General features: G+C 66.3%; 65 protein-coding genes, 1 tRNA gene and 1 pseudogene (1 of these 67 cut by a window edge). 29 read left to right on the top strand and 38 right to left on the bottom strand.

Going from position 1 to position 52,085, the window contains the following annotated elements; all coding sequences use genetic code 11:
• The 3 genes in view from DMP03_RS06895 to DMP03_RS06885 are tightly spaced (at most 29 nt apart) and all read right to left on the bottom strand, a layout consistent with a single transcriptional unit that may run on beyond the window.
• A protein-coding gene (locus DMP03_RS06895; RefSeq protein ID WP_152119961.1) for a DMT family transporter crosses the window boundary here: on the bottom strand, nucleotides 1-579 show its 5' portion. It extends 309 nt beyond the left edge of the window; the window shows 579 of its 888 coding nt (coding positions 1-579); it begins with the start codon at nucleotides 577-579; its stop codon lies beyond the left edge, outside the window.
• Nucleotides 566-1,258, bottom strand: a complete 693-nt coding sequence (locus tag DMP03_RS06890; RefSeq protein ID WP_152119960.1) for a phosphoglycolate phosphatase — start codon at nucleotides 1,256-1,258, stop codon at nucleotides 566-568. Before DMP03_RS06890 ends, DMP03_RS06895 begins: the two co-directional genes overlap by 14 nt.
• A gap of 29 nt (nucleotides 1,259-1,287) precedes the next feature.
• Entirely contained in the window at nucleotides 1,288-1,857 is a 570-nt protein-coding gene (locus DMP03_RS06885; RefSeq protein WP_152119959.1) for a J domain-containing protein, read from the bottom strand.
• Nucleotides 1,858-1,933: 76 nt separating this feature from the next.
• Between DMP03_RS06885 and DMP03_RS06880 the strand changes: the two genes are divergently transcribed.
• A complete protein-coding gene (locus DMP03_RS06880; protein ID WP_075938145.1) occupies nucleotides 1,934-2,146 on the top strand; it encodes a hypothetical protein in 213 nt (70 codons plus the stop codon).
• On the opposite strand, the gene pyrF is transcribed toward DMP03_RS06880, so the two are convergent.
• The 4 genes from pyrF to DMP03_RS06860 all read right to left on the bottom strand — a co-directional run bounded on the left by pyrF (nucleotide 2,143) and on the right by DMP03_RS06860 (nucleotide 4,786).
• On the bottom strand, nucleotides 2,143-2,940 hold the full coding sequence (pyrF, locus tag DMP03_RS06875; protein ID WP_152119958.1) for an orotidine-5'-phosphate decarboxylase: 798 nt from the start codon (nucleotides 2,938-2,940) through the stop codon (nucleotides 2,143-2,145). The genes DMP03_RS06880 and pyrF overlap by 4 nt on opposite strands.
• Nucleotides 2,941-2,988: 48 nt before the next feature.
• Nucleotides 2,989-3,564, bottom strand: coding sequence for a mechanosensitive ion channel family protein (locus DMP03_RS06870; RefSeq protein WP_152119957.1), 576 nt, complete (start codon nucleotides 3,562-3,564; stop codon nucleotides 2,989-2,991).
• A 413-nt stretch (nucleotides 3,565-3,977) separates the two neighbouring features.
• On the bottom strand, nucleotides 3,978-4,346 hold the full coding sequence (locus DMP03_RS06865) for a hypothetical protein (RefSeq protein ID WP_152119956.1): 369 nt from the start codon (nucleotides 4,344-4,346) through the stop codon (nucleotides 3,978-3,980).
• Nucleotides 4,346-4,786, bottom strand: a complete 441-nt coding sequence (locus DMP03_RS06860) for a DUF2240 family protein (RefSeq protein WP_152119955.1) — start codon at nucleotides 4,784-4,786, stop codon at nucleotides 4,346-4,348. The genes DMP03_RS06865 and DMP03_RS06860 overlap by 1 nt, the downstream gene beginning before the upstream one ends.
• A gap of 89 nt (nucleotides 4,787-4,875) precedes the next feature.
• On the opposite strand from DMP03_RS06860, the gene DMP03_RS06855 reads away from it, so the two are divergent.
• Nucleotides 4,876-5,250, top strand: coding sequence for a 30S ribosomal protein S8e (locus DMP03_RS06855; protein ID WP_152119954.1), 375 nt, complete (start codon nucleotides 4,876-4,878; stop codon nucleotides 5,248-5,250).
• A 30-nt stretch (nucleotides 5,251-5,280) separates the two neighbouring features.
• Here the strand turns inward: DMP03_RS06855 and DMP03_RS06850 are convergent, their stop codons facing one another.
• Nucleotides 5,281-6,276 (bottom strand): phosphate uptake regulator PhoU, encoded by a 996-nt coding sequence (locus tag DMP03_RS06850; RefSeq protein ID WP_152119953.1) that lies wholly within the window; start codon nucleotides 6,274-6,276, stop codon nucleotides 5,281-5,283.
• Between the two features lie 269 nt (nucleotides 6,277-6,545).
• Between DMP03_RS06850 and phoU the strand changes: the two genes are divergently transcribed.
• Nucleotides 6,546-7,226 (top strand): phosphate signaling complex protein PhoU, encoded by a 681-nt coding sequence (gene phoU, locus DMP03_RS06845; protein WP_152119952.1) that lies wholly within the window; start codon nucleotides 6,546-6,548, stop codon nucleotides 7,224-7,226.
• Here the strand turns inward: phoU and DMP03_RS06840 are convergent.
• Together DMP03_RS06840 and DMP03_RS06835 are read right to left on the bottom strand one after the other, a co-directional pair.
• Nucleotides 7,216-7,560, bottom strand: coding sequence for a hypothetical protein (locus DMP03_RS06840; protein ID WP_152119951.1), 345 nt, complete (start codon nucleotides 7,558-7,560; stop codon nucleotides 7,216-7,218). The two genes, phoU and DMP03_RS06840, sit on opposite strands and share 11 nt — an antisense overlap.
• Entirely contained in the window at nucleotides 7,553-8,779 is a 1,227-nt protein-coding gene (locus tag DMP03_RS06835; protein WP_152119950.1) for an NAD-binding protein, read from the bottom strand. The genes DMP03_RS06840 and DMP03_RS06835 overlap by 8 nt, the downstream gene beginning before the upstream one ends.
• 71 nt (nucleotides 8,780-8,850) lie before the next feature.
• Between DMP03_RS06835 and DMP03_RS14585 the strand changes: the two are divergent.
• The 5 genes and pseudogenes from DMP03_RS14585 to DMP03_RS06815 form a co-directional block, all read left to right on the top strand.
• Nucleotides 8,851-9,662, top strand: a pseudogene (locus tag DMP03_RS14585) (potassium transporter TrkA); the annotation flags it as partial.
• Nucleotides 9,663-9,697: 35 nt separating this feature from the next.
• A complete protein-coding gene (locus tag DMP03_RS14910) occupies nucleotides 9,698-9,850 on the top strand; it encodes a hypothetical protein (protein ID WP_394349302.1) in 153 nt (50 codons plus the stop codon).
• Between the two features lie 23 nt (nucleotides 9,851-9,873).
• The gene (locus DMP03_RS06825) at nucleotides 9,874-10,215 is read left to right on the top strand and encodes a ferredoxin (protein ID WP_152119949.1); all 342 of its coding nucleotides are present in this window, start codon (nucleotides 9,874-9,876) and stop codon (nucleotides 10,213-10,215) included.
• A 152-nt stretch (nucleotides 10,216-10,367) separates the two neighbouring features.
• A tRNA-Leu gene (locus DMP03_RS06820) sits at nucleotides 10,368-10,452 on the top strand.
• 191 nt (nucleotides 10,453-10,643) lie between these two features.
• The gene (locus DMP03_RS06815) at nucleotides 10,644-11,141 is read left to right on the top strand and encodes a DUF5813 family protein (protein ID WP_152119948.1); all 498 of its coding nucleotides are present in this window, start codon (nucleotides 10,644-10,646) and stop codon (nucleotides 11,139-11,141) included.
• Here the strand turns inward: DMP03_RS06815 and DMP03_RS06810 are convergent, their stop codons facing one another.
• Complete coding sequence (locus tag DMP03_RS06810) at nucleotides 11,142-11,333, bottom strand: hypothetical protein (protein ID WP_152119947.1); 192 nt, start codon at nucleotides 11,331-11,333, stop codon at nucleotides 11,142-11,144. It lies immediately after the preceding gene.
• Nucleotides 11,334-11,374: 41 nt separating this feature from the next.
• Nucleotides 11,375-12,565, bottom strand: coding sequence for a redox-regulated ATPase YchF (locus DMP03_RS06805; protein ID WP_152119946.1), 1,191 nt, complete (start codon nucleotides 12,563-12,565; stop codon nucleotides 11,375-11,377).
• 1,036 nt (nucleotides 12,566-13,601) lie between these two features.
• Here DMP03_RS06805 and DMP03_RS06800 point away from each other — a divergent pair.
• Nucleotides 13,602-14,141, top strand: coding sequence for a putative phosphothreonine lyase domain-containing protein (locus tag DMP03_RS06800; RefSeq protein ID WP_152119945.1), 540 nt, complete (start codon nucleotides 13,602-13,604; stop codon nucleotides 14,139-14,141).
• A 15-nt stretch (nucleotides 14,142-14,156) separates the two neighbouring features.
• Here DMP03_RS06800 and purQ read toward each other — a convergent pair whose 3' ends face one another.
• Both purQ and purS read right to left on the bottom strand, forming a co-directional pair.
• On the bottom strand, nucleotides 14,157-14,846 hold the full coding sequence (purQ, locus tag DMP03_RS06795) for a phosphoribosylformylglycinamidine synthase I (protein ID WP_152119944.1): 690 nt from the start codon (nucleotides 14,844-14,846) through the stop codon (nucleotides 14,157-14,159).
• 52 nt (nucleotides 14,847-14,898) lie between these two features.
• Entirely contained in the window at nucleotides 14,899-15,153 is a 255-nt protein-coding gene (gene purS, locus DMP03_RS06790) for a phosphoribosylformylglycinamidine synthase subunit PurS (RefSeq protein ID WP_075938127.1), read from the bottom strand.
• 120 nt (nucleotides 15,154-15,273) lie between these two features.
• Between purS and DMP03_RS06785 the strand changes: the two genes are divergently transcribed.
• Nucleotides 15,274-16,212, top strand: coding sequence for a formyltetrahydrofolate deformylase (locus DMP03_RS06785; protein WP_152119943.1), 939 nt, complete (start codon nucleotides 15,274-15,276; stop codon nucleotides 16,210-16,212).
• Here DMP03_RS06785 and DMP03_RS06780 read toward each other — a convergent pair.
• Nucleotides 16,209-17,237 (bottom strand): phosphoribosylaminoimidazolesuccinocarboxamide synthase, encoded by a 1,029-nt coding sequence (locus DMP03_RS06780; RefSeq protein WP_152119942.1) that lies wholly within the window; start codon nucleotides 17,235-17,237, stop codon nucleotides 16,209-16,211. The two genes, DMP03_RS06785 and DMP03_RS06780, sit on opposite strands and share 4 nt — an antisense overlap.
• Before the next feature lie 785 nt (nucleotides 17,238-18,022).
• Here DMP03_RS06780 and nreA point away from each other — a divergent pair.
• Both nreA and DMP03_RS14765 read left to right on the top strand, forming a co-directional pair.
• Nucleotides 18,023-19,288, top strand: coding sequence for a DNA repair protein NreA (nreA, locus tag DMP03_RS06775; protein ID WP_152119941.1), 1,266 nt, complete (start codon nucleotides 18,023-18,025; stop codon nucleotides 19,286-19,288).
• A gap of 37 nt (nucleotides 19,289-19,325) precedes the next feature.
• Entirely contained in the window at nucleotides 19,326-19,460 is a 135-nt protein-coding gene (locus DMP03_RS14765; protein WP_263969971.1) for a hypothetical protein, read from the top strand.
• Here DMP03_RS14765 and DMP03_RS06770 read toward each other — a convergent pair.
• A complete protein-coding gene (locus DMP03_RS06770) occupies nucleotides 19,457-19,903 on the bottom strand; it encodes a DUF302 domain-containing protein (protein ID WP_152119940.1) in 447 nt (148 codons plus the stop codon). The two genes, DMP03_RS14765 and DMP03_RS06770, sit on opposite strands and share 4 nt — an antisense overlap.
• Before the next feature lie 42 nt (nucleotides 19,904-19,945).
• Nucleotides 19,946-20,230 carry a DUF5789 family protein gene (locus DMP03_RS06765; protein ID WP_152119939.1) on the bottom strand — a complete coding sequence of 95 codons (285 nt, stop codon included), beginning with the start codon at nucleotides 20,228-20,230 and terminating at the stop codon, nucleotides 19,946-19,948.
• 91 nt (nucleotides 20,231-20,321) lie between these two features.
• Here DMP03_RS06765 and DMP03_RS06760 point away from each other — a divergent pair, with 91 nt between their 5' ends.
• Entirely contained in the window at nucleotides 20,322-20,606 is a 285-nt protein-coding gene (locus tag DMP03_RS06760) for a transcriptional regulator (protein ID WP_152119938.1), read from the top strand.
• Here DMP03_RS06760 and DMP03_RS06755 read toward each other — a convergent pair.
• The 3 genes from DMP03_RS06755 to DMP03_RS06745 are packed head-to-tail and all read right to left on the bottom strand — an operon-like array spanning nucleotide 20,599 to nucleotide 22,897.
• The gene (locus DMP03_RS06755) at nucleotides 20,599-21,111 is read right to left on the bottom strand and encodes a hypothetical protein (protein WP_152119937.1); all 513 of its coding nucleotides are present in this window, start codon (nucleotides 21,109-21,111) and stop codon (nucleotides 20,599-20,601) included. The two genes, DMP03_RS06760 and DMP03_RS06755, sit on opposite strands and share 8 nt — an antisense overlap.
• Nucleotides 21,112-21,168: 57 nt before the next feature.
• Nucleotides 21,169-22,029, bottom strand: coding sequence for a carbohydrate kinase family protein (locus DMP03_RS06750; protein WP_152119936.1), 861 nt, complete (start codon nucleotides 22,027-22,029; stop codon nucleotides 21,169-21,171).
• Between the two features lie 52 nt (nucleotides 22,030-22,081).
• Nucleotides 22,082-22,897 carry a DUF63 family protein gene (locus DMP03_RS06745; RefSeq protein WP_152119935.1) on the bottom strand — a complete coding sequence of 272 codons (816 nt, stop codon included), beginning with the start codon at nucleotides 22,895-22,897 and terminating at the stop codon, nucleotides 22,082-22,084.
• An 85-nt stretch (nucleotides 22,898-22,982) separates the two neighbouring features.
• Here DMP03_RS06745 and DMP03_RS06740 point away from each other — a divergent pair, with 85 nt between their 5' ends.
• The 4 genes from DMP03_RS06740 to DMP03_RS06725 are packed head-to-tail and all read left to right on the top strand — an operon-like array spanning nucleotide 22,983 to nucleotide 26,338.
• Nucleotides 22,983-23,369: a hypothetical protein gene (locus DMP03_RS06740; protein WP_152119934.1), complete on the top strand. Its 387-nt coding sequence runs from the start codon at nucleotides 22,983-22,985 to the stop codon at nucleotides 23,367-23,369.
• Between the two features lie 42 nt (nucleotides 23,370-23,411).
• Nucleotides 23,412-24,047 (top strand): deoxyribose-phosphate aldolase, encoded by a 636-nt coding sequence (deoC, locus tag DMP03_RS06735; protein WP_152119933.1) that lies wholly within the window; start codon nucleotides 23,412-23,414, stop codon nucleotides 24,045-24,047.
• Between the two features lie 50 nt (nucleotides 24,048-24,097).
• Complete coding sequence (locus tag DMP03_RS06730; RefSeq protein WP_152119932.1) at nucleotides 24,098-25,378, top strand: tRNA (N(6)-L-threonylcarbamoyladenosine(37)-C(2))-methylthiotransferase; 1,281 nt, start codon at nucleotides 24,098-24,100, stop codon at nucleotides 25,376-25,378.
• A gap of 36 nt (nucleotides 25,379-25,414) precedes the next feature.
• Nucleotides 25,415-26,338, top strand: coding sequence for an acetamidase/formamidase family protein (locus tag DMP03_RS06725; protein WP_152119931.1), 924 nt, complete (start codon nucleotides 25,415-25,417; stop codon nucleotides 26,336-26,338).
• Nucleotides 26,339-26,341: 3 nt separating this feature from the next.
• Here DMP03_RS06725 and DMP03_RS06720 read toward each other — a convergent pair whose 3' ends face one another.
• Nucleotides 26,342-27,265, bottom strand: coding sequence for a cation diffusion facilitator family transporter (locus DMP03_RS06720; protein ID WP_152119930.1), 924 nt, complete (start codon nucleotides 27,263-27,265; stop codon nucleotides 26,342-26,344).
• An 80-nt stretch (nucleotides 27,266-27,345) separates the two neighbouring features.
• On the opposite strand from DMP03_RS06720, the gene larC reads away from it, so the two are divergent.
• Nucleotides 27,346-28,722: a nickel pincer cofactor biosynthesis protein LarC gene (gene larC, locus DMP03_RS06715; RefSeq protein ID WP_152119929.1), complete on the top strand. Its 1,377-nt coding sequence runs from the start codon at nucleotides 27,346-27,348 to the stop codon at nucleotides 28,720-28,722.
• Here the strand turns inward: larC and DMP03_RS06710 are convergent.
• The gene (locus DMP03_RS06710) at nucleotides 28,719-29,450 is read right to left on the bottom strand and encodes a hypothetical protein (RefSeq protein ID WP_152119928.1); all 732 of its coding nucleotides are present in this window, start codon (nucleotides 29,448-29,450) and stop codon (nucleotides 28,719-28,721) included. The genes larC and DMP03_RS06710 overlap by 4 nt on opposite strands.
• 76 nt (nucleotides 29,451-29,526) lie before the next feature.
• Between DMP03_RS06710 and radB the strand changes: the two genes are divergently transcribed.
• Entirely contained in the window at nucleotides 29,527-30,225 is a 699-nt protein-coding gene (radB, locus tag DMP03_RS06705; RefSeq protein WP_152119927.1) for a DNA repair and recombination protein RadB, read from the top strand.
• Here the strand turns inward: radB and DMP03_RS06700 are convergent, their stop codons facing one another.
• Nucleotides 30,226-30,645, bottom strand: a complete 420-nt coding sequence (locus tag DMP03_RS06700) for a pyridoxamine 5'-phosphate oxidase family protein (protein ID WP_152119926.1) — start codon at nucleotides 30,643-30,645, stop codon at nucleotides 30,226-30,228.
• A gap of 96 nt (nucleotides 30,646-30,741) precedes the next feature.
• On the opposite strand from DMP03_RS06700, the gene DMP03_RS06695 reads away from it, so the two are divergent.
• Nucleotides 30,742-31,062 carry a tRNA-binding protein gene (locus DMP03_RS06695; protein WP_152119925.1) on the top strand — a complete coding sequence of 107 codons (321 nt, stop codon included), beginning with the start codon at nucleotides 30,742-30,744 and terminating at the stop codon, nucleotides 31,060-31,062.
• A 33-nt stretch (nucleotides 31,063-31,095) separates the two neighbouring features.
• Here the strand turns inward: DMP03_RS06695 and DMP03_RS06690 are convergent, their stop codons facing one another.
• Complete coding sequence (locus DMP03_RS06690; RefSeq protein ID WP_152119924.1) at nucleotides 31,096-31,953, bottom strand: isoaspartyl peptidase/L-asparaginase; 858 nt, start codon at nucleotides 31,951-31,953, stop codon at nucleotides 31,096-31,098.
• Nucleotides 31,954-32,182: 229 nt separating this feature from the next.
• Here DMP03_RS06690 and icd point away from each other — a divergent pair, with 229 nt between their 5' ends.
• Entirely contained in the window at nucleotides 32,183-33,445 is a 1,263-nt protein-coding gene (gene icd / locus DMP03_RS06685; protein ID WP_152119923.1) for an isocitrate dehydrogenase (NADP(+)), read from the top strand.
• A gap of 80 nt (nucleotides 33,446-33,525) precedes the next feature.
• On the opposite strand, the gene DMP03_RS06680 is transcribed toward icd, so the two are convergent.
• Nucleotides 33,526-33,864 (bottom strand): cupin domain-containing protein, encoded by a 339-nt coding sequence (locus DMP03_RS06680; protein WP_152119922.1) that lies wholly within the window; start codon nucleotides 33,862-33,864, stop codon nucleotides 33,526-33,528.
• 77 nt (nucleotides 33,865-33,941) lie between these two features.
• On the opposite strand from DMP03_RS06680, the gene DMP03_RS06675 reads away from it, so the two are divergent.
• Complete coding sequence (locus DMP03_RS06675; protein WP_152119921.1) at nucleotides 33,942-34,601, top strand: SOUL family heme-binding protein; 660 nt, start codon at nucleotides 33,942-33,944, stop codon at nucleotides 34,599-34,601.
• On the opposite strand, the gene DMP03_RS06670 is transcribed toward DMP03_RS06675, so the two are convergent.
• The 4 genes from DMP03_RS06670 to DMP03_RS06655 form a co-directional block, all read right to left on the bottom strand.
• Nucleotides 34,593-35,207, bottom strand: coding sequence for an anthranilate synthase component II (locus tag DMP03_RS06670; protein ID WP_152119920.1), 615 nt, complete (start codon nucleotides 35,205-35,207; stop codon nucleotides 34,593-34,595). The genes DMP03_RS06675 and DMP03_RS06670 overlap by 9 nt on opposite strands.
• 357 nt (nucleotides 35,208-35,564) lie before the next feature.
• On the bottom strand, nucleotides 35,565-37,031 hold the full coding sequence (locus DMP03_RS06665; RefSeq protein ID WP_152119919.1) for an anthranilate synthase component I family protein: 1,467 nt from the start codon (nucleotides 37,029-37,031) through the stop codon (nucleotides 35,565-35,567).
• A 39-nt stretch (nucleotides 37,032-37,070) separates the two neighbouring features.
• A complete protein-coding gene (locus DMP03_RS06660) occupies nucleotides 37,071-37,541 on the bottom strand; it encodes a helix-hairpin-helix domain-containing protein (protein WP_152119918.1) in 471 nt (156 codons plus the stop codon).
• Nucleotides 37,542-37,566: 25 nt separating this feature from the next.
• Nucleotides 37,567-38,367 carry a shikimate dehydrogenase gene (locus DMP03_RS06655; protein WP_152119917.1) on the bottom strand — a complete coding sequence of 267 codons (801 nt, stop codon included), beginning with the start codon at nucleotides 38,365-38,367 and terminating at the stop codon, nucleotides 37,567-37,569.
• 82 nt (nucleotides 38,368-38,449) lie between these two features.
• Between DMP03_RS06655 and DMP03_RS06650 the strand changes: the two genes are divergently transcribed.
• From DMP03_RS06650 to DMP03_RS06630, 5 genes are read left to right on the top strand one after another with little or no spacing between them, the layout of a single operon-like run.
• Nucleotides 38,450-39,817, top strand: coding sequence for a sodium:calcium antiporter (locus DMP03_RS06650; protein WP_152119916.1), 1,368 nt, complete (start codon nucleotides 38,450-38,452; stop codon nucleotides 39,815-39,817).
• A gap of 45 nt (nucleotides 39,818-39,862) precedes the next feature.
• Nucleotides 39,863-40,795, top strand: a complete 933-nt coding sequence (locus DMP03_RS06645; protein ID WP_152119915.1) for a rhomboid family intramembrane serine protease — start codon at nucleotides 39,863-39,865, stop codon at nucleotides 40,793-40,795.
• Nucleotides 40,795-41,535, top strand: a complete 741-nt coding sequence (locus DMP03_RS06640) for an endonuclease V (protein WP_152119914.1) — start codon at nucleotides 40,795-40,797, stop codon at nucleotides 41,533-41,535. The genes DMP03_RS06645 and DMP03_RS06640 overlap by 1 nt, the downstream gene beginning before the upstream one ends.
• Nucleotides 41,536-41,559: 24 nt before the next feature.
• Nucleotides 41,560-42,372: an SDR family oxidoreductase gene (locus DMP03_RS06635; protein ID WP_152119913.1), complete on the top strand. Its 813-nt coding sequence runs from the start codon at nucleotides 41,560-41,562 to the stop codon at nucleotides 42,370-42,372.
• Complete coding sequence (locus DMP03_RS06630) at nucleotides 42,369-42,554, top strand: hypothetical protein (protein WP_152119912.1); 186 nt, start codon at nucleotides 42,369-42,371, stop codon at nucleotides 42,552-42,554. Before DMP03_RS06635 ends, DMP03_RS06630 begins: the two co-directional genes overlap by 4 nt.
• On the opposite strand, the gene DMP03_RS06625 is transcribed toward DMP03_RS06630, so the two are convergent.
• Entirely contained in the window at nucleotides 42,551-43,591 is a 1,041-nt protein-coding gene (locus DMP03_RS06625; RefSeq protein ID WP_152119911.1) for an ArsA family ATPase, read from the bottom strand. The two genes, DMP03_RS06630 and DMP03_RS06625, sit on opposite strands and share 4 nt — an antisense overlap.
• Nucleotides 43,592-43,678: 87 nt before the next feature.
• Here DMP03_RS06625 and cofH point away from each other — a divergent pair, with 87 nt between their 5' ends.
• A complete protein-coding gene (gene cofH, locus DMP03_RS06620; RefSeq protein ID WP_152119910.1) occupies nucleotides 43,679-45,052 on the top strand; it encodes a 7,8-didemethyl-8-hydroxy-5-deazariboflavin synthase subunit CofH in 1,374 nt (457 codons plus the stop codon).
• A gap of 99 nt (nucleotides 45,053-45,151) precedes the next feature.
• Here cofH and cofG read toward each other — a convergent pair whose 3' ends face one another.
• From cofG to DMP03_RS06595, 5 genes are all read right to left on the bottom strand, one after another.
• Complete coding sequence (gene cofG / locus DMP03_RS06615; protein WP_152119909.1) at nucleotides 45,152-46,237, bottom strand: 7,8-didemethyl-8-hydroxy-5-deazariboflavin synthase subunit CofG; 1,086 nt, start codon at nucleotides 46,235-46,237, stop codon at nucleotides 45,152-45,154.
• A 189-nt stretch (nucleotides 46,238-46,426) separates the two neighbouring features.
• Nucleotides 46,427-47,035 (bottom strand): 2-phospho-L-lactate guanylyltransferase, encoded by a 609-nt coding sequence (gene cofC, locus DMP03_RS06610; protein WP_152119908.1) that lies wholly within the window; start codon nucleotides 47,033-47,035, stop codon nucleotides 46,427-46,429.
• On the bottom strand, nucleotides 47,036-47,815 hold the full coding sequence (locus tag DMP03_RS06605; protein WP_152119907.1) for a hypothetical protein: 780 nt from the start codon (nucleotides 47,813-47,815) through the stop codon (nucleotides 47,036-47,038).
• Nucleotides 47,793-48,971, bottom strand: a complete 1,179-nt coding sequence (locus DMP03_RS06600; RefSeq protein ID WP_172967094.1) for a tubulin/FtsZ family protein — start codon at nucleotides 48,969-48,971, stop codon at nucleotides 47,793-47,795. The genes DMP03_RS06605 and DMP03_RS06600 overlap by 23 nt, the downstream gene beginning before the upstream one ends.
• A gap of 101 nt (nucleotides 48,972-49,072) precedes the next feature.
• A complete protein-coding gene (locus DMP03_RS06595) occupies nucleotides 49,073-50,056 on the bottom strand; it encodes a complex I NDUFA9 subunit family protein (RefSeq protein ID WP_152119906.1) in 984 nt (327 codons plus the stop codon).
• An 88-nt stretch (nucleotides 50,057-50,144) separates the two neighbouring features.
• On the opposite strand from DMP03_RS06595, the gene tmk reads away from it, so the two are divergent.
• Nucleotides 50,145-50,723 carry a dTMP kinase gene (gene tmk, locus DMP03_RS06590; RefSeq protein WP_152119905.1) on the top strand — a complete coding sequence of 193 codons (579 nt, stop codon included), beginning with the start codon at nucleotides 50,145-50,147 and terminating at the stop codon, nucleotides 50,721-50,723.
• Here tmk and DMP03_RS06585 read toward each other — a convergent pair.
• Genes DMP03_RS06585 through DMP03_RS06575 form a run of 3 tightly spaced genes read right to left on the bottom strand, consistent with a single transcriptional unit; the run spans nucleotide 50,712 to nucleotide 52,034 of the window.
• Nucleotides 50,712-51,191, bottom strand: coding sequence for an NUDIX domain-containing protein (locus tag DMP03_RS06585; RefSeq protein WP_152119904.1), 480 nt, complete (start codon nucleotides 51,189-51,191; stop codon nucleotides 50,712-50,714). The two genes, tmk and DMP03_RS06585, sit on opposite strands and share 12 nt — an antisense overlap.
• Nucleotides 51,188-51,502, bottom strand: a complete 315-nt coding sequence (locus tag DMP03_RS06580; RefSeq protein WP_152119903.1) for a hypothetical protein — start codon at nucleotides 51,500-51,502, stop codon at nucleotides 51,188-51,190. The genes DMP03_RS06585 and DMP03_RS06580 overlap by 4 nt, the downstream gene beginning before the upstream one ends.
• 37 nt (nucleotides 51,503-51,539) lie before the next feature.
• The gene (locus DMP03_RS06575; protein WP_152119902.1) at nucleotides 51,540-52,034 is read right to left on the bottom strand and encodes a hypothetical protein; all 495 of its coding nucleotides are present in this window, start codon (nucleotides 52,032-52,034) and stop codon (nucleotides 51,540-51,542) included.
• Between the last annotated feature and the right edge of the window lie 51 nt (nucleotides 52,035-52,085).

The raw sequence follows: 52,085 nt of genomic DNA, 5'->3' as shown, positions 1-52,085 counted from the left end.
GACGGCAAGCGCAGTCGCGTACGTCGCCGTCTCCAGCGCCGAGTAGGTCCGAATCAGTCGCTTGCCGAAGGCCGTGTAGCCGGCGAACGTGGCGGCAGCGACGACAAGAAGCGTGGGACCGACGAGCGCGTCGGAGGCGAGGTCCGCCAGCGTGTACCGGCCAGCGAGGACGACCCCCGTCCCGACGGTCGCGAGCAGGATGCCGACGGCCTTCCGCGAGCCGAGGGATTCACCAAGCACCGCCACCCCGAGCGCGACGGTGAACACGGGTGTCAGAACGGTGATGAGCGACCCCTGTGCCGCGGTCGTGAGGTCGGTCCCGAGAAACTGGGCCGCGAGCGACACCGCCAGCAGGGCGGCCAGCCCGGCGAAGCCGCGCCAGTCCCGCCGGGAGAAGGAACGCGACGGCTTCACGACCCAGACGAGCGGGAGCAGGACCGCCGCGCCGAGGACTGCCCGCATCGTCACGAGCGTCAGCGGCGGAATCTGGGCGAACCCCCACTTGGAGACGACGTACATCCCACCCCAGATGCTCGCGGCCAAAAGCGGCGCGAGCAGCGGGGAGTCACGGAGCGGCATCGACCGAGGCCTCGTCCAGTGCCTCCAAGAAGCCGTCGGCAAAGCCCGCCTCGGTGACGGTGTCGGCGGCCGCCCTCGCGGTGTCGTCGGCGTTGGCGACGGCGTACGACTCGCCGGCGATGTCGAACAGTTCGGCGTCGTTCTCGCTGTCGCCGATAGCGAGAAACTCACTCGGTTCGTAGCCGAGGTCCGCGGCTATCGTCTCCAGGCCGGTACCCTTGTCGACGTCCGGAGCCTTAACGTGGTAGGCGTAGCCCGTGTCGACGACCTCCAGTCCGTGTTCGGTCGCGAGCGATTGGAGGGGTTCGAACGGTTGCTCGAGCGCGACGGCCACCTCCGTCTCGCGCCAGTAGTTCGTGAGGTCGGGAGTCCCCCACCCGAGATCGTAGCCGGCCGCGCGGTAGGCGTCGGCGACGGCACGCGCGGCCTCGGGGTCGCCGTTGTGGGTGATACCGGCCGACTCACACAGCGTGACACCGCCGTTCTCGGCGATGACGCGGTTGGGGAGGTTCAGGTATCGACACAGTGCGGTCGGAAACGGGAACGCCTTCCCCGTGGCGATGACGACCGGCGCGTGGTCGTGATAGGCGCGCAGTGCGTCGAACACCCGCGGGTCAAGCCCCACGTCGTCGTGTGTTCTGGTGAGAGTCCCGTCGATATCGACAGCGAGGGGGCGCATGCGTTCGCTCACACCGGGAGCAACAAAAGCTACTCCGTCAAGCGGTCGTACGCCTCGGTCACGTCCTTGAACTCCTCCTCGTCGCCGCCGCGGTCGGGGTGTTTCTCCTTTACGGCCTCGCGGTAGGCTCGCTTGATGGCCTGTTCGTCGGCGTCGGGCGCGACCCCGAGGATGTCTGCCGCCTCGGTGCGCGAGGGGCCGGAAGGCGTCGAAGAGTCGATGCGTTGGCCCTGTCGCGTCCGGCCGCCCGCGCCGGACTGGCGACCGAACCGGGTGTTGGCGTCGCCAAAGCGCGGACCGGCACCGAACCCACCGGTCTCCCCGCGCGTCCGCCCCTGTTCGCCGGGCTGTGTCCCCCCACCCTGTCGGCGGCGCTGTTCGTTCGCCATTCGGGCCTGTCGCGCCTGCTGTTCGATGCGCTCGCGCATCTTTCCCGACGCCTGCTGGTAGAACAGATACGTCGCCGCGGCAAACGGGGTCGCGAAGATGAAGACGACCGGACTCCCTAGCGTCAACGCGAGCAGGACCATGACGACGGTCATACCGGCGAAGACACCCATGAGCCCGACGACGAGCGACGAGCGATTCACACCCTCCATACGGCCGTGGGTGTGGTAAGTCACTCGCCCGGCTCACCCGCCCTACACTTTTGCCCGCACACGGTGTAACGCCAGTATGAGCATCTCCGGTGGCTGTGAGCTGTGCACGACCGGTGACGCATCGTTCGGCTGTGACCGCTGTGGCAAGCTCGTCTGTGACGAGCACTACGACCGCGACTCCGGTTACTGCACCGAGTGCGCCGCGGAGCTTCGTCGTCCACACGACCCCGTCGAAGAGCGCGACGACGACGGCTTCGACGACGGCGTCGACACCTACCGCGTCGACTAGCGGTACTCGTTGAGCCGGCGCTTGAGCCGGCGTGCAGCGTCACCGGCCGCATCGAAGTACGCCGACTCCTCGCCCGCCTCCTCGCCGGCGAAGATGATGCCGCGCGAGGAGTTCACCAGCCCGACCCCGCCGGCGAGTCCGTGCTCGACGGCGGCCTCGGCGTCCCCGCCCTGTGCGCCGACCCCCGGCACGAGGAAGGGCAGGTCGGGGACGAGTTCGCGCACCGCTTCGAGTTCTTCTGGTGCAGTCGCGCCGACGACGAGTCCGACGTTACCGTCGCTCCACTCGGCGGCGCGTTGAGCGACGTACTCGTAGAGTCGCTTGTCGTTGCCGACTTCGAGATTCTGGAAGTCGCGCGCACCCGGGTTGGACGTGCGCGCGAGCACGAACACGCCCGCATCCCGACGGGAGAGGAACGGCTGGAGCGAGTCCTCACCGAGATACGGATTGACCGTAATCGCGTCGACGGTATCGAGGACGCCGGCGTACTGGCGCGCGGTGTTCCCGATGTCGCCGCGCTTGGCGTCGAGTAGGACGGGGACGCCCTTCCCGTGGGCGTACGCGACAGTCTCTTCGAGCGCACGCCAGCCGTCGGGGTCCTCGTAGAAGGCGGCGTTGGGTTTGTAACACGCCGCGTGCTCGTGGGTCGCGTCGATGACGCGACGATTGAACCCCCACCGCGGGAGGTCGCCGTCGAGGAAGTCGGGAAGCCGGTCCGGGTCGGGGTCGAGACCGACGGAGACGACGCTGTCTGTCGTCTCGATACGCGCGGCCAACTCGTCGAAGAACGCCATATCGAGAGCGCGCGAGGCGACTACTACAACGTTGCGTTGCGTGGCGGCTCACTCGGCCGGCTTCGTCGAGGCGGTCTGGTTCGTCCACTTCTTTTCCACGTCGCGGTTCGCGACGACGACGAGGTCGCCGTTGTCGGCCCGAATCCGCGTCTTCCGCAGGTCGATATCGACGATGGTGCCGGTGACGGAGGCGGTGGTGACGGCATCGCCGTGGTTGAAATCCGAGTCACGAAGCAGATACACGCCCGCGACCGTGTCGGCGATCATCTCCTTGAGCGCGAAGGCGACCCCCAAGCCGATGAACCCCGCCGCGGTGCCGAGACTGGCCGCGATATCGCCCAAGCCGACGATTTTGAGCAGGGCGAGTGCGGCCCCGAACCACAGAAACAGGCCGACGACCGCGACCGAGAGGTCAACGATGAGTTTCTGCTCGGCGGGCAACAGCCGACTGAGGACGAATCGGGTGACGGTCAACGCGGGTTTGATAACGAGATACGAGCCGACGAGGAAGACGAGACCCGAGAGGATGTGAGGAATCGCGCCGACCAGTCCGTCGAGAAACTCGACGAAGGCCGTCCGCGTGGCGGAGTCGGCAGCCGACTCGGGCGTAGCTTGTGACAGCATACCGTATCCGTACAGGAACCACGCTTGACATCCTCCCCGCGCTGAAGCACGAGGATTCCCACGGCACCGCACCGCTGGGTTGGGATGTTTACGGTTTGTAGTCGCCTCAAAAGACAACTACTGGCTGTGCCAACCAGCCGGTACTCCTATGACGGCATGGGATTTAGAGATACGTTTACTGCCTGCATCCCGAAATCCACAACAGAACGGGATGCTTTTGCGTGGAATCGGAGAATCCCGATACTGTCCGATTAGCAGGGCGGGCCGGCCGCCTCGGTTGACTGGTAGTACGGTGACTACTTGCTTAACACATCCGTTCAGCACGTCGGACGTGGTTTGTGGGAGAGGTGTCGGATTCATCCCCGCGCTAAACCACGGGGCTTTCTCCTCGTACTTGCGTAAATCCGTTGGCGTTACGCGAGCGCGGCGAGCAGGTCGGTCGCGCGTTTGACTTCTGCGCCGTCCTCGATGAAGACGAGCGTCTGGGGCGGGTCGACGGCCTTCGGCCGGGCACGCAGACCGAGGTCACCGGCCAGTTCGGCCACGCGGTCGGGTGTCGTGGCGACTTCGAGGTGGATACGGTCCGGGTGGACGTGGACCGTCGCGACCGACCCGTCGTCCCGCGAGACCGTGAACACGTACGCGCTGTCCTCGCGCGGGTCGACCTCGCGGTCGGCGTCCGTAACGGAAAGCGAACCGAGCGCCCCCGATTCCCGACCGTGAATCTCCGAGGAGAGCAGTTCGGCGATGCGGGTGCCGTCCGTGGTGCGGTCTTCGACCATCAGAGTTCCTCCAGTGCGGTCTCGGCCTCCGACCGCACGTCGATACCCCGCTTGTGGGCAAAGAGGACCGCCGCGGCCTCGATGGTGACCGCGAGATTCGCCTGGAGCTTGTTGATGCCGGCGACGGCGGTCTGTTTTTCGATGCCGTGGTCGAGACACCGGTCGAGGACGGTCTCGAAGACGGACCGCTGTTGGAGGATGGACTCGTCGGGGTGGAAGCCGTCGGGGACGGCGACGGTCTCGGGGTCGAACGTCGGGCGTAGCTCGCCGTCCTCGCGAGAGAGGAGTCCCTCGCCGGTGGCGACATCGACGAGTCGCTTGGCCTGGTCCGGCGAGAACCAGTCGCGGTCAAGCGACAAGTCGACGACGAAACTGCTCTCTGGCATCGACCGTGAACCGGCCGCGAGGAACGGGGCGGCGACGGCGATACGGAGGCTCATGTCCGCCCAGAGATGGCGAGCCGTTTTATTCCCGTCGCTGTCGGAGTGTGAGTCGAACGATTCAAGTCTGCGAGTGGCGAGATTCGGGTATGAAGAGCCACGGACGTTCCACGACGAAGCGAACCGGCGGACGGCGACGCACGACCCACAAGAAGCGAAAACACGAACTCGGCAACTCCCCGACGGAGACGACCGTCGGCGACAAGAAGCTGAAGGTCGTCGAGACGCGCGGCGGCAACACCAAGGTCCGTGCCATCGAGAGCGACACCGCGACCGTCGCGACCGGCGACGGCGAGACCGTCTCGACCACCATCGAGAACGTCGCCGAGAACGACGCCGACCCGAACTACGTCCGACGGAACATCATCACGAAGGGTGCCGTCATCGAGACGCCGGAGGGCGACGCCCGCGTCACATCCCGCCCGGGACAGGACGGACAGGTCAACGCCGTTCTCGTCGAGTAACTCCGGTTCTCCTGTTTTTGCGCCGGTGAGCTACGGCTTCGGCGCGGCCTTCTGGAGTGCGGACTCGGCGATGTTGCCACCGTAGTCGCCCGCCCGCGACAGCGAGTCAACGACGAGTCCGAGCAGCTGCGCCTGCTGCGGCTCCAAATCGAGGAGGAGCGTGTCCGCCTCGCGGACGTGGTCGTCGACGGCGGTGACGGCCTCGTGGGCCTCGGTCGCGATGCGGGTCGCCTCCTCGGAGTCGTCGGCGAGCATGGCGTCCATCGCCTGCTCGATGACGGTGTCGGCGGCCTCGTGGAGCTGTTGGAGTTCGCTCGCCACGTCTTCGGGCGGGGCGTCGAGCGTCTGTGCGTTGGCGGCGATCTTCGAGGCGTGGTCGGCCACGCGTTCGAGCTGGCGGGCACACGAGTGGTAATCGAAGGTCGTCTCGCGGTCGAAGCCGATTTCGGCGGCCGCAGACGGGTCACGCAGCACCGACCGGAAGACGCGCGACACCATGTAGTAGAGTCGGTTCACGTCGTCGTCGCGCTGTGTCACGTCGGTCGCGAGGTCGGCGTCGTCCTCGACGAGCGCGTCGACCGCGTCAGAGAGCATCGTCGTCGCGACGAGCCGCATCCGGGTGACGGCGTTGTGAATCGACAGCTCCGAGGAGTCCAACAGGTCCCGAAGCTGGACGTGTTCGCTCGTCTCACCGATGACCTCCAGCCCGACCAGCCCCTGTGCGGCCCGGCGGATCGTCCGGCGCTGGTCGGCGGTGATACGCGGCGTTTCGAGGGTGATGACGTCGAAGCCGCTCACGTACATCATCATCACCGCGCGCGTCAGTTGGTCGTCGGTCAGCCCGGTGATGTCGAGGGTTCCCTCGGTGCGTTCCTCCTCGTTGCGAGGGGTGAGCAACAGCGACCCCTCTTCGGGATGGAACTCGACGACACTCCCGCCACTGATGCCGTTGGTCGTCGCCCACTCCTTGGGAAGACTCACCGTGTACGTCGATCCGCCCGTCACCTGCACCTTCCGTGTCTCCATACCACGAGTCCACGGGGCACAACCATAAGTCGTGTGCGTACTATATAGTCAAAGTTAGCAGTACTCACAGATACCCGGTAGAATAGTCAAATATCAAGAGCACAGAGCAACGCTTTTTATCCACATCGGTGCAGATTCACGTAGAGTCCGCGTGTTTGCGGCGTGGCGGCGTGACGTCGTGGTCGCCTGAGACCAGCAGCCGCCGCAAGATACTAACATATATATTGACATACCCAAAGGTATTTTCCTTCCGCTGCAGTCGTACGAATATGGCACGAGAGGGGTATCAGGCGAAGCTCGGCGAGCTTCAAGAGGACGTACTGTACATGAGCGAGCTCGTGCTCGAGCGACTTCGCACGGGGCTATCGGCGCTCGAAGAGAAGGACGATGAGCTGGCGTGGGAGGTCATCGAAGGAGACGGCGAGATCAATCAGCTGTATCTCGACTTAGAGAGCGACTGTATCGACCTGTTGAGTCTCCAGCAGCCGGTGGCCGGCGACCTGCGATTCATCGCGGCATCGTTCAAGATCATCACCGACCTCGAACGCATCGGTGACCTCGCGACAAATCTGGGGGAGTACACCCTCGACGCAGAGCAGGACCGCTATCCGGACGTGGATATCCAGGCAATCGGCGATGCCGTCATCGAGATGGTGGAAGACGCGATGGGTGCGTACGACGACGAGGACGCAGACCGCACGTTCGAGGTCGCAGAGCGCGACGACGAGATCGACGAGTTGTGTGAGCGCGCCTCCACGGTCGTCGTGCGCGACCTCATCGAGACGGAGATCGAAGCCGACAGCGACGATGCCGAGATCGAGGCGCTGATGGCCGACGTGTCGCGGTTCCTGCTCACCGTGCGCGATCTTGAACGCGTCGGTGACCACGCCGTCAACATCGCGGGTCGGACTCTCTACATGGTCGAGTCCGACGACGAGCTTATTTACTGAACTCCTCGGTGAGTTCGTTCACGCGGTGTTGGCCGACGTTCTCGACGGCAAACCGGTACAGTTCGTCGTCGGCAACGACGACGAGCACTTCCTTCGAGGACCGGAGCCACAGATAGAACGCGGCCGGCGACAGCACGAACAGCCCGGCGCCGACCGGTGCTATCGTCCAGAAGTCGACACCAGCGGCGACGCCGACTGTCGGGACGAGCACGGCGAGGAGGATGAGACTCATTCCGGCGACGAGCGGACGGAAGTCACGGCGACCGTGGGAGATGTGCGCGTCGGTGATATCGTCGGGGTCGAAGGTCCGGTCGCCGATGGTGAGTTTATCCATCTTCGTCCACCTCGATTTGGTCTTCGTCCGGCACATCCATTATCTGTGCGGCGAGCGACTCCATGTCGCCCGTCTCCATCGCGCTTTGGACGAGGAGATGCCCGCCGATGACAGCCGGCGAGATGACCGTATCGGCACCGGCTCGCCGGAGCTTCTTTGCGTTCTCGCGTTCGGTGGCGGCCGCCACGATGTTCAGTTCGGGGCTGAGTTCGCGGGCTGTGAGTATCGCGAGCGCGTCCTGTGCGTCGTCGTCGGTGGCGGCCACCAGCGCGCGGGCACGCTCGACACCGACCCGGGAGAGCGGCTCCTCGTCGGAGGGGTCGGCGACGACCACTTCGATGTCCTTGGCCCGAAACTCCTGTGCCCGTTCGGACGAGCGCGTGATAACGACGAACTGCGGGGGCGTCGCGGCAGCGGCGAGTTCTTCGATAACCGGTTCGGTGAGGTCTGAGACCCCGACCACGATGATGTGGTTGTCGAGGATGTCGAGTGTAGAGTCGTTCATGATTCCGAGTGCGTTCGTGAAGCGGGCCTCGATCGCCGGCCCGACGAGGGTGGTGAGTGCGACACCGAAGCTAGCGACGCCGAGGACGATGACGGACATCGTGAACAGCCGCGCTTCGGGGGAGGCGGTAGCGGGGATGGCGTCACCGTAGCCGACCGTTGAGGAAGTGACCAGCGTGAAGTAGAAGGCGTCGGTGACCGACTGGATGCCGGTGAACTCCTCGCGGAGCACGTACGAGCCGATGGTGCCGTACGCCTGCGTGCCGACGACGGCGAGCAGCGACGCGAGCTGTGCCGTCGAGAGGTCGAACTCCCGGTCGAACAGCCGATGATTCGCGAGCACCGTCGGAATGGAGACGAGCGAAACCACGACCAGTGGATAGGAGTACTGACTCGCCTGCGCCAGCCCCTGAACAGCGGTGACGGGCAGCAGGATGACCGTGAGAATCCACGCCACACGCAGTTGGTTTCGGAGCCCGTACGCGGCTGCCATCATCAGGAAGCCGGTGAGCACGCCGGTGAACCCGACCGTCTGTTCGACCGTCGGCGAGACGTACGGTGCGAGCGGTCCGGAGACGTTCATCGAACCGATGTTGACGATGCCGGTGACGACGGAGAGGACGGCGACGAGTGCGGGGAGCCACAGCGCAGCCTGGGCACCGAGGACGCGTGCCAGCCGCTTCGGTCGTGTCGTCGATGCGTCTCCCTCGCTCATACCCGCTGGAACCGCGGGAATCGGGATAAACCGTCCGATAGCTGTATTTGGGTCGCGCGTGAGTGGCGGGTATGGCTGCGCTTCCCGCCGAGATACTCCAAGGCGTCTATCTCGGTATCCTCACCGGACTGTTGCCGACGCTGGTCGCGTTTAGTCTCGGTTTCGGATTCAAGTACATCACCGGCGTGAGCATCCCCGGCTTCGGTGTCGTCGTATTGTCGCTCGCGCTCGCTGGCGTCAACGGCGGACTGCTCGCGCTCACCGACCAGACCATCACGCAGTCAGCGACGGGTCCGGTCATCATCACCCCGATTCTCGTCATTCTGATGTTGTCGCTGTACGCCCACGCCAAGGGCGACGCGCTGGGGGCAACGTTCCCGCGGCGATTTACGCTCTCCGCGCTTCGGGCCCAGACGCTCTCAAACGACGTGGTCGAGTTCGTCGGCGGGCGCGGACAGGTAGCGCTCGAAATTGTCGGCGATATCGCCGACATGGAAGCGTACCCGCCGCTTTCCGACGATATCCGCGCCAGCATCAAGACGGAGACGTGGAAGCTTCCCGCCGATCTCGGGCTGGAGGAGTTGGAAGCGCGGTTCAGAGAGCGACTCCGAACGGAGTTCGACCTCGCGGACGCGGCGGTCACCATCGATGCGCAGGGGAAGGCGACTGTCGCCGCCGCGCCGCCCGTGTCAGCGCTCTCGAAACGGATTCCCGCCGGCAAGCGAGCCGTCTCCGTCGACGCGCTCGTCCCGACCGGCTGGCGCGGGGTGATATCGTCACGCTCCACACGAGCGAGGCGGCCATCGAGGGGACGCTCGTCAGCGCACGATCTGGCAGGAAGAGCGACCCCGAAGGGTCACCACGGTCACGTTGGCGGCCGAGTCGCCGCTCGTCGGTCAGGCGGTCGGTTCCCTCGACGTGACGGTCGTCGCGGTCCACAGCCAGGCTGGGACCGAGCCGCTCGTCCCCGATACGCGGACGCTCGCGGCCGGAGAGACACTGTACATCATCGCCAAGCCCGACGCGGTCCGGCGGGTTGAGGCCGCAGCCACCGGAGCCGACACCGACTAATCCCGTCGGCTCCACGTACCCGTATGGCAGACGACGCCCAGACGATTGACCCGAGCGAAATCGGCGAGACAGACGCTCCGCCCGTCGACGAGGCACCGTACAAACTCGTCTTCGAGGCCAACAAGTGTATCGCCGCGGGGAAATGTGCCGAGGTCTCGACCAACTGGGAGATGGAGCTTTCCACCGGGATTGCAAAGCCGAACACCTACTTCTTCGGCGAGGAGGACCTCGACCACAACGTCCGCGCCGCGGAGGTGTGTCCGGCAAAGAAGGACCGCGGCGTCATCCACGTCATCGATCGCCGAACGAACAAGGAGATCGCCCCTGACCCAGAGGGAGACGGCACGCTCTCCGTCGACTGGTAGCGAACAGGCGACCCCCCGCTGTCCCGGACCGTGGGTCACGCTCCCGCCGTGGCGGCCCGGGGCTACGTCGTTACATCGACGGGACTGGTACGTCTTCGGTATTAAATGGCGACCGTAACGGCTTTTCGACGCGCGCGACGACAGAGTGGTAGGCGGGGATGGCTGAGTCTGGCCAAAGGCGGCGGACTTAAGATCCGCTCTCGTAGGAGTTCGTGGGTTCGAATCCCTCTCCCCGCACTTTTTTGCCGACTCGGGCTTCCTCGCGCGCCTTCGGCGCGCTGTGGGAGCCGCTCGCGGCAAAAACCTGCAATAAAAACCGTAGCCGCGCCTCCCGCCGGTCGGCGCGGTGAAACGCCTCGCTTCGCTCGGCGTATGCACTGGAGTACGGCAACGTGCGACTTTTGTTCCTGTCTCGCCAATCGCTCGTGATGACGATTCCCGAGAGTGCCGAGCGCGCGTTCGACGCACACGATGCCTACGACCGCGACGGCGACGAGTACGAACTGACGACTATCACCTTCGAGAGCCGCGTCAAGGCGAGCGAAACCGACAACTGGGCACACGAGTACACCGTCGTCGTCCGCGCGCCGATGCTGTCGTCGGTCGTAGACGGCGAGGTCGGCCCGGATCTCGAGGCCGGCTGGTTCGACACCCTCGCGCTCCGGATGGAGGATGCTCCCGATGCCATCCGCGATAATCTGGAGCTGGACCGACTCGACGTCCACGAGGAGCTCGGCGACGCGGTCGTCGTCTTCGAATTCACGTGGGGAAACGCCGACCGCGCGCCCGCGGTTGCGAAGGCGCTCGCCGAGTACGTCGAAGGCACCTACATGGAGGGTGTCGTCCCCGGCTTCGACTACACCGACCCAGTCGACTCACTGCTCGCGTCGGCGAGTCAGGGCGACGGCACCGGTACCCCGCTGTAGCTACTCGATAACGACCGCCTTCGACCCGCAAAACAGACAGCTATCGCCGTGTCTGATCGCGACGAGCTGTCGGCCACAGTTGAGACAGTGACACAACTCGCGATCGGTGGCTGCGAGCTGTCGCGCGATTGCCGGCGACTGTGGTGGTATCGCTCGGTCTGTCTCTCGAAGCGGCAGCTCGTCATCGCTCATACCACCAGTACGGTCCGGATCCGCTTGAACTGTCTGCCGAATCAGGCCGTCGTGATCAGTTCGATGACGTCGCGCTCGTCGAGGACGTGGTCGCCGCCGACCTGTCGCTCGGTCCGGCAGTCAATGCCGTGGAGCAGCCCGTCGCCGATGTCGGAGTGGATGTGGTAGGCGAAATCGGAGGTGGTCGACCCGCGGGGAAGGAGGAAGCAGTCGCGGAACTCACCCTCCTCGTCGGCCTTCCCGTTGGCGCTCCCCGGGAAGACGGGCATGACGCCGAGCACGTCGAACAGCGCGCGCTCGATTGCACCCTGGACGCCGGTGCCGTCGTACTCGCTCGTGAAGTCGGCAATCGCCTCCAGCCCCTGTTCCTGCTCGTCGGAGATGTCGCCGACGATATCGAACTCGGCGTCGCCGGGCGTGTAGTCGACGACGCCGCCCTCCGCGGCGTTCTTGAGTGCCTTCTCGGCGTGTGCGCTCGTCGGGACAAAGGTGAGGTGGTCGTAGTCGTCGTCCGTCGTGACCTCCGCCCAGTTTGCCTGTGCCTCCGGCGTGTCCATCTTGTTGGCCGCGATGAGGATGGGCTTCGTCTCCTTGCGAATCTCGCGGGCCAGTTCGAACGTGTCCTCGTCGTCCCACGCCTCGGGTTCGAGCGAGAGGTCACACCGAAGTATGAGCTTCTTGATCTCGTCTTTGTTGGTGCGGAACGCCGACATCTGTTCCGCGAGCACGACCTCTACGTCGGTGTTTTCCTTGTCGTAGGCGTCGGCGTACTTGTCGAGGCCCTTGCCGAGAATCTCCAGATACCACTGGTCGAGTTCGTCCTCGAGGAAGTCGATATCCTCGCGGGGGTCGTGGCCCTCCGTGCGTTCGCCCTCGGCGTCGGTCGTCCCCGAGAAGTCGACGACGTGGACAAGCGCGTCGGCCTCGTTCAGGTCGGTGAGGAACTGATTGCCCAGCCCCTTCCCTTCGTGTGCGCCGGGGACGAGTCCGGCCACGTCGAGCAGTCGGACGGGGACGAATCGCGTTCCCTCATCACAGTAGCCGACGCTCGGGGTACATTCGGTGTCGAACTCGGGGGCCGCGCAGTCAACGCGCACGTACGCCTCGCCCACGGACGGGTCGATTGTCGTGAACGGGTACGCGCCCTCTGGCACGTCGTTCATCGTCGCCGCGTTGAAGAACGTGGATTTGCCGACCGACGGCTTCCCCACGAGACCGATGGTGTAGCTCACTATCTGTCTCCGGCGATTCGCGTATTTCAATGTTGTTGCCGCGCCGTCCAGTGGTATGTGTTGTCATGGACTGGTGTTTAGGGAGATGTGAGAGATGAATCCGTACGTCTTGCTCGGTGTATCTGCTTCGACACCACCCGAACGTCCTCGCTTAAGTCGTCTACCCTTTGGATACTATCTTGAAATCCCCCGCTTGAGCTTCCGACTCTCTCGACAGTACCTCGAAAGCCCCCGCGCCGCTACGGTTGCTCCCCTCGCTGCGCTCGCTCCAGTGCTTGCGTCGGCGGGCGTCCCGTACCGGCACGGCCCTTTTCACTCCCCCCGGCCGCACCGCGCGCTCGCGTGTCGCTTCGCTCCCGCTCGCTGGCCCGCGGCCTCCGGCCGCTCCCCCAACCCTCCCCCGGACCGCACACGCGCCGCGGGCGCGGTGCGGTAGGCCACCGCCACGGTTGCCTATTCAGTCGGTGCAGTGGCGTGGTCCGAGCGCGCATCGGCGCGCGAGTCAGCGCGAGGTCGTCGCGAGGGCACCGAGCGACGGCTTGTCAGCGCGTGCTCTGACAGTGGATGAGCGACCGGAGGGAGCGAATCGGCTGGGGAGGCGTGTGGGCGGTGCTATCGGGCGGACCGAAAGGGGTCCTGAAGTCTGCCATGGCAGACTTCAGGGTCAGCACGACGCGCAGCGTCTTGCAGAGACGGGCGTGTCGCACGTGTTTGGTCGGTTCCGTGACTACTATCGGTCGGTCGCTACGCTCGCCCCCGATATATTACGGGGACAGCGGGAGAGCGACGCTCTCCCAAGCAGCCGGCGGTGCAACCACCGGCAAGACCGCGACACGTCCGGGGCTTTCAACCCAGAAGTAACAGCGAAATCAGCGAATCAGCCAGAATTAGAGCAGTCACCAAGCGACACGTCCGGGGCTGTCAGGCTGGAAGTAACGAGAACGCGGTCAGCGAAGACCACATGAATGCAGGCAAATCCAGACCACTTTCACCACGCTTGGCGAGCACCCTTACCGTCAACGCTCCAGCAGAAACCATGCAGTCACCGAGCACAATCATGACAGACGAGACGTACTGGCTCCGGGCGAGTGCGGTCACCGACGCGGCCACTGGAACGGACGCGTGCTTCGACGACCACGACGTACTCCGTCCCGAGGAGACGACGAAAGCCGACCTCCCGCCGACGGACGAAGAGCCCGTCGCGCGAATCGACCGGGGCGCCCTCGACGAACAGAAGTTCATCGGCAAGTGGCAGGTGATGGGGTCGGCCGACCGCATCGACGCGCTGTGGCCCGATGTCGTCGCGAGCGTCGAATCCCAGACCCTCTGGGCGGTGAAGGCGATGACGGGATTCGGCTTCGGTGCGCTGGAGATGTACGACGAGTACGTGCTCACGGTGTACACGCCGAACTACGTCGACACCGACGACGTACACCGGGTGCGCGAGCACCTCCGCGAGCACCACGGCGTCACGGAGCCGTGTTACTACAAGCCGGACATCTACACGGCGAAGGGAATCGTCGCCGACAGCGTCGAGGAGTTCGGACTAGAGAAGCCAGCCCGCTACGTCGAGTAAGCCCGCGAGCGTCGATTACTCGAAAGCCCGCAGGACGCCGGCACCGTCCGTCCCGGCACCGTTCGACGCGCCGATATCGTCGAGCGTGGCGCGCTCGGGATGGGGCATCAACACGGCGACCGTCTCGCGCTCGCCGAGTACGCCCGCGACGTTGTCCGTCGAGCCGTTTGGATTCGCCACGTCGGTGACGGTGCCGTCGGCCTCACAGTAGCGGAACAACACGCGGTCGTCGCTGCGAATGGCGTCCAGTTTTCGCGGCTCGATTTCGAACCGCCCCTCGCCGTGCGCGATGGGAAGCGAGATGACCTCGCCCTCGGTGAAGGCGCTGGTAAAGGGCGTGTCGGCGTTCTCGACGCGCAGGTGGACGTGTTCACACTGGAAGCGCGCCGACCGGTTGGTCGTGAACGCCCCGGGTGTCAGGCCGGACTCGGAGCCGATTTGCGCGCCGTTGCACACGCCGAGCACGGGAACACCATCCTCAGCGAGGGCGCGCACCTCGTCCATGATGGGCGAGCGAGCGGCCATCGCGCCGGCACGGAGATAATCGCCGTAAGAGAATCCGCCGGGGATAACGATGCCGTCGGTCGCCTCCGGCAGACCGTCCTCGTGCCAGACGATTTCGGCGTCGATGTCGAGCGAGCCGAGTGCGAGCGCGGCGTCGCGGTCGCAGTTCGAGCCGCCAAAGCGGACGATAGAGACGGTCACGGCCGCCACCTCGTGTAGCGGGCGGCCGGCTCCGTCACAGAGATCGAGACCGTCATTCCGCCTCGACCACGTCCACGTCGTAGTCGTGGATGGTGGGGTTCGCGAGGAGGCGTTCGGCCATCTCGTCGGCGCGCTCGCGGGCGCTTCTCGCGTCGTCGGCGTCGAGGTCGATGTCGAAGCGGTCGGCACTGCGAAGCCCGTCGAGGTCGAAGCCGAGCCGTTCGAGCGCCTTGCGCGTCTGGTCGGCCTCGGGGTCGAGCACCCCGTGTTTGAGCCGGACCGTCACCGTCGCGGTGTAGGCTGTCATACGCGAGGGTGCGTATCCGTGGATGAAAACGGTTCCGGGTTCGGTGGCCTGTACACAGGGATGCACAGCGATGCTTGCACGGAGCGCGCGGCTTTTGCCCGCCGGTGAACGTTGGCCGGTATGACCCGCGAGTACACCCAGATAACCGTCATCGGCGAGGACACGACGGGTATCATCGCCCGCGTCACCACCCTCCTGTACGACCGCGCTATCAACATCGAGGACCTCGACCAGGCCGTCCGCGAGGGGCTGTTCCGGATGACTCTCCACGTCGACACGAGCGAGATGACCTGCTCGCAGGCGGAGCTTCGCGAGGCGCTCGACGAGCTGGGCGAGGAAATCGGTCACGAAGTCCGAATCCGGTTCCCCGACGACCGCGACACACAGACCATCGCCGTTCTCGCAACGAAGGAGACCCACGCCCCCGAGGCCCTGTTTGCGGCCCACGAGGAAGGGACTCTCGACGCCGATATTTCCGTCCTCATCTCGAACCACAGCGAACTCGACGGACTCGCCGCCGACTACGACGTGCCGTTTCACGATATCGGCGACGAGAAGGGAACTCCCGACGAGGACGAACTGCTCACTCTCCTGGAAGAGTACGACGCCGACCTCATCGTGCTCGCACGATACATGCGCATCATCGGTCCGGAGGTCGTCTTCCGGTACGAGGACCGCATCATCAACATCCACCCGAGCCTGCTCCCCTCCTTCCCCGGCGCGCGTGCCTACCAGCAGGCTCGACAGGAGGGCGTTCGCGTCGGCGGCGTCACCGCCCACTACGTCACGACCGACCTCGATCAAGGTCCCATCATCGCCCAGCGCGCCTTCGACGTGCCCGCCGACGCCACCGTCGACGAACTCGAACGACGGGGGCAACCGCTCGAAGCCTCAGCGCTTCTCGAAGCGGTTCGGCTCCATCTGGACGACGCAGTCTACGTCCACCAGGGTCGCGTGGAGCTTCGTGACGGTATCGAGACCGGAGACTACCAGCTCGGCTTACCCGAGAAGGTGCGCGACTGGAATCCCTCGGTCCCGGTCGACGGCGAGCCGCTCTAACCCAGGTCGCGTACCGCCTCGACCGCCTCTGAGAGCGGTGGCGCGTCGAACAGCTCGCGGCCGAGATACGCGTTCGCGCCCGCACGGTACATCTCGCTTGCCGTCTCCAGTACGGTCTCGGGAAGCGGCTCGGGTTCGTGCTCGCACAGTTCCCGCCAGTCAGCTACGTCCTGTTTCTTCGCGCGCTCCTTCGCCTCGCTCACCGCCTCGACCCACGCCGCCTGCTCGCGCTTGTGGTACTGTCTGATGACCTCCTTCGAGAGCTGTTGGCCGTCGTACGAGAAGCGATTCTCGTCGAACGTTCCGACCACGTCGGCCACCAGAATCTCGCTGTCGGAGTAACAGCACTCGATTTTGCCGTCCTCGTGGACGAGTCCCGCGCGGGCGGCGTTCCCCGTCACGAGGTCGTTCACCTCGCGCGCAATGGTTTCGAGGGCATCGATGTCGGCTTCCCCTGCGATGTCGTCGGCTTCCTCACGAGTGAGATATCGGTCTGACTCCTCGTACTTGGTCGAGAATTCGATGACGGCTTCGGAGAGGTCGACCGACTCGTCGGGCCACGAGTCCACGTCGAGTCCGTGCTCGCGTGGCTCGCTCCGCGACCGGAGCGACGACCCGACCGGCACCGTGTTCCGGAAGACGATTTCGAGCGGAATCAGGTAGTTCCGGCCGGCGTCGGCGTGGAACGCGTCGTAGTCGTACTCGCGGCCCTCGTGCGGGAGGTCGGGTACCTGCGTCAGGTCGATCGCCATCTCGCGTGGCGGTTCCTCGGCGTCGGCGAGCGGAATCGGCTCGTCGCCGTCGTCGGTGACGACGCCACGGTAATGCGTCGAGATGCCCTCGGCTTCGAGCGCCTCGAAGTTCGCGGCCCCCATCGCACAGAGGCTCCGGCCCTTCTGTGGAACCTCGTCGGGCATCTTCCCCCAATCGAAGACGGAGTAGTCGTCGGTGAACACGAACGCGCCTCGGCCCAGTCGTGCCGAAGTCGCCTCCTCCGCGACCCGGAACTCCTTGACGCTCGTCATACCTCTCCGTTCTGGCGGCGTTGTATAGTCGTTTCCTCTCGTTTGTTTGGTGGTGATTGTGTTTCGAACAGTTCCTCGGCGTCTTCGACATCGTCTCGGAAGTGTTCGCTCGGGTCGTCTACTGCTTCGATACAACCTCGAAAGCCCCCGCGCCGCTACGGTCGCGCGTCTCGCTGCGCGCTTCGCTCACTGCGCTCGCTCCAGTGCTTGCGTCGCCGGGCGTCCCGTACCGGCACGGCCCCTTTCATTCCCACCCAACAGCCCCGCAATCGCACCGCACCAACCTTTCCCCACACCGCACACGCGCCAGAGGCGCGGTGCGGTAGGCCACCGCCTCGGTTGCTCAATCGAGCGACGCGGTGCGGTGGCGTGAGCCGGCGCGCCTCGTGCGCGCCCGTCGTCGCGAGGGACGAGTGAGTGAAACGAACGAGTCGGCTGGGGAGGCGTGTGGGCGGTTCGGGGGGACTGAAAGGGGCGGGCGTGTCGCGCGTGCGTGGTCGGTTCCGTGACCACAATCGGGAGCGAACGCAGTGAGCGACCGATATGTCACGGAGCGACCGCGACACGCCCGGGGCTTTCAAGCCGTACTCACCAACGTAGTTGCGGTCACCAAGCGACACGTCCGGGGCTTTCAAGTTGGAAGTAACAGAGTAGTCAGAGAGACATACATCTGAGAGTTTCAGACACTCCCCAGCAGAGCAATCAGAAGGGGCAACATAACAATCGAAAGCTAGTCCAGAACCAGGCGAACACTTCAAGACCGAGAAAAGAGAACAACCGGACGAATGCAGCTCGACGACTACATCGACGGGCTCGGCGAGGACGAGGAGGCGCGGCGTCGCCAGCTCGCGAAGGAGAAATCCTACGAGATAACCGAGTATCTCGAAGACGTCGAGCAGTCGATCGACGAAACCCTCCAAGACGACGCCCTGTTCGGGTCGACGGCACCGGGCATCTTCGTCGGGAGCGCCTCGTATCCAGACGTGTCAGCGGGCGTGCTCGCGCCGGTCAGCGAACCCGACCGCGCCGCCGAGTTCGAGACCGGGCCACACTGGTATCGCCGGGGCTACACCATCGACGACGTGTTCCAGTCGCGGACGAATCTCCTCAACTCCGCGAAACGGACGAACGTCCACGTCGCCGACGAGTGGGACGGCTTCACCGGCGTCCAACGAGAGGTCGCCATCGCTGACCGACCCGTCGACGTGGAACTCGGACTCGACGGCCGTCCCGAGGTCGACATGGACCTCTCCGTCGACGACATCTCGACGCCGACGGGGCCGCGCGCGACGGCCGAGTACGTCGACCTCGCGGAGAATCCACACGTTCCAAAGCCCGTCGAGTACACCCTCTCTGACGACGACTGGAAGGCCGAGGGCGCGATGACCTACCTGTACAACCGTGGTCTCGACGTGTACCAAATCGAGAACGTGCTCGCGGCGGGAGCGCTCGGCGAGACGCAAAGTCGGAAGCTCGTACCGACGCGCTGGTCGATTACGGCCGTCGACGACACCATCTGTAACTTCCTGCGCGGGCAGATTCACAACCGGCCGAGCGTCGACGCGACGGAGGTGTGGTACAACGAGTATCTGGGCAATCGCTTCTGGGTGATTCTCGCGCCCGGCGACTTCGAGTTCGAACTCGTGGAGCTGAAAGCGCCCGGCTCCGTCTGGAACCCGGCGGGCCGCGGCTACAACGTCACCAGCGACTACGAGGGGTTCGAGGGCCGGACGAGCTATGCGAACGAGACGGCGGGAGCCTACTACGCCGCCAAGCTCGGCGCGTTAGAGAACCTCGCCGACCGCGGCCGACAGGCGAAGGTGCTCGTCGTCCGCCACGTCACCCCCGACTACTGGGGCCCGGCGGGCGTCTGGCAGGTGCGCGAGACGGTCAGAAACGCCTTCGAAGAGGGCGAAGCCGGCGAGGCGGAGACGCTCCACGACGCGGTGCGTGAACTCACGCCGCGGTGGCCCGTCGACATCGACACGCTGCGGCGCAACTCGGAGCTCGTGGCGGGCGTCCAGGCGAGTCTCGCGGATTTCAGTCGATGAACAAGCGATAAATCCGTCTATGCGTCAAGCCGTCAGTATGCTCGCGCCGCCACAGGCGTTTAGCACGCTCGATGTCGTCGTCGTCGTGCTCGGGCTTCCGCTACTGATTATCTCCGTCGCGGCGTGGCGGATGCTGGAAGCGTTCGAGTCCGAGCCTGACGAGCAGCATTAAGCCGCGTCGAGGTTCGCCCACGCCTCGCTCACCAGTTCGCCCGTGTCGGCGACGATATCGGCCATCGCGTCGTCGTCGGGTGCGACCCCCGAGAGGCGCGCAATCTTCATGATGGAGACGTGATAGACGACCTGCCGGCCGGGGGACTCCTCCCACACGACGACGTTACACGGGAACAGCGCGCCCAGCTTCTTGTCCGAGGCGTCGAGCGCACGGTCGGCCATCGTCGGATTGCAGGCCCCGAGCACGTAGTAGGGGTCGCGGTCGGCGTCGACCTTCTCGTTGAGCATCTCCGACGGGGAAAACTCGACTGGCACGCCGAAGCCGGCGTCGGTGAACACCCCACGGACGTGTTCGATGGCTTCGTCGTGGTCCATCTCCAAGACTGCGCGGTGCTCGCCGATGTCTTCGGGGTCCAGTGTCGCGGGGTCGAACGGAAGCATAGCTACGGGTTCGGGCGCGGAGACAAAAGCGTACGCGTCGCGTTACTCGGTCGCGACCGGGCCGGTCCCGGCGACGGCACGGACCGCCTGCTCGAACTCCTGTCGGGTCGGGAAGTAGGTCTCGTCGCTCGCGTCGAGTAGCTCGCCGAGTTCGCGGGGACCGTCGGGGGTGCGAATCTCGGTGTCGCCCTCGCGGCGCACGATTTCGCTCACCTCGATACCGAAGTGGAGTCGCGAGGTGACCTGTGCGAGCGGGACGCCGGCCACGTCCGGCCCCTCGCCAAGTTCGACAGCCGGTTCCTCGGGTTCCTCGTCGTCGTCAGCCATACCATCGGTTCCGGTGGCCGGCGGTTAATCGTTGCGGACCGGCGGAGACGGCGAGCAGAAGACGTATTCGCCGGCCGGCGGTATCACGCGTATGGCCGAGCGAACGACCCGCGAGCGGATTGCCGACCACCTGCGCGAGCAGTCGGCCGAGGCCGGCACGCTCGCAAACGAGTTCGAGATTACGACGAATGCGGCGCTGTCACACGTCGACCACATCGCCAAGTCCCTCGACGGCACGGACGAGGAACTGCTCGCTGCACCCCCTACCTGCAACGACTGCGGCTTCGACGACTTCAACGACCTGATCAATCGCCCGTCGCGGTGTCCCGAGTGCAAAAGCGAGTCACTCACCGAACCCGCCTTCACTATCAGATGAGCAGCCGGAGGAATCCGGGGACGAAGACCCCCAGTCCGAGCACGTAGGTCGTGGCCGTGACGAGCCAATCGCGGCGAATCTGACGGTAGCTGCCCGACAGCGAGTCGAATCGCGGCAGGACGACGTACGAGAAGAAACCGACGAGGAAGACGAACGTCACCAACAGCGCGAGCAGATGCGTCAACAGCGGGAGCTGTGTCCCGCCGACGTACAGCTCCGGCGGCGGCGTGAGGCCCTCGATACCGTACTCGACGGCGGTGTAGAACACGCCCGCGAGGATGCCGGCCGCGTAGTGAAGCCCGGAGGCGAGCGTCGGATCGACTCCCTCGGGGTCGCTCCCGGTGAGGACCCCGGCCGCGACGAACGGCGGGGTCGACCCCTCCGGGAGCCGGTGCATCGGCACGTTCGAGACGATTGCGGCGAGCAGGCCGGCGACCGCCCCGAGCACGTACACCGTCGAGGTCGTCAACGCCGGACTGTGCAGGAACACGTCGAAGGTGAACACGGGTAGAGACGTGCGCTCCAGCGACAAAATCACTCGCGTTCTCTCCGTCGTATTCGCTCACTCGCGTTCGCCCGTCTGAATCGCGTCGAGTCGCTCCCACCCGAGGTCCGTCTTCGGCCCCTTCGATTCGGTGGCGAGCGCGCCGGCCGCGTTGGCCGTCGCGAGCGCTTCGGGGTGGTCTCGGTCGCGGAGTCGACTCGCGATGTAGCCGGCCGCGAAGGCGTCGCCCGCACCCGTGGTATCGACCGCCGGCGGGCGGTAGCCGTCGTGGACGTACCGCGACTCGGGCGTCTCCACGACCGCGCCGTCGGTTCCGCACTTCCTGACGACCACTGGTGGGGTGGGCGCGTCGAGACAATCGGCCTCGCGGTCGTTGACGAACAGCAGGTCCGCGGCCTCAAGCACGGGACCGTACTCGCGGGACTCAACGCGTCGCCCGGGGTCGATAGAGAGCGGGACTCCGGCGTCGGTCGCGATGTCGGCCACGCGGGCGACGGTGTCGGGTCGGTGAGCCGTCACGTGGACGTGGTCGGCGGCGCGAATCGGCTCCGGGTCGATGTCGTGGGGGCCGAGCGCCTCGTTCACGCCCGGCGTCGCGAGCACCGACACCTCCCCAGTGTCGTCGACGAGCAGGTACTTCGTCGTCGTCTCGCCGTCGACGGTGCGGAGTCGGGAGAGGTCGACGCCGGCGCGGTCGAGGTCGCGGCGCGCGAGCAGCCCGTGTTCGTCGTCGCCGACGCTCCCGACGAGCGTGACCGCACAGTCGAGCCCGGCGAGACCGACGGCGACGTTGGCCGCGGAGCCGCCGCCAGTCTGGCTCGTCTCGCGGACGACCGCCTCGGCGTCGGGGTCGGGGAGCGCGTCGAGTCGGAGCGTCACGTCCCAGTTGACGTGGCCGACACAACAGACCCGAGACATGTCTCCCTCTCACGCCGGTCGCGGTGAAAATCTCGCGGTTCCGGCCGACGGCTCACGCGATGGTGAACAAGACGAGATTGTGGACGCCGGGTCCGAAGCCGACGGCGGCCACCAGACCGAGGAACAGCGACCCCTCGCCCGGTTCATCGCGGACGTAGCCCCGGAAGGCAAACAGGACGAGCGTCGCGACGACGGCTTTCACGAGGACGAACAGCCACGCCTCGCCGAACACCGCTGCGGGCGGGAGTCCGTGGCCGGCCTCGATGAGCGCGGCCGACAGCGGCGTCTGTTCGCCGAAGCCGAGCGCGATGCCCTGTGCAGTCGAGAGACCGTCGAGGACGTGGCCGAACAGCGCGAGCACGCCCGGGAGACCAGTAACACCGACGCGTGAGCGAACGGTGAGCCAGACGCTACCCGTGACCACGACCGACAGCGCCAGCGCGCGCACCGGGCCGGCGGGCGTCACGGTCCCCGTGGCGAGGGCGTGTCGAATCCCCACACCGACGAGAACCGCGAAACAGACGCTGCCGGCGAGCGCGAGCACACCCGGAACGCCGGTGAGCGACCACGCATCTGCGGGGCGGTCGGCGACGGCGAGCCAGAGCACGCCGGCGACCACGAACGTCGTCGCGTACACGGTCGGATTGCCGAACAGCGGGGCGACAGCGTCGGGGACGGCCTCGGCCTGGTACAGCGCGTAGCCGGCCGCGCCGGTCGCCATCCAGGGTGCGAACCCGCCGGCGACTGCCGGCGTAACCGTGGGCCGCCGCCGGCGGAGACCGAGCCCGACGGCTCCGAGACCGACGAGGACGGCGAGTAGATACGGCAGCGGCGGGAGCGCCGTGCCGGCGGGCAACAGCGGTGACATACTCGTGGGGTCACCCCCGCGAGTGAAAGCGTTGTGGACTTGCCGCTGGTCTGGCCGTTATCAGCGTCGAGCAAGAACGACAGTTGTGTCAGGGAGTTCGCAGTACGAAGCCGGCGTCTGTAACATCGGCGGAAGCGAGCGACGGCGGCGACGGCGCTATGCAGCGGTCGCCGTTGCTGTCGCCATAGTGTATCTGGTCGTCGTGCTCGTGAGTTCGCTCCCGACGCTGCTGCTCGTCGGCCTCTTCGTTCCACTCGCTATCGGCTTCGAGATGGCGCTGCAGGCCCGCCAAGCCTTCTGTGCGAGCCTCGCGCTCTCGGGCGAGTACGCCTTCGACGACGAGCGCAGGCAGGTGGCCGACCCCGACGCGCGACGGACCGACCGCGCGGCCGGGCTGAAGTTCACCGTGCTCGGCATCGCCGGGGGCGCGGTCACGACGACCCTCGTCTACGGCATCGTGACCCTGCTGTAGCGCGACCGGGACGTTTTCTATCACGGCTTTCGAGTGTCGAATATGAACCGCGAGGCACTCGCCGCCAGCATCGACCACACCATCCTCGGCCCGGAGACTACGCTCGCCGACGTGGAGACCGTCCTCGACGAGGCCGCAGAGTACGGGATGAACGCGTGCATCCCGCCGTGTTACGTCGCCGAGGCGAGCGAGTACGCCCCGGAGGTGACCCTCGCGACGGTCATCGGCTTCCCGCACGGCCAGCACGCGCCCGCGGCGAAAGAGCGCGAGGCCGAGCTCGCGTGGGAGGCCGGCGCGGACGAACTCGACATCGTCATCAACGTCGGCAGACTCCGCGCCGGCGACGACGAAGCCGTCCAGGCGGAACTGGAGGCCGTCGTCGCGACCGTCCCCATCCCGGTGAAAGTCATCATCGAGACGGCGCTCCTGAGCGAGGCGGAGAAACACCGCGCCTGCGAGGCGGCTCGTGACGCCGGCGCTGAGATGGTCAAAACGTCGACCGGCTTCGCCGACGGCGGCGCGACCGTCGCGGACGTGGAGCTGCTGTCCGAGTATCTCCCCGTGAAGGCCTCCGGCGGCATCGGGAGCTACGAGGACGCGCTGGCGATGCTCGACGCCGGCGCGGAGCGTCTCGGCGCGTCCTCGGGCGTCGCGATCGTCAACGGGTACGAGGACTGAGTCACCGAAGCGTCGCGTTTTTGCTCGCGCGTCCGTTTGTACGCGTACGAATGGCCCGCTATCACATCGAGACGTACGGCTGTACCTCGAACCGCGGCGAGAGCCGCGAAATCGAGCGGCGGCTCCGCGACGCGGGCCACCACCGCGCCGACCTTGAGGAAGCTGACGTGGCCATCCTGAACACCTGTACCGTCGTCGAGAAGACCGAGCGCAACATGCTCCGCCGGGCCGAAGAACTCGAATCCGAGGTGGCGGACCTCATCGTCACCGGCTGCATGGCGCTGGCACAGGGGGGCGAGTTCGCCGACATCGACGCACAGGTGCTCCACTGGGAGGAGGTGCCGACGGCCGTCACCAACGGGGAGTGTCCGACGACGACCCCCGACGCCGAGCCGATTCTCGACGGCGAAATCGGGATTCTCCCGATTGCCCGTGGCTGCATGTCGAACTGCTCGTACTGCATCACGAAGTTCGCGACCGGACGCATCGACTCACCGCCCGTCGCCGAAAACGTCGAGAAGGCGCGCGCGCTGGTCCACGCCGGCGCGAGCGAGATTCGCGTCACCGGCCAGGACACGGGCGTCTACGGCTGGGACGAGGGGGAACGCAAACTTCCGGAGCTGCTCGACCGCATCTGTGCCATCGAGGGCGACTTCCGCGTCCGACTCGGGATGGCGAACCCCGGCGGGGTTCACGGCATCCACGAGGAACTGGCCGAGGTGTTCGCCGACAACGAGAAGCTGTACAACTTCATCCACCTCCCTGTCCAGTCCGGGTCCGACGACGTGCTCGAAGAGATGCGCCGCCAGCACCGCGTCGAGAAGTTCCGCGAGGTCGTGGAGACGTTCGACGACCGACTGGCGCATTGGACCCTGTCGACGGATTTCATCGTCGGCTTCCCGACCGAGACGGACGCCGACCACGAGCAGTCGATGGAGCTACTGGACGAGGTGCGTCCGGAGAAGATCAACGTCACGCGGTTCTCGAAGCGGCCGGGAACCGACGCCGCCGAGATGAAGGGGTTGGGAGGGCAGACGAAGAAGGACCGCTCGAAGGCGATGTCCGAACTGAAGATGGACGTGGTCGGGGAGGCGTACCAGTCGATGGTGGGCGAGCGCCACGAGGTGCTCGTCGTCGAGGAGGGGACCGGCGACTCGGTGAAGTGTCGCGACGGGGCCTACCGACAGCTCATCGTCCAGCACGCGAGCGACCACGGCGTCGAACCCGGCGACTTCCTCACCGTCGAGGTGACGGGCGCACAGTCCGTCTACGCGTTCGCCACCCCCGTGGCGACCTCCGAATCCGACGAGGACCTCGCAGTAGCTGACTGAGGTTGATTTTTGTCACCGGGCATCGGAGCCGGACGTATGGCCGACCACGAGCTCTCACGCGAGGACGAGCACGTCCATTACGACTTCGACCGCGACCGCGACCCCGTGTTGACCGTCGATTCGGGGGATACAGTAGCGGTGGGGTGTGTCGACGCCGGCGACGGGCAGCTCCCGCCGGACGCCGCACCCGAAGACGTACGCGCCGTCGACGCACCGGGCCACCCGATGACCGGTCCAATCGAAATCGAGGGGGCCGAGCCGGGCGACACCCTCGCCGTCGAAATCTTGGACGTGAACCACGAGGGAATCGGCTGGACCTACGTCGCGCCGGGTGCGGGCTTTCTCCCCGAGGAGTTCCCCGACTTCGCCGTCCACACGTGGGACCTCGACGGCGACGTGGGCTACTTCCACGGCATCGAGGTGCCGCTCCACCCGTTCCCCGGGAACCTCGGACTCGCGCCCGCAGAGCCGGGACCTCACTCCACGATTCCGCCCCGCGACGTGGGTGGGAATCTCGACATCAAGCATCTCACCCCCGGGTCGACGCTGTATCTCCCCGTCGAAGTGGCGGGCGGACTCTTCTCCGTCGGTGACCTCCACGCCGCGCAGGGCGACGGCGAGGTGTGTATCACCGCCGTCGAGATACCCGGCACGGTGACGGTTCGGCTCCGGCTAGCTGACCGCGACGTGGACAGCCCACAGGTAGAGACGAGCGGGCCGTTCGCGCCGGCCGGCCACGCCGACGGCGAGACCGACGTGCGTGCCGTCGCCGGCCTCGGCGAGGACGTGAACGAGGCTTCCCGCGAAGCGGTCCGTGAGATGATTGCCCTGCTCGTCGACGAGACGGCCCTCACCCGCGAGCAGGCGTACATGCTCTGTTCGACCGCTGTCGATTTGAAGGTGAGCGAAGTCGTCAATCAGACCGTCGTCGTGACGGCGTATCTGGGCGTCAGAGTCTGAGCGTCACTGCTCTTCCTCGAAGGCGGCGAGGCGGTCCACCTCGCTGTCGTGTTTCCACTCGTCCAGTTCCTTCGGGTCGACGTGGACGAACACGTCGTCCACCTCCGGAATCGCACGGACCGACTGGACGACGGCCGTCTCGATGTCGTGGGCCTCCCGGACCGTCGTCGCTCCTTCGATTTCGATGTGGAGCGACACGTCGACCTCGGGACCGACGTAGTGAGCGACCACGTCGTGTGCACCGGCCACGTCGGGATGGTCGAGCGTGCGCCGGAGAATCTCGGCACGGAGTTCATCGGACGGCGCGCCGCCGACGAGATAGGTGAGGTTGTCGCGGACGACCTCGACGCCGGTGTAGCCGATTGCCACGCTGACGACGAGTGCGGCGACGGGGTCGAGCAGCGGGAGACCGGCCTGCGCGCCGAGGACGCCAGCGAGGGCGGCTCCACCCGCGAGGATGTCGTTGCGGTTGTCGAGGGCGGTCGCGCGCAGCGCGGGCGACTGCTCCCGGTTCGCGACCCGGAGGACGTACCGGTAGAGACCAAACTTCGCGAGCGCACCGACGGCGAGCACGACGGCGGCTGCCGGTCCGCGTGAGACGGTAATCGACCCGGAGAGCAGCGTCGTGATGGCGTTGTACGCGACGGCACCGCCCGCGAGGAAGATACCGCCGGCGACGACGAGCGAGACGAACGGCTCGATGCGCTCGTGGCCGTGCGGGTGGTCGTCGTCGGCCGGCTGGGTGGTGAGATACAGGCCGGCGAGCACGACCGCGGAGTAGGCGCTGTCGGAGAGGCTGTTTGCGGCTTCGGAGCCGACGGCGAGGCTCCCGGTCGTCCGCCAGACGACCGCCTTGACGGCGAATAGTCCGAGATTCGCGACGAGGATGACGAGCCCGACGCGTCGCAGCGAGGCCGCACGGGACATATCTGACCCTGACGAGCGGGCGACTTGGCTGTGTCGCTCACGGTCGAACCGCTTTTCGCCGGCGCGGCCGGTCTGTGAGTATGCGAACGCTCGCCTTCGACGGCCGAACGGGTGCGGCCGGCGATATGCTCCTGGCCGCCCTTCTCGCGGCCGGTGCTGACGCCGACGCACTCGCTCCCGTCACCGACGCGCTCCCCGTCGAGTACCGTATCGACCGCCGAGACGAACACGGAGTGTCCGCCACCACCGTCGACGTGCTCTTGACCGACGAGGGAAACCGAGACGACGGCTCCCCGTCGCTGGACAAAGCTGGTGGACACGGGCACAGCCACGACGACGAGGGAGATAGTCACACACACGAACACGGCGATGAGGACCACACGCACGAACACGACGACGACGGCCACGACCACAGCCACGGTCCTGACGGCCACACGCACGGCCCCGACGGCCACACCCACGCCGAGGGTCACGGCGTCACCCGCACCTATCCCGAGGTGGTCGACATCGTTGAGTCGCTGCAGCTCGGCGAGCGTGCCGAATCCATCGCGCTCGGGGCGTTCCGGCGACTGGGCGAGGCCGAGGCGACGGTCCACGACACCGACCTCGATTCGACCGCATTCCACGAGGTCGGAGCCGACGACGCCATCGCCGACATCGTCGGCGTCGCGCTCCTCGTCGCGGACCTCAACCCCGAGGCGGTCGTGACGACGCCCGTCTTCGCCGGCGGCGGCGAGACGGCGATGGCACACGGCACCTATCCAGTGCCTGCCCCCGCCGTCGTCGAAATTGCGAGCGAGGCCGACTGGGAGCTTCGTGGCGGGCCGGTCGACGAGGAGCTGTTGACGCCGACCGGTGCGGCGATTTTAGCCGAACTCGCCGAGGGCGCGGAGTCGCTCCCGCCGATGTCGGTGACGGATTCGGGGTACGGTGCGGGGACGCTCTCGCTTTCCGACCGGCCGAACGTCGTCCGTGCAGTCGTCGGCGAAGCCCATTCGGGACTCGTTCGCGACGAGATACGCGTGCTGGAGACGAATCTCGACGACGCCAGCCCCGAACTGCTGGGGAGTCTCCAGCGCTCGCTGAAGGAGGCGGGCGCCCGCGACGTGAGCATCGTCCCGGTGACGATGAAGAAAGGCCGCCCCGGCCATCTGGTGAAGGTCATCGTGCGCCCGCCGGACGTGCAGGCGGTGGCGCGGCGACTCGCCGAGGAGACCGGCACCCTCGGCGTCAGAGAGACGGGCGCGGGCCACCGGTGGGTCGCGACCCGCGCGTTCGAGACGGCCGAACTCGGTGTCGACGGCGAGACCTACGGCGTGAGCGTGAAGGTGGCAAGCGACGCCGACGGGCAGGTGTACGACGTGAGCGCGGAGTTCGACGATGCCGACGCCGTCGCGGAGACGACGGGGCTGTCGGTGCGTGAGGTGATTCGCCGCGCCGAAGAGCAGATTCGCTAGGTCCCGTCTCGTTCGTGTTCTGCGAGCGCGGCCTCGAGCGTGAGGTCACCGCGCGCGACGCGGCGAGCGAGACTGTCGTCGATGGTCCGGCCGTTGTCGCTCTGCTCGCGCGAGCGACGCTTGACCTGTTGAATCTCGCCGGCCGTGGGTTCGATATCGCGCGCTTCGGTCTCGTCGCCGGCGATGCGGGCGATGTTGACGGCCGCGAGCACGTCATCCATTCCGCGTGCGCCGGTGCCGAGCGCGGGCGTCGTCCCCGTCTCGTCGACGAGTTCGACGGTGTAGCCTTCGAGCGCGTCGATGATGCGTGCACTCTGGAGTCGCGACCCGTCGCCGACCCGAATTAGGGGGTCGTCCACGCCGTCGAGTTCCTGCGTGATTGTCTCGGCGACGCGATCGAGCGGGACGTGGAACGCGGCGACGACGGTGTCACCGACGAGAACGGCGATGCCGGGCCGGTCGCCGGGGTCGATGCCGACGACCGTGCGGCCGTCGTCGGCCCGGAGGAAAGCGAGCGCCTCCTCGACCCCGCGGCGCGGGGCGTCTGCCGTCGCGCGGACAATCGGAGCAACGTCGGGGACGGTGTCGTTGCTCCCCGTGATGATGACCTCACACTCCGGAACCTCGTCCGTCGCGGGGTCGACGGTGGTGAAGGTGACGTTGCGGGCGTCGAGTTCACCCACCAGCCCGTGGTACAGTTCGAAATCCGTCGTGGCGACGACGAGCACAGCCGAGATACGGGACCCGCGATGAAAAGCGCCGCGGGAAGCGGGTGTTTTTCCGGGATGCCGTCGAAGCAGGCGTGTGAGCGAGCCGATTCCGACGGGGTGTGCGAGCATCGACGACCTGCTGGGCGGGGGGTTCGAGCGCGGAGCCGTCACGCAGGTGTACGGTCCCCCCGCGGCCGGGAAGACGAATCTCGCACTCGCCGCCGCCGCCGAGGTTGCTGCCGGGGGCGCGAAGAGTCTCTACATCGACACCGAAGGCGTCTCACTCGACCGGTTCGAGCAGCTCGCGTCGGCCCACGCCCGCGACGGCCAGACCGTCGAGGACACCGCCGGTCGGGTCATCATCTCCGACGCGCTCGATTTTCAGGAGCAGGAGGAGGCCGTCCGCGACGCCGAGGCCTTCGCCGACCAGGTCGATCTCATCGTGCTCGATTCCGCGACCGGCTTCTACCGGCTCGAACGCGACCGCGACGACGGCGGGGAGACGCTCCGGACCGTGGCCCGCCAGATTACGCATCTGCTCTCGCTGGCGCGCAAACACGACATCGCGGTCGTGGCGACGAATCAGGTGTTCACCGACCCCGACAGCGACTCCGACCGCGTGAAACCCCTCGGCGGAAATACTCTCACCCACTGGTCGGGGGTCGTCCTCCGAGTCGAGCGGTTCCGCGGCGGGATTCGCCGCGCAACCCTCGAGAAACACCGGTCGAAGCCCGCCGGCGAGACGGCTCGGTTCAGGATTACGGGCGACGGGCTGGACGCCGTCGAGGAGTAGTTATCGGGAGTCGCGCGCCGTCAGCGTCCTCACCTCGACGCGCACGAGCACGTCGTCGGGGTCGAAGGTGAGTTTCTGACCCGAGACACCCCACTCCTCGGGGTCGTCGCCGTCGAGGTACTCGGGGAAGATGCGGCGGGTCGCGTCGTTGATTTCGGCCACGTCCCCGATGACGGTGGCCGTCCCGCGAATCGAGACGTGCCACTGCTCCTCGGGGTTGCGAACCGAGAGCGCGACCTTCGGATTCTCGCGGAGGTCGGCCACCTTCTGGCCCTTGCCCAGGAACTCCAGCACTCCCCGCTCGGGGTCGTAGGCATACCAGACGGGCGATACCCGCGGTTCGTCGGCCGTCGTGGTGGCGACGTGGGCCACGTACGGGGCGTCGGTCACCAGTTCGGCGGCGTCGGTGTCGAGTGCCATACCGGGAGTACGCTCGCCCGCCGCAAGAAGAGCGAAGAATCGGCCCGTCTTGCCGGCTCCCCGACGGGCTATGTGACCGACTCGCGAGGGAAAGGTATGGAGAGTCCACTCGACAACGAGGTCGTGGTCGGGAAAATCGAGTCGGCCGAGGCGTTCGAAGACGCCCGGAAGCCGAAGCTCGCGAAACTCGAAGTCGATCTCGGAACGGAGACGGCACAGTCGGCGGCTCAGCTGCTGTATCACCACGACATCGACGAGCTTCCCGGGACGCGTGTTCTGTGCGTGACCGACCTCGGGACGGTGAACATCGCCGGCTACACCTCGGAGGTCCTCACCGTCGGCGTTCCGGGCGAGGACGGGAATCCGGTGCTCGTCACGCCCACGAAAGACGTCCCTCTCGGTGGCGGTCTCTACTGAACGCGGAAGGCGACCAGAACGAAGCGTTACAGACTACTCCTCTGTGACGGCGGTCTGCATCGCCTCGGAGTTGAACGCCTCGCCGGTCCCGCCTTTGTTGTCGGCGACGATGACACCGGCCGTCGAGCCGGTGAGGTCGGCGAACTCCTCCATCGCGAGGTCGGCCGCGTCGCTCGCGGTACGGCCCATCTCCAGGTGGTCGACCGCGCGCCGCGCGAGCGTGACGCGCGCGATGTCCTCGCCCGCCCCGGTCGCACTCGCACCACCGGCACGGGTCGCGTAAAAGCCCGAACCGACCTGCGGCACGTCGCCGACCCGGCCCGCGAGCGCGAGCCACCGACCGCCCGTCGAGGTGGCCGCGGCGATACGGTCCTGGTCGCGGGCGACAGCGCCCACGGTATCACTTCCTCCGAACTGCTCGCGCAGCCAGTCGAGCTGTTCGCGTTTGTCCGTCGGGTCGGGCCGCGCGTCGAGTTCTTGCCACTGTTCGCGCCGGCGGTCCGTCCAGAGGTCGACCTCGGTCTCGACGCCGAACTCGTCGGCGAGGTCGACGGCGTGGACGCCCGAAACGAGGACGTGTGGCGTCTCCTCTTTCACGACGCGGGCAGCGTCGAGGGCGTGTTCGACGCCCGGCATCGACGAGACGGCACCGACCTCGCGGTCGTCCGTCATCAGTCCCGCGTCGGTGCGGATGATGCCGTCAGACTGGACCGTCCCGCCGACGCCAGCGTTGAATCGCGGGTCCGATTCGAGGACGGAGACGGCTGCACACACCGCGTCGGTGACGGAGTCGGTCGCGACGCCGGTTTCTGCGGCCTCGTCGAGAACGGCCTGTCGCTCGGGCGGTTCCTCGGGTGGCGACCCCGCGCCACCGTGGACGATGATGTTCATACTCGCTCCTGTGAGCCGATCCGTTTAGTCATCTCGCCTCGCGAGTATCGCCGAAAACAGAGTATAGTTCATGATACACCTCGTCTCTGTACCAAAACTTGACACGATGATACCGGGCGCTGTCTGTTGGTTTTGCCGCTGAAATCGACGCGTGCAATCATCATTATTGTACATATCGGTTCGCACGAATAACGGTACGCCTTTCCGTACTGGCTTTGAAATCGGTGTAATGTCACACGAGTACGAGCAGGTTGATGTACCGGAGAACGGCTCGACCATCGACGTAGACGAGAACGACGAGCTCGTCGTCCCGGACGACCCCATCATTCCGATTATCCACGGGGACGGAATCGGGACGGACGTTGGTCCGGCCGCACAGAAGGTACTCAACGCCGCTGCCGAGGCGACCGGTCGCGAAATCAACTGGATGCGCGTCTACGCCGGCGAGTCCGCCCGTGACAAGTACGGCGAGAACCTTCCCGACGACACCGTCGAGGCGATGAAGCAGTTCCGCGTCTCGATCAAGGGTCCGCTCACGACGCCGGTCGGTGCCGGCTTCCGCAGCCTGAACGTCGCGCTCCGCAAGAAGCTCGACCTCTACGCGAACGTCCGCCCGACCTACCACCTCGACGGCGTCCCGTCGCCCGTCAAGGAGCCGGAGAAGATGGACATGGTCAACTTCCGTGAGAACACGGAGGACGTCTACGCCGGCATCGAGTTCGAGGCCGGCACCGACGAGGTCCAGCAGGTCAGGGAGTTCGTCGAAGGCGAGATGGGCTTCGACTCCACCATCCACGACGGTCCGGTTGGCATCGGCATCAAGTCGATCACCGAGTTCGGGACGAAGCGACTCGTCCGGCGCGCAATCGAGTACGCCATCGAGAACAACCGCGACTCTGTCACCCTCATCCACAAGGGGAACATCATGAAGTTCACCGAGGGCGCGTTCCGGGACTGGGGCTACGAACTCGCCGAGGAGGAGTACCCTGAACAGACCATCGACGAGGACACGCTCTGGGAGGAGTACGACGGCGAGGCCCCCGAGGACGTCGTCGTCGTCAAAGACCGCATCGCCGACAACATGCTCCAGCAGCTGCTCACCCGCACGGAGCAGTACGACGTGCTCGCCATGCCGAACCTGAACGGCGACTACCTCTCCGACGCCGCCGGCGCACAGATCGGCGGGCTCGGCATCGCACCGGGCGCGAACCTCGGAGAGGGTCGCGTGCTCGCAGAGCCGGTCCACGGCTCCGCGCCGAAGTACGCCGGCCAAGACAAGGTGAACCCGAGCGCGATGATTCTCTCCGGTCGACTCATGCTCGAACAGCTGGGCTGGGAGGACGCCGCACTGCTCGTCCGTGACGCCGTCGAGGCCCAGATTTCCTCCGGCGAGGTCACGTACGACATCGAGCGACAGATCGACGGCGGCGAGAAGCTCGCCACCTCCGAGTTCGCAGACGGCATCATCGAGCACATCGAGCGACTCTCATAGAGTCCAGAACTCGCGTTTTACTTCTTTCAGACTCGATAGCCGCGGCTCTGCCGTGGAGAAGGGAATCTGAAAAACGAGCGCTACTCGTCGCCCCAGTCCGGATTCGTCCGCGGCGGCGAGAAGATATCCACGCCGAGGAACGGCTCGTCACCGCGGTTTTCGACGCCGTGGACCTCGTATCCCTCGAGCACGTACGAGTCGCCGGGACCGAGCGTGATCTCCTCGCCGTCTTCGAGAATGAACGTGCCCTCGCCCTGATAGATGAAGCCGGCCTGCTCGTGGTGGTGGTCGTGTTTCGGGACCGTCGCGCCCGCTTCGATGCGGAAATGCTGGACGCTGGTCTTCTCGCCGCTCGCCATCTGGGCTAAGAACACGTCGTCGACCGCCTCGGTCTCGGCACCGATGTCGTCGGTATCCATGAGCGTGGTGACAGTGCACACGGCTAAAAGCTTCCTGGCGCAGCTATCCTTATCCACGACGCTGCCCTCGTGAACGCATGGTCAACACGAAGCTCGCGGTCGCTGGGGGACTCGGTGCGGGAGCAGTCGCGATCGGGGCGAGCGCGGTCAAGACGCTGCGAGACCGTCGCTCCGTAACGGAGCCGTCGTACACGATGCTTGGACAGATCGAGGACGTAGAGCTTCGACAGTATCCCGAGACGGTCCGCGTCGAGACGACGGCAAAGAGCGAGCGACGGGCCTTCCGCCGGCTGTTCGGGTACATCGACGGCGGGAACGAGGGTGCAACGGAGCTTCCGATGACGGCACCCGTCGAGGTTGACGACGAGACGGTGGCCGAGTCGGACGAGGAGTCGGCCAGCACCGAACTTCCGATGACGGCACCCGTCGAGGTCGAACGCGAGGAGTCGGGCGTTCGGATGGCCTTCTATCTCCCCGCGGAGTACGACGGAGAGAGCGCGCCGCGGCCGACGGACGACGACGTGCGACTCGTGACCGAGCCGGCACGCACCCTCGCCGTGTACACCTTCTCCGGGCGCGCGACCGCCGGAGAGAAGACGACCGCGAGCGAGCAACTGCTCGAGACGCTCGCTCGCAACGACGTGCTCGTCGCCGGCGAGCCGTTCTATCTGGGCTACGACGCACCGTACACCCTGCCGCCGCTCCGGCGCAACGAGATGGTCGTCGCGCTACCCTGAGTCCGCGCCCTCGAGGAAGCTCCGGACCATCTGTCGCCCGTGCTCGGTGAGGATAGATTCGGGGTGGAACTGCACGCCGACGTGTGGACGGTCAGCGTGGCGCACCCCCATCACGACCCCGCGCTCGTCCTCGGTTCGCGCTGTCTCGGCGAGCGTGTCGGTCAGGTCCTCGCGGTCGACCGCCAGCGAGTGATACCGGCCGACGCGCAGTTCGACGGGGAGCGCGGCGAAGACGCCCCGGCCGTCGTGGCTGACGACCGACGGCTTCCCGTGGACCACCTCGTCGGCCTGTCCGACCGGGACGCCGTTTGCCGCACACAGCGCCTGATGCCCGAGACAGACCCCGAGGGTCGGGTACGCGAGGTCGCGAAAGAGCGGGAGCGAGACGCCCGCCTGTTCGGGCGTGCCCGGTCCCGGCGAAACGACGATTGCGCTCGGGTCCATTCGTTCGATGTCGCTCGTCGTGACGGCGTCGTTGCGCCTGACCTCGATTTTCTCGCGCACTTGCTCGTTGGTGTAGCCTCGCGCGAGGAGTGCTTCCCCGACGTACTGGACGAGATTGTACGCGAACGAGTCGTAGTTGTCGACGACGAGGATGGGGTTCATTCTTCAGTTCCTCCATCTGTCGAGATTCGTTCGTGGGGTTCACGCCCTCCGAAGCCCTCGCGTCTGCTTGTGCTGGAGTCGCTGACCCGGGCGTCACACCTTCCGAATCCCTCGCGCTTGCTCCGGTCGATGCGCCGGCTGCGCGCCTCGGGGTCGCGCTGTCGCGCGACCACCTGCGGTGCTTGCTCGTGCGCGTCGTCCCGGAGCGCGCTCGCCCTTCGAGTCCGCCGAGGGACCGCACCGCCCACGAGCCTCCCCAACCGACTCGCTCCCTGCGGTCGCTCGTCCCTCGCGCTGACTCGCGCGCACGGGACGCGCTCGGACCACGCCACCGCAAAAGGAGGATGAGACTCGGAGCTACACATCGCCATCACCCTCCACGGAGAGCCGTGTTTCGAGCGCGGTATCGAGGGCGGTGATGAGCGCGCGGCCCTTGTCCAGCGTCTCCTCGTACTCGGCGTCGGGGTCCGAATCGTGGACGATACCTGCACCGACCCGAAGGCGGTACTCGTCGCCGGTGTGGACGAGCGTCCGGATGACGATGTTGAGGGTGGCGCGCCCGTCGAAGCCGAGCGCGAACATCGACCCCGTGTACGGCCCCCGCTTCGTCGCCTCCACCTCCTCGATGATCTCCATCGTCCGGGGCTTGGGCGCGCCGGTGATGGTCCCGCCGGGAAACGCCGCCGCAATCGCATCGACGGTGTCGAACTCCGGGCGAAGTTCGCCGGCCACGAGCGAGACGAGATGCATCACCTCGGAGTAGCGGTCTACCCGGCGGTACGCGTCGACTTCGACGCTCCCGAACTGCGACACCTTCCCGAGGTCGTTGCGTTCGAGGTCGACGAGCATGGCGTGTTCGGCCCGCTCCTTCGCGTCCTCGGTGAGTTCGCGTTCGAGCGCGGCGTCGGTCTCGTCGTCGCTACCCCGGGGACGGGTGCCGGCAATCGGCTCCGTCAGCAGTCGTCCGTCGTCGACATCGAGCAGGAGTTCGGGCGAAGCGCTCACCAAATCCACGCCCGGAAGCTCCACCAGCCCGGAGTAGGGGGCCGGATTCACCCGCCGGAGGGCGTCGTACGCGGCCACGGGATGGACGGCCGCGGGCGCGGTGAGCCGCTGGCTCACGTTCGTCTGGAAGGTGTCGCCGGCGCGAATCAACTCTTTCACCCGGCGCACCCGGTCGGCGAACTCGGCGCGCGTGGCGTCCCCGACGAACTCCACGGAGCCGGTTTCAACCGGTGGGGCAGGCAGCGACGGCTCGCCCGTCGTCAGGTCGCTCGCGAGCGTTTCGGCCCGGTCGCGCGCCTGCTCGTAGACGGCTTCGGGGTCGACACCACCGTCGACGCGGGGACAGACACACACCCGGAGCGTCGGGTCGCCGTCGCGCGCGTCGGCAGCCTCCCACGCCACGACGCTGTCGAAGTGACCGAACTGCACGCGGGGAAGACCGCGATCATCGACCGTCTCGTCGGGTAGCGTCTCGAGTTCCCGCACCGCGTCGTAGGAGAGCCAGCCGAACAAGCCACAGGGGTACGGAACAGGACAGTCACCGCGGACGAGTCGTTCGTCGGCGGCCGCCTCGCGGAGCGTGTCGAACGCAGACGCCTCCGGCCCGACGCCCACGACCGTCTCGGGGTCGGTCGCGAAGTACCCCCACCCGTCCTGTCCGCCGGTGGTCTCGTAGAAGACGCCGTGCTCGCCGCGCACGCGGCGATAAGCGTCGAAGGGGTCGGCCACGACGCGCGCCTCGACGGGGATGCGCGCCCCGGGGGACGCGTCGGCTGCCAGCGTCCGAAATGTGGTCTCGTCGGTGGCGACCCGAACCATGTGGAAAACAGCGCCGCGATCGGTAACGGGGTTTCGGTTCTACTGCTCGCCGGCGCGAGCAATCCAGTCGGTCAGTCGCTTCGCCGAGATGCCGGTCTCGTCGGCGAGCCAGTCGGCGTCGGCGTCCGCGAGGTCGGCGACCGACTCGACGCCGGCCTCCTCCAGCCGCTTGGCGTACGCCGGGCCGATACCGTTGATAGATTCGACGTGCGGGCTTCCGTCTGTCGGCTCTTCGGGGACCGGCCCGGCAGCCTCGGCCGGCTCTGCGGCGGACGTCTCGGTGCCGGCGTGGTCGGTGACCTCGGTCGCTTCGGCCGGCTCCGCCACGTGGTCTTCGGGCGGTTCCTCCGTCACCGCGGCCGACCCCTCCCTGTGAGCGACGGCCTCGTCGTCTTCTTTCTCACTCGCCGGCGATTTGACGGCGTGCTCGCTGCTCGCGTCCGGCTGTGGCTCCGTGTCGCGCGCAGAGCCGAGCCCCAGTACGGATTTAATCGTGTCCAACAGACCCATATCCGGACGTACTCGCGCACCTGACTTAAACCCGGTCCCGGAGCGCGCGGTTCATGCTCCCGACCGGAGCGTCCTCGCCGGTCCAGCGTTCGAACGCCTCGACCCCCTGAAACAGGAGCATCCACGCGCCGTCGACGGTCGTTGCGCCCGCCGCGTCGGCCTCGCGGAGCAGTCGCGTGTCGAGTGGGGTGTACACCGCATCAAGGACGGCGAGGTCGGCGTGGAGCGCGTCGCCCGGCACGATGGTCTGCTCGCGGTCGTCCATCCCGACGCTGGTGCAGTTGACGAGTGCGCTTGCCTCCTCGATGAGCCGCGGGAGGTCTGGGAGTCCGTGACCGCTCGCGCCCGGAATCTCTTCGGCCAACTCACAGGCCGTCTCGACGGTCCGGTTCGCGATTTCGACGTTCATCCCCGCGTCGGCGAGACCGAAGGCGACAGCGCGACCCGCACCACCGGCACCGACGACGACGGCCGTCCCGGATAGCTCCACGTCGTGGTGTTCGAACGCGCGCACCGCGCCGGCGGCGTCGGTGTTGTGGCCGGTGGCCGCCTCGCCGGAGAAATCGATGGTGTTGACCGCACCGATGCGGGCCGCGAGGTCGTCCGGCTCCACGAGATCGAACGCCTGCTGTTTGAACGGGATGGTGACGTTCAGCCCGCGAATGCCGAGCGCGTCGGCCCCGTCGAGTGCCTGCGGGAGCGTCTCGCTCGTCGGCTCGAAGGTGACGTACCGGGCATCGAGGTCGCGCTCGGCGTAGGCGGCCTCGTGCATGGGCGGCGACAGCGAGTGCTCGACCGGGTTGCCGAGCAGTCCGAAGACGTGCATACCGCTTTTCCTCGGTCGCCGCCGATAAAATGGTCGGCCGAGAGCAAAAGAGATAGGTCCGCCCCTGCCGGCTATCTACGAAATGGGCTTTACCGACCGATTCCGGCATCCGCTGATTCCGGTCTTCCTCGCCGTCGGCTTGACGCTCCCGTGGGTCGTCTCCGATCTCACGGGCGCTGCCGACGGCTTCTCGGAGCTGACGGTAGTCGCCGTCGCCGGTCTCGCCGTCCTCGGTGCATCGTTCCTCCTCGCGTGGGGCGCAGAGACAGCAGAGAAAGATGTTCCCCGCGCCTTTGCGATTGCCGTCCTCGCCGTGCTCGCTGTCGCCCCCGAGTACGCCGTCGACGCGCTGTACGCGTGGCAGGCCGGCAGCGGCGGCGCGACCGCCGAAGCGTGTGCACAGTTCACCACCACACAGATCGAAAACGAGATCAACGACCTCGCGTCGGCGTGTCACAACGCGAATCTCGCCGTCGCGAACATGACCGGGGCAAACCGCATCCTCATCGGGCTCGGCTGGTCGGGCATCGCCATGTTCACGCTCTTCCGGGCGGGCCGTAGTGCGGACCCCGCCGTGGAGTCGCGTGAGGGATTCCTCGCGGACCGCGTGAACCTCGACCCGAGCATCTCTACGGAAATCGCGTTCCTCTTTTTCGCGACCGTATGGGCCTTCTTCGTCCCGCTCGGTGGCGGTATCGACATCCTCGATATGGCCGTGCTCGTCGGGCTGTACGTCATCTACATCGGCATCATCCTGAAGGGTGACGTGGACGACGACGACCACCAGGTCGGCGTGCCGGCGTACTTCCAGGCGAAGGCGCGACACGTCCGGATACCCGTCGTCCTCACCCTGTTTACCTACTCCGGGATTCTCATCTTCACCGCGGTCGAGCCGTTCGCTCACGGGTTGGAGTCGCTCGGCCAGCAGTTCGGAATTCCGTCCTTCTTCATGATTCAGTGGGTGGCGCCACTCGCCTCGGAGTCGCCGGAACTCATCGTCGTCGCGTATCTCGTCAACAAGGCGCGCTCGACGGCCGGCTTCAACGCGCTCATCTCCTCGAAGCTGAACCAGTGGACGCTGCTCATCGGGACGCTCGTCGTTGTCTTCTCCATCGCGTCGGGCGGCTACGAACATCTCCCGTTCGACGCGAAGCAATCGGCCGAAATCTGGATTACGGCCGCCCAGTCGCTGTTCGCGCTGGCCATCCTCATCAACTTCAACATCAGCATCCGCGAGGCGGTCGTCCTGCTGGTGTTGTTCCTCTCACAGGTCGTGTTAGAGTTCCTCATCATCCGAGACTTCGCGATTCCGTTCACGAGTCGCGAACTCCTGTTGGGCTATGCGGTCGCGTACATGCTGTTTGCGTTCGTACTGTTCGTCTACCGGCGGAACGCGCTCCGGCAGCTGTTCGCGCGACTCGCGGAGACCGTCAAGTCGGTCCGGGGCTGAGAGCCGACCCAAACCCCTTTGCGGGGCACCCCCGTAGCCGAGGTAATGGCGGAATGTGACGTGTGCGGCCGGCATGTCGATATGCCCTACGAGTGTCGCCGCTGTGGCGGTGACTTCTGTGCGGAACACCGCCTTCCCGAGAACCACTCCTGTCCCGGCTTGAACGAGTGGAACGACCCGGAGGGCGTCTTCGAGTCCGAGATGGACAGCAAACAGACCGGACGGGCCGGCAGCGGACTGTTCGATTCGCTCACCTCGCGGGGCGGTCCGCTCTCGTATCTAAAGGGGAACGTCTCGTATCTCTTCTTGGGGATTATGGTCATCGTCTTCGCGTTCCAGTACATCGTCTATCCGGCCCTCGGCTTTCGCGCGCCGGGGACTGCGTTCCCGGGCGACCCGGGCCATCCGGTGTGGCGTGCGAGCTTCGTTCTGACGGCAGAACACCCGGAGTACGTCTGGACGTGGCTCACGTCGGTGTTCTCACACGGTGGCTTCACGCACCTGTTCGGCAACGGCATCGCGCTGTTCTTCTTCGGGCCCATCGTCGAGCGGTACATCGGCTCGAAGCGCTTCACCGCGCTGTTTCTCGCGTCGGGAATTCTCGCCGGGCTCGGCCAGATCGCGCTCGGACTCGCTGCCGGTGACTTCACCGGCGTGCTCGGGGCCAGCGGTGCCATCATGGCCGTCATGGCGCTGCTCACGGTGTTGAACCCGGATATCAAGGTGTTGCTGTTCTTCTTCATCCCGATGCCCATCTGGGGGCTGACGCTCGGCTACGCGGTCATCTCGGTGTTCGGCGCGTTCGGCACGCTCGGCGGGGGTATCGCCCACATGGCCCACCTGCTCGGGCTCGTCATCGGCTTCGCGTACGGCAAGCGCATTGAGGACGAGGTGTCGCTGCCGAACCAGTTCCAGTTCGGCGGCGGTGGAGGCGGCGGGATGGGCGGAATGGGCGGCGGCGGTCGCCGGCGGTTCTGATGGACTTTACGCCCGACCCCGAACGCTCGCGAGCGGAGATGGAATCGATTCAACGCGAAATCGCAGCCGAAGCCACCTTCGTGGATGCTATCGACCTCACACCGGGAGACGTAACGGAAGGCGACGCACTCGTCGCCGGTGTCGACCAGGCGTTTCTCCTCGACGAGGAGCCCGAGCGAGCGGTCTCGGCCGTCATCGTCTCACGCGGCGGCGAGGTCGTCGAACGCACTCACGCCGTGACAGGGCTGTCGATACCGTACATCCCAGGCTTGCTCGCATTCCGGGAGGGCGGGCCGATTCTCGCCGCGGTCGACACACTCGACTGTGAGCCGGACCTGTTTCTGTTCGACGGCTCGGGCCGTATCCACTACCGCGAGGCCGGCCTTGCGACCCACGTTGGTGTCATCACCGACACCCCGAGCGTCGGTGTCGCCAAGAGTCTGCTGTGTGGGGAGCCGCGGGCGTCGGTCGATGAGTTACCCGAGGGCGAACGCGTCCCCATCGACGGCGACGACCGGATGCCGACGGACGAGGTGGTCGGGTACGCCTACCAGAGCCGGCAGTTCGACTCCGGGCGCATCAATCCGCTCTACGTCTCTCCGGGTCACCGCGTGAGCGCCGAGACCGCGGTCGAGTTCGTCGCCGCGTGCGGGGGCGAGTACAAGCTCCCGAAGCCGACGCGCCGTGCAGACGCCTACGCCGACGAGCTCAAACGCGAGTACACAGATACAAACGCCTAACATCGGGGCGAGAGACAAACCGGTATGGAACGCACCGCACTCGTGACGGGTTGTTCGTCCGGTATCGGGCGGGCGACGGCCGAGGCCTTCAGCGAGGAGGGCTGGACCGTCTACGCGACCGCGCGCGACGACGCTGATCTCGCCGGTCTCGACGCCGAGACCGCGGCGCTTGACGTGACCGACGACGCGGACGTAGAGCGCGTCGTCGACCGCGTTATCGAGGAAACCGGCCGCATCGACTGTCTCGTCAACAACGCCGGCTACGGCCAGTACGGCCCGCTGGAGGACGTGACGACCGACCAGCTCACCGACCAACTCGACGTGAACCTCGTCGGTCCCCACCGGCTCGTGCGCGCCGTGCTCCCGCACATGCGCGCCGCCGAGGAGGGAACTATCGTCAACGTCTCGTCGGTCGCCGGCCGGGTCGCCCCGCCGGGCGCCGGCGCGTACGCCGCCTCGAAGTTCGCGCTCGAAGGCTACTCCGACACGCTCCGCAACGAGGTCGCCGGGCTCGGCGTCGACGTGACGCTCGTCGAGCCGGGACCGGTGGAGACGCCGTTCCGCGACCGCGTCGATCAGGAACTCGACGCGCTCGCGCGCACCGACGACTACGAGTGGGTGTACGAGATGCAGGAGGACGCGGGGCTGCTCTCGGGGTCGGAATCGCCGTTCGCCGCCACGCCCGAGGAAGTGGCCGCGACGGTTCTGGAGGCCGGCGTCTCCACGAACCCGAAGGCGCGGTACGCCGTCGGTGGATTCGCCAAGGCCCTGTTGTTGAGTCGGTTCCTCCCTGACGGGCTCCGTGACCGCGCCAGTGCGCTGTTCAGAAAACTATGAACACGGCAGTCACCGCGACGTACGCGATTCACGGGCTCGTCTGTGTCGTCTTGCTCGGAGTTGCGGTCGGCAACTACCAGACGACCGGTGACCCGCTGAGTGCCGTCGCCCCGGTCCTGATGTCGATTCTCGTCGCCGGGCTGGGCGTGACGGTCGGGCGTGTCGTCAAGCGACGGGATTAGTCGAGACAGGCCGCGACGACGCGAAGCGGGGCCTCGCCGTGGACCTCTTGTGCGAACAGCGGCACCCGCTTCACGTCGTGCCCGCGGAACAGTTCTTGTGCCTCCGAGAGCGCGCCACGCTGGACCTCCCAACGGCGCTGACAGAACTCGCAGTTGTTGAGGTCCGGTGCGACGAACCACTCGGCGTCGGTGTCGGCCACGTCCGTGAGTGGCTGCATCACGCGGTTCACGACGACCGTGCCGACCGGGATGTCGAACTCGCCCAACTGCGAGACGAGCCGCTTCGACTCGGTGACGCTCATCGACTCGGGAATCATGACGACGCGGAAGTCCGTCTTCGCCGGGTCAGTGAGCACGCCGCGGAGCCGTTCGACTTTCGCCGAGAGGTCACGCAGGCTGTCCATCCCCTGTTCCATCTCGGCCTCGCTCGGGCCGTCGCCGCCGAACATCCCCGTGATGGACCCCATCATCCCGGACATACGCTCGCGCAGCGACAGCAGCTTGCCGACCATCGAATCCATCACGTCCGGCAGTTCGAGCAGTCGGAGGGTGTGGCCCGTGGGAGCGGTATCGACGACCACGCGCTCGAAGCGGTCGTCGTCCATGTACTGCAAGAGGAGTTGGAACGCAGCGGCCTCGTCGGCACCCGGCATCGAGCCGGGCTGCATCGGGTTCTCGCCGCCGAGCAGTTCGCCGAGTCCGCCCATCCCGCCCATGCCGCCAGCGCCGTCCGCACCCGCGCCGCCGAATGGACCGCCCTCCAGATTGTCGGGGTCGATTTCTGCACCGTACAGCGGATGTTCGTCGTCGATACGGCCCGGCGTGGCGGGTACCTCACGGCCCAGCGCATCCGAGAGGGAGTGGGCCGGGTCAGTGGAGACGCACAGCGTTGCGGTTCCCTCACGCGCCGAGGAGAGCGCCGTCGCGGCGGCCATCGTCGTCTTGCCGACGCCGCCTTTGCCGCCGTAGAGGACGTATTCGGGGGCATCGACCGTCGGCGTCACCGACTCGACCGCCTCAACGTCGATTTCGCTCATACCCGCGGTCGGTGGGCACAGGACATGGGCCTTGTCCATCGGACGCGTGGCCGGCACGGTTTTAATCCCGGCCGCGTCAGGTCGAGTATGGACAGCGGCGACGAGTTCGACTTCGAACACCTTCCCACGTCGGAACAGTCGTTCGAGAACGCGCTCGCGAAGGCGCGTTCGGGCGACCGACTCAACGTCGACGACGCCATCGAACTGTTCACCACCGGCTCCGCTACCGAGGGTATCGACCCGCGCCGGAAGGAACAGGTGCTCGAAGCCGCAGACCATCGTCGCCGCGAGATGGTCGGCGAGGAGGTCACCTTCGTCGCCAACCTCAACAACAACGTCACCACCGCCTGCAACACCGGCTGTCTCTTCTGTAACTTCAAGGACACCGCCGCGAACTTCGAGACCGACTCGAACGCCGACCACGCCGGCTTCACCAAGACGCCGGCAGAGTCACGCGCCGCCGTCGAGGCCGCCCTCGACCGCGGCGTCTACGAGGTCACTTCCGTCTCCGGGCTCCATCCGGCCTTTGCGCTGAACGAGGAGCACCACGAAATCCTCCGGAGCTACGAGAAGCCCGACAGCGAGGTGAACTACAAGCCGCCGGAACGCTACGACACCGACCCCGGTACCTACGTCGAGCAGATGGAGGCGATGAGCGTCGGCGGCGCACACCTCCACTCGATGACGCCCGAGGAGGTGTACCACGCCGTCCGCGGAACCGAGTGGTCCTACGCCGACGCCTACGCCGAGCTCAGGGAGGCGGGACTCGCCTCCGCGCCCGGCACCGCCGCCGAAATACTCGTCGACGAGGTGCGCGAGGTGCTCTGTCCGGGCAAGATGGACACGCGCGCGTGGCTCGATGCGATGCAGGGAGCCGACGACGCCGGACTCTCGACGACGGCCACCATCATGTACGGCCACATCGAGAACGAAGCACATCGTGCCCTCCACCTGAAGCGCGTGCGTGACCTACAGGACCGAACCGGCAACATCACCGAGTTCGTCCCGCTCTCTTTTGTCCACGAGACGACTCCCCTGTACGAGCGGGGCATCGTCGACGGAGGAGCCTCCACCAGCGAAGACGAGCTAATGATCGCGGTCTCGCGGCTCTTCCTCGACAACATCGACCACATCCAGTCTTCGTGGGTGAAGTACGGCGACACGCAGGGGTTGAAGATGCTCTCGTGTGGCGCAGACGACTTCATGGGGACGATTCTCTCCGAGGAGATCACGAAACGCGCCGGCGGCGACCACGGCGAATTCCGCTCGTTCGCGGACTACGTCGAGATGATTCGCGCGGTCGGCCGCACGCCCGTCGAACGGTCGACGGATTACGAACAGCGCCGACGCCTTCCAGAGACGGGACCGTACGGGCCGAAGCTCGGTCCACGCGCCGACGGAACGCCGATACTCGATACCGGAAGTACGACTGCGGCGTCGGGTGCAAACGCCGACGACTGATTATATACGATCACGCACCAGCCGGCGCATGTAACGGAGTCGACTCGCGCGCGCCGAGGCGGGTGTGTGACCGACCGCGCGAGAAGAGCAGGTCGCCTGTTAGCTACCGAGAACGGTTCGATAGCGGTCGCCGGCGGCGGTGTCGGCGGCGAGTTCTGACTCGATGCGAGGGGAGAGCCAGCCGTCGTCGATGAATCGCTCGTACACCGGGAGCCGCTCGCGGAGTGGGACACCGCCGGCGTCGGCCACGGATTCGAGTTCGCGCAGCGCCGGCCACGCGTAGTCGGGGTTGATGTGGTCGTCGGTCACCGGCGAGACGCCGCCGAGGTCGTCGATGCCGCAGTCGAGGAGCTTCGCGACCGGCGCGAGGTTCGGCGGCGACTGGATGCTCACCGCCTCGGGGAGACACGCCCGTGCCATCGCCGTCGTCTCGCGCATGATGTCCAGTGCGGGCGCGGGGTCGCTCCACCGCTCGTTCGGCGTCACCGGCTGGACGATTATCTCCTGAATGTGGCCGTACTGCTCGTGGAGGTCACGGATTGCGAGCAGACTCTCCGCGCGGTCGCGGCGCGTCTCCCCGATGCCGACGAGGATGCCGGTCGTGAACGGCACGCCCAGTTCGCCGGCGACACGGAGCGTGTTGAGCCGCTGGCCCGGCGACTTCGCACGGGGGCCACCGTGTGCCTGTACGTCGGCCGTCGTCTCCAACATCACGCCCATCGAGGCGTTCAGGTCCGCGACCAGCTCCATCTGCTCGTACGTCTGGTCGCCGGGGTTCGCGTGCGGGAGCAAGCCGGCATCGAGTGCCACCTCACAGGCGGCGCGCAGATACGCGTGGATGGAGTCGTACCCCCACGCATCGAGCTGGTCGTGAATCTCGGTGTAGCGGTCGTCGGGGTCGTCGCCGAAGGTGAACAGCGCCTCGGTACAGCCGGCGCCGGCACCGCGTTCACAGATGTCGCGTACCTCTTCCAGCGACAGCAGCGTCGCCTGTCCGGGCGCGTCGTAGTAGGTGCAGTACGTGCAGGTGTAGCGACACGCCGTCGTTAGCGGGAGGAACACGTTGCGCGCGAAGGTGAGTTCTGGCGCGCTCGCTACGTCATCCGGCGTCGTCGCGAGCAGCGACTCGACCGCGGTCGGGTCGATATCGACCGTCACGTCGTACTCGTCGAGGCCGGAAATCACGACAGATGGTGACGCCTCTGTGAGCAAAAGTGTGCGGATGCGTGCGGAACGAGGAAATGGACGCACCGAACCAGTGACAGTCAGGGTGCCCTCGACCGGCAGTTCCGGATCAGCGCGACCAGCGCGAGCGGGACTCGCGCACTTGTAGGTACGGCGTGCTACGGTAAAATGGTTACTCCCTACGTGGTATCAGTCCCGGCCGTCCAGACGGAACTGCGTCCGTCCGTCGGTGGTCTCGGCTCGACCGCCGCGGTCACGAAGCCACGCTGGCGTCTCCCTCTCGCCGTGCAGGAGCACCTCGACGAGGTCCGCCGGCTCGTCGATATCGACGCCCAGCCGGTAGGAATCGACCGTTGCAACCGTCGCGCCGACGGCGCGCGCTCGCTCGCGGTGGTCGCGCACCGAGACGCCGTGATAGTCGGTTTCGAAGTCGCCGTCGCGCACGACGAGCGCGTTGGTTCCGCCACCGAGCCCGGGTGCGACGACGACGTCCGCGTCGGTGTTGAGCAGTCGCGCGATCGTCTCACGGCGCACGAGCGGCAGGTCAGCCATCACGACCGCGGTGGGTTCATCGCCGAGTCGTGCGTTCACGGCCGTCGTGAGCGGCCGTTGGTCGATCTGTGTCGGAACGGGCGTCTCGACCGGCGCGTTCGCGACGACGACCGGTTCGTGGTCGGAGAGGGCCCCAAGCACGTCGGCGAGCATCGTCTCAGCGAGAGTACGACGCTCTGCGGGCGAGAAGAGCGAAGAGAGCCGGCTTTTCGGGTCTCTCGCCCCGAACGGGACGAGCACGCGCATCTATCCGAGCTTGTCGTAGCTGTCCTGCTGGGAGCGCCAGTAGAGGACGCCACCGACGAGCAGTCCGATTACGACGAGTCCGGCCACCCCGTAGAGGATGAGCTGGTTACGGTTCTCGGTGCTCTGGTCCTGTTGGGCCTGCTGTTCGGCGTTGTTCGCGAACGTCACGGCAGAACCGAACTCTTCGTTGTTGTACGCCTCGATGGCGTTTTCGAGAGTCGTCTGCGCTTCGTTCCCGGCGTCGGTCCCCTCGATGGTTTCCTGTGCGGTCTCGATCGCCTCACGCGCCTCCTGTGAGTCGGGCGTGAAGTGGTGGACCGAGCTGCTGGAAAGCGCCTGGCTTGTACCGCCCGAGCGGACGAGCCGGAACTGCGCAAGCGTGTACGTCTCTGCGGGGTCGAACTGGTAGGTCTCGACCGCGGGCGTCGTGCCCTGTACCTCGACGGTGACGCTGTTCGTCTCCGCGGAGCCGGAGTCGATGTCGATGCTCGCGTCGAACTCGCTGCCGTCGTACGACTGCTGATCGATTTGGTTGCCGGCTTGGTTGTACTTCGTCACCGTCCACGTGACGCTCGTGAGATTCGTCTGTCCGTTGAGCGTCCACGACTCGTAGTCGGTGTACAGCTCCGTGAACGTGTAGGTGGCCGTCACCTCGGTGCCGACCTCGGTCTCCTGTGGGACGCCATCGCTGGTAGTCTCGACCGCCGCCACCGCGCCGACGGCGACAGAGAGGACGACCAGCGCGGCGACGACCGCGCTAGAATAGCGGCTCAAGTTCATCTTCGTCGTCTTCGACGAGTCCGTATAAGTTCTCTTCGCTCTCGTTTTTGATCTCCTCGATGTTATCCTGTGCCTCGATTGCGACCTGCTGGAGCTGCTTGATGCGCGGTACGTCAGTCACACCCGACAGTAGGATGACGCCCGCGACGAACCCCGACTCCGAGACGGGGTAGTCGCCGCCCCGCACCTCCATCGAGCCGGTCTGCTCCTCGAGCCACTTCCGCCCCCGCTCTATGCCCTTTCGGTTGAGGTACTTCGGCGGACCGGACATGACGAGCAGCGCACGCTCCGTGCCGTCGATTTCACACGGGAGCGTGAGCCGCCCGAGTGCAGCCTTCCGAACGAGCGACGTGATGCGGTTCGTGGTGTTGGCGACGTCGAGGTCGTCCTCGTCGCCGCCGCCTTTGAGGCGTGAGAGCAGTCCACTGGAAGACTGGTTTTCGACCTCCTCGGCGGCGTAGCCGACCGTCGAGACGCCGCCGCCAGAGAGCGTGTTGATAATCTCCGAGGAGTCGACGACCGACTCGGCGACCTCACCGCCCGGCTCGATTTCACCCGCACCGAATAGGATGCCGAACCGCTTGACGATCTCTTCGTTGATTTCGTCGTAGCCGCTCTCGACGGACTGGCCCGTCTTGCGCCAGGCGTCGTTGTCGAACACCATGAGGTTGTCAACCTCGCGGACGAACGTCTGGAACGAGCGGGCCGCGTTGAGCGTGTAGATGCCTCCCTCGTCCTGGCTCGGCAGGATGCCGAGACCGTAAACAGGTTCGGTGTAGATGCGCTGGAGATACTTCGAGAGAACCGGGGCACCGCCCGACCCGGTTCCACCGCCCAGACCCGCGAGCACGAGGAACGCGTCGACCTCGTGGACGGGAATCGAGTCGATAGCGCCCTGTACCTCGTCGATGTCCTCCTCGGCAATCTCGGCCCCGAGTTCGTTGTCGGCCCCGACGCCGTGCCCTTTTACTCGGGCCTGTCCGATGAGAACCCGGTTTTCCTTCGGGACGTGTTCGAGTCCCATGAGGTCGGCCTTCGCGCTGTTGACGGCCACAGCCGCCCGGACGATATCGCTGCCCGAGCGCTTGTCGTACTCGAGGAACTTGTCGAGTACTTTTCCGCCGGCTTGCCCGAAGCCAATCATTGCGAGTTTCATTCTCTTGGCTATACCCGGACTCGCGCACTTGATAAGCTTTCGCCCGAGAGCGAGGGTCGATAGACGGTTTCAGACACCGCCATACCCGTCACACCCGGCGATTATTCTTCGAGGTCGGCGTCGGAGACGCCGAGATACGACTGGAGCGTCGTCAGCTCCGAGACCTCCCAGCCGAACGTGTCCACGTCGTTGTCCTGTGTCGTGTTGTCGAACTTCAGCGACCGATACTGGTCAGACCCCATCGGTGCACCCGGGACCAAATCCAGCATCGACAGCCCGATGCCGGCAAGCGCCATCGGCACGGGCAGGACGGAGACGGGCTTGTTCTTGGCCGCCCACGCCAACTCGGCAACCTCCGCCAGCGTCAGCTTCTCGGGACCGCCGATCTCGTAGGTGCGACCGGCGTGGGGGTCGTCGTCGGACTCGCCGACGCGGACGATTGCCTGCACGACTTCGTCTTCGTCGTCCTCGGCGTTCGGCCCCGTCATCGTCCCTTCGACGCCGTCGGCGATCATCTCGACTAACTCCTCGACGAAGATGGGCTGGAAGCGGGTCTTGCCGGCACCCGGCAGCGGCGTCAGGTACGGCGTCGCTAGCTTCCGCGTGAACGGGACGAACTCGCCGCCGTCGCCGAAGACGACCGACGGTCGGTAGATGACCCAGTCGCGGGTCGACCCCTTGATGACCTCCTCGGCTTGTCCCTTCGACTGGATGTACGCAGTCGGCCCGTCGGGGTCCGCGCCGAGAGCCGACAGCTGGACGAATCGCGACACGTCGTGTGCTTCTGCGGCCTTGACTGCGTTTTCGGTACCGCGGAGGTGCACCTCAAAGTGCACCTCGTCGCCGCCGTCCGGCTTGAACAACGGCGACAGCGCGACCAACTGCACCACGCAGTCGACGCCCTCGAAGTGCGGTTCGATGGAGTCGTAGTCGGTCACGTCACCCTGTACCGTCGCCACGTCGCCGTCGAAGTCGGCCTCGCGGGGATTGCGTGCTAACGCGGTTACCTCGTGGCCGCGAGCCGCGAGGGTGTCACAGAGATACGAGCCGACGAAGCCGGTGCCACCAGTTACCAGTACGTGCATACTCCCCCGTACGCGCGAACGGAACCTAAAGACTCGCCCGTCGACGCGGTTCCCCGGTGTTGATGTGTCGGGCCGACGACCACCAGGTATGCTCATCACGCTCGAAGGAATCGACGGCGCGGGGAAGACGACGGTCCTCGAAGCCCTCTCCGACAGTCATCCCGAGGCCTGTACCACGCGGGAGCCGACCACCTCGTGGTACGGCGACGCCGTCGACCGCTCCATCTCCTCGCCCGACTCCGACTCGCTGGCGGAGCTGTTCCTGTTCATCGCCGACCACGCAGACCACCTGTCGCGGGTCGTCGAGCCGGCACTGGATGCCGGCGAGCTCGTCATCTCCGACCGATACGTCGACTCGCGTATCGCCTATCAGGGCGCGGCCCTCAACGGAGAGGTTCCCCGTCCGATGGAGTACATCCGCGGAATTCACACCGCGTTCACGCGGATGCCGGACGCGACGATTTACTACGACATCGACCCCGAGACAGGCGCAGAGCGCGCCGGCGCGACCAACAAGCTCGAACACGCCGACTTCCTCGCGGACGTACACGAAAACTACGAGCGACTCATCGACCGCGACCCACAGCGGTTCCACCGCATCGACGCTACCCGGTCGCCAGAAGCTGTCATCGACGCGACCGAGGACGTGCTGGAGTCACTCCTGTAGATACGGCGCGAGCAGCTCGCGCTCGTGAAACTGCTCGGGCAGCGACTCGAACCACCGCGCGTCGAGAATCTCCCCGTCGTGGACGCCGAGCGCGTCTGCGCCGGTGATTTCCCCGTCGGCACGGGCATCGAAGACGGCGTACTCGGCGGTGAACCACTTGTCTCCGTCCTCACCGCAGTACTGCTGGTCGAGCACCACGAGCGGCTCGCCGACCTCGGCGTCCAGTCCCGTCTCCTCACGCACCTCCCTGCGTGCGGCCGCGCGCGCCGTCTCGCCGGCTTCGACACCACCACCGGGGAGAAACCACCCGTCTGCCCACTCGTTTCTGACGAGCGCGAGCCGGCCCGCTGAATCGCGGACCCGTGCCGCGGCCGCTCGTCCGGTTCCCTCGACGGCCCACGATTCCAGTTCGGCGAGTCGCGACGCGGGGAGCCGGAGCGTCTGTGGCTGTCTGGGCGCGTCCCTCACAGGTTGTCGGGCACCTCCACTTCGTCGGGGGATGGTTGCCAGAAGTAGTCGAACGACATCCCGAGCGCGAGGGGCACCAAGACGGTGAGTCCGAGCACCGTCGCCGCGCTCCCGAGATTCGGTCCGAGGCCCGCGCCGCCCATCACGAGCACGAGGATGACGAGCACGAGCGGCGTCAACAGCACGGAGTAGACGATTGGTCCCCACTGGGTGTTGAGTTGGACGCGGAAGAACCGAGTGAGCAGCGCCGCGACGACGCTGTTCACCCCGAGAATGATGAACAACCCGACGATATCGACGGCCGAAACCATACCTCGGGTACGGGTGGGAGGGGTTTGGGTGCTCCGCTCACGTCCGACGGGTCAGCGCCGTCACCGCGACTGCGACGAGCAGCGACGGGAAGCCGGCCTGTACTAGCGTGGGGACGTAGCTACCCACGTCGAGCGAGCCACCGCCGCCACCACCTGACAGCCGGAGGCTCAGGATGAGCACGACGAGCAGCCCCATCACGAGAAAGCCGACGAAGTTCCCGACCGCGGCCGTCGCGCTTGCCGGACCGATTGCGTCCCCGAGCGACTCGTCGACGTGGAGCGTGACGGCGACGGCGACCACCGGCCCGACGAGCGCGGCAAACAGGATGACGACGAGCACGAACAGCCCGGAGAACAGTTGGCTGTCGCCGCCGCCGAGCGCGCCGATCATCAGATAGCCGGTCAGTCCGATACCGACTCCGAGGATGGCGAAGACGGCGAGGATGACGGCGAGCGGTCGGGGTCGAATCGGGATGTCGCTGCCCGCGTCGGGTGCTGACTCGCGCCGGTCTGCCGGTTCGTCGTGTGACATATCGCCACGGACACGGGGACGGACAAAAGTGTTCGCCGTCGTGCCGGGAAC

Source organism: Halosegnis rubeus (assembly GCF_009184545.1).
Classification (GTDB): domain Archaea; phylum Halobacteriota; class Halobacteria; order Halobacteriales; family Haloarculaceae; genus Halosegnis; species Halosegnis rubeus.
Note: the sequence above shows the minus strand (reverse complement) of the source record. Positions and strands in the feature narration are given on the sequence as shown.

Excerpts from the sequence above, each read along its gene's own strand:
- DMP03_RS06870 (WP_152119957.1), bottom strand. The coding sequence starts at position 3,564 with ATGCTGTCACAAGCTACGCCCGAGTCGGCTGCCGACTCCGCCACGCGG.
- DMP03_RS06815 (WP_152119948.1), top strand. The coding sequence starts at position 10,644 with ATGACGATTCCCGAGAGTGCCGAGCGCGCGTTCGACGCACACGATGCC.
- DMP03_RS06780 (WP_152119942.1), bottom strand. The coding sequence starts at position 17,237 with ATGACGAGCGTCAAGGAGTTCCGGGTCGCGGAGGAGGCGACTTCGGCA.
- DMP03_RS06840 (WP_152119951.1), bottom strand. The coding sequence starts at position 7,560 with ATGGATAAACTCACCATCGGCGACCGGACCTTCGACCCCGACGATATC.
- DMP03_RS06630 (WP_152119912.1), top strand. The coding sequence starts at position 42,369 with ATGAACACGGCAGTCACCGCGACGTACGCGATTCACGGGCTCGTCTGT.
- DMP03_RS06730 (WP_152119932.1), top strand. The coding sequence starts at position 24,098 with ATGGCCCGCTATCACATCGAGACGTACGGCTGTACCTCGAACCGCGGC.
- DMP03_RS06890 (WP_152119960.1), bottom strand. The coding sequence starts at position 1,258 with ATGCGCCCCCTCGCTGTCGATATCGACGGGACTCTCACCAGAACACAC.
- DMP03_RS06765 (WP_152119939.1), bottom strand. The coding sequence starts at position 20,230 with ATGGCTGACGACGACGAGGAACCCGAGGAACCGGCTGTCGAACTTGGC.
- DMP03_RS06675 (WP_152119921.1), top strand. The coding sequence starts at position 33,942 with ATGGTCAACACGAAGCTCGCGGTCGCTGGGGGACTCGGTGCGGGAGCA.
- DMP03_RS06760 (WP_152119938.1), top strand. The coding sequence starts at position 20,322 with ATGGCCGAGCGAACGACCCGCGAGCGGATTGCCGACCACCTGCGCGAG.
- DMP03_RS06665 (WP_152119919.1), bottom strand. The coding sequence starts at position 37,031 with ATGGTTCGGGTCGCCACCGACGAGACCACATTTCGGACGCTGGCAGCC.
- DMP03_RS06880 (WP_075938145.1), top strand. The coding sequence starts at position 1,934 with ATGAGCATCTCCGGTGGCTGTGAGCTGTGCACGACCGGTGACGCATCG.
- DMP03_RS06810 (WP_152119947.1), bottom strand. The coding sequence starts at position 11,333 with ATGAGCGATGACGAGCTGCCGCTTCGAGAGACAGACCGAGCGATACCA.
- deoC (WP_152119933.1), top strand. The coding sequence starts at position 23,412 with ATGAACCGCGAGGCACTCGCCGCCAGCATCGACCACACCATCCTCGGC.
- DMP03_RS06825 (WP_152119949.1), top strand. The coding sequence starts at position 9,874 with ATGGCAGACGACGCCCAGACGATTGACCCGAGCGAAATCGGCGAGACA.
- cofC (WP_152119908.1), bottom strand. The coding sequence starts at position 47,035 with ATGCGCGTGCTCGTCCCGTTCGGGGCGAGAGACCCGAAAAGCCGGCTC.
- DMP03_RS06605 (WP_152119907.1), bottom strand. The coding sequence starts at position 47,815 with ATGAACTTGAGCCGCTATTCTAGCGCGGTCGTCGCCGCGCTGGTCGTC.
- pyrF (WP_152119958.1), bottom strand. The coding sequence starts at position 2,940 with ATGGCGTTCTTCGACGAGTTGGCCGCGCGTATCGAGACGACAGACAGC.
- nreA (WP_152119941.1), top strand. The coding sequence starts at position 18,023 with ATGCAGCTCGACGACTACATCGACGGGCTCGGCGAGGACGAGGAGGCG.
- DMP03_RS06860 (WP_152119955.1), bottom strand. The coding sequence starts at position 4,786 with ATGAGCCTCCGTATCGCCGTCGCCGCCCCGTTCCTCGCGGCCGGTTCA.
- DMP03_RS06745 (WP_152119935.1), bottom strand. The coding sequence starts at position 22,897 with ATGTCACCGCTGTTGCCCGCCGGCACGGCGCTCCCGCCGCTGCCGTAT.
- DMP03_RS06720 (WP_152119930.1), bottom strand. The coding sequence starts at position 27,265 with ATGTCCCGTGCGGCCTCGCTGCGACGCGTCGGGCTCGTCATCCTCGTC.
- DMP03_RS06595 (WP_152119906.1), bottom strand. The coding sequence starts at position 50,056 with ATGCACGTACTGGTAACTGGTGGCACCGGCTTCGTCGGCTCGTATCTC.
- DMP03_RS06625 (WP_152119911.1), bottom strand. The coding sequence starts at position 43,591 with ATGAGCGAAATCGACGTTGAGGCGGTCGAGTCGGTGACGCCGACGGTC.
- purS (WP_075938127.1), bottom strand. The coding sequence starts at position 15,153 with ATGACAGCCTACACCGCGACGGTGACGGTCCGGCTCAAACACGGGGTG.
- DMP03_RS06635 (WP_152119913.1), top strand. The coding sequence starts at position 41,560 with ATGGAACGCACCGCACTCGTGACGGGTTGTTCGTCCGGTATCGGGCGG.
- DMP03_RS06785 (WP_152119943.1), top strand. The coding sequence starts at position 15,274 with ATGACCCGCGAGTACACCCAGATAACCGTCATCGGCGAGGACACGACG.
- DMP03_RS06600 (WP_172967094.1), bottom strand. The coding sequence starts at position 48,971 with ATGAAACTCGCAATGATTGGCTTCGGGCAAGCCGGCGGAAAAGTACTC.
- icd (WP_152119923.1), top strand. The coding sequence starts at position 32,183 with ATGTCACACGAGTACGAGCAGGTTGATGTACCGGAGAACGGCTCGACC.
- DMP03_RS06645 (WP_152119915.1), top strand. The coding sequence starts at position 39,863 with ATGGCGGAATGTGACGTGTGCGGCCGGCATGTCGATATGCCCTACGAG.
- DMP03_RS06855 (WP_152119954.1), top strand. The coding sequence starts at position 4,876 with ATGAAGAGCCACGGACGTTCCACGACGAAGCGAACCGGCGGACGGCGA.
- DMP03_RS06690 (WP_152119924.1), bottom strand. The coding sequence starts at position 31,953 with ATGAACATCATCGTCCACGGTGGCGCGGGGTCGCCACCCGAGGAACCG.
- DMP03_RS06575 (WP_152119902.1), bottom strand. The coding sequence starts at position 52,034 with ATGTCACACGACGAACCGGCAGACCGGCGCGAGTCAGCACCCGACGCG.
- DMP03_RS06800 (WP_152119945.1), top strand. The coding sequence starts at position 13,602 with ATGCAGTCACCGAGCACAATCATGACAGACGAGACGTACTGGCTCCGG.
- DMP03_RS14765 (WP_263969971.1), top strand. The coding sequence starts at position 19,326 with ATGCTCGCGCCGCCACAGGCGTTTAGCACGCTCGATGTCGTCGTCGTC.
- DMP03_RS06850 (WP_152119953.1), bottom strand. The coding sequence starts at position 6,276 with ATGGAGACACGGAAGGTGCAGGTGACGGGCGGATCGACGTACACGGTG.
- DMP03_RS06680 (WP_152119922.1), bottom strand. The coding sequence starts at position 33,864 with ATGGATACCGACGACATCGGTGCCGAGACCGAGGCGGTCGACGACGTG.
- DMP03_RS06640 (WP_152119914.1), top strand. The coding sequence starts at position 40,795 with ATGGACTTTACGCCCGACCCCGAACGCTCGCGAGCGGAGATGGAATCG.
- DMP03_RS06695 (WP_152119925.1), top strand. The coding sequence starts at position 30,742 with ATGGAGAGTCCACTCGACAACGAGGTCGTGGTCGGGAAAATCGAGTCG.
- DMP03_RS06580 (WP_152119903.1), bottom strand. The coding sequence starts at position 51,502 with ATGGTTTCGGCCGTCGATATCGTCGGGTTGTTCATCATTCTCGGGGTG.
- DMP03_RS06650 (WP_152119916.1), top strand. The coding sequence starts at position 38,450 with ATGGGCTTTACCGACCGATTCCGGCATCCGCTGATTCCGGTCTTCCTC.
- DMP03_RS06750 (WP_152119936.1), bottom strand. The coding sequence starts at position 22,029 with ATGTCTCGGGTCTGTTGTGTCGGCCACGTCAACTGGGACGTGACGCTC.
- cofH (WP_152119910.1), top strand. The coding sequence starts at position 43,679 with ATGGACAGCGGCGACGAGTTCGACTTCGAACACCTTCCCACGTCGGAA.
- larC (WP_152119929.1), top strand. The coding sequence starts at position 27,346 with ATGCGAACGCTCGCCTTCGACGGCCGAACGGGTGCGGCCGGCGATATG.
- DMP03_RS06700 (WP_152119926.1), bottom strand. The coding sequence starts at position 30,645 with ATGGCACTCGACACCGACGCCGCCGAACTGGTGACCGACGCCCCGTAC.
- tmk (WP_152119905.1), top strand. The coding sequence starts at position 50,145 with ATGCTCATCACGCTCGAAGGAATCGACGGCGCGGGGAAGACGACGGTC.
- DMP03_RS06770 (WP_152119940.1), bottom strand. The coding sequence starts at position 19,903 with ATGCTTCCGTTCGACCCCGCGACACTGGACCCCGAAGACATCGGCGAG.
- DMP03_RS06865 (WP_152119956.1), bottom strand. The coding sequence starts at position 4,346 with ATGGTCGAAGACCGCACCACGGACGGCACCCGCATCGCCGAACTGCTC.
- DMP03_RS06835 (WP_152119950.1), bottom strand. The coding sequence starts at position 8,779 with ATGAGCGAGGGAGACGCATCGACGACACGACCGAAGCGGCTGGCACGC.
- DMP03_RS06660 (WP_152119918.1), bottom strand. The coding sequence starts at position 37,541 with ATGGGTCTGTTGGACACGATTAAATCCGTACTGGGGCTCGGCTCTGCG.
- DMP03_RS06655 (WP_152119917.1), bottom strand. The coding sequence starts at position 38,367 with ATGCACGTCTTCGGACTGCTCGGCAACCCGGTCGAGCACTCGCTGTCG.
- DMP03_RS06725 (WP_152119931.1), top strand. The coding sequence starts at position 25,415 with ATGGCCGACCACGAGCTCTCACGCGAGGACGAGCACGTCCATTACGAC.
- phoU (WP_152119952.1), top strand. The coding sequence starts at position 6,546 with ATGGCACGAGAGGGGTATCAGGCGAAGCTCGGCGAGCTTCAAGAGGAC.
- DMP03_RS06670 (WP_152119920.1), bottom strand. The coding sequence starts at position 35,207 with ATGAACCCCATCCTCGTCGTCGACAACTACGACTCGTTCGCGTACAAT.
- DMP03_RS06885 (WP_152119959.1), bottom strand. The coding sequence starts at position 1,857 with ATGGAGGGTGTGAATCGCTCGTCGCTCGTCGTCGGGCTCATGGGTGTC.